Raw genomic sequence first — 57,148 nt, forward strand, 5'->3', positions numbered from 1 at the left:
AGACAGCTTGCTACAGTTTCCGGAGTATCATCAATTTAATTAAACAAGCATTAGCTTGACAAATTATAAGTGCGAGCGTAGCCATTGGCTCCATGTTCGGGGCGACCTCATTCAGGCTTTCGCTCGCGCAATGACAGTCAAAGGAAAATGAAATGCAGGATCACAAGCCGACCGCCGGTTGGGGAGACCTGTTTGCAGGTAGAAACGCCATTGTTTCGCTGACGCTTGTCGGCGGCGTGGCGCTTCATGCCATCAACGTGTTCATTGCCACAACCATTTTGCCAACGGTCGTCACCGACATTGGCGGTATGGATTACTATGCATGGAACACGGCACTGTTCGTAACTGCATCCATTCTCGGTTCGGCGCTCGTGCCGCGCCTGCTTTCGCAGGCAGGCCCGCGCAGTGCCTATCTGATTGCAGCAATTATATTCGCTGCCGGAACCCTGACTTGTGGCCTCGCTCCATCAATGCCTGTCATGCTGGCGGGACGAGCGATACAAGGCCTTGGCGGCGGTTTGATGCTCTCCCTGTCCTACTCCATGATCCGCATCGTTTTCGACGAGGCGCTGTGGCCTCGCGCCATCGGCCTCGTTTCCGGCATGTGGGGCGTGGCAACACTCGTCGGTCCTGCCGTTGGCGGCATTTTTGCCGAGCTCGGCATCTGGCGCGCAGCCTTCTGGTCACTTGCTCCGGTTATCGCCGTATTCACCATCATGGCCATGACTGTGCTGCCGCGAGAATCCGGCTCCGCCGCCAGCAATGACCGGTTGGCCTGGCCTCAGCTCATCCTTTTGACTGCAGCCGTCCTTGCCGTTTCTGCCGGAAGCATTTCATCCGAACTGGTATGGAATGCCGGTGGTGTGGTGCTTGCCATCGTCTTGCTGCTGCTTCTTGCAGCGGTGGAAATGAAGGCCAGCAGGCGGATTCTTCCGAAGGGCTCGTTCAGCATCCAGAAACTCGGGGCGCTTTATCTCACGCTTGCCTTCCTCAGCGCCTCGGTGACCAGCGCGGAAGTATTCGTACCGCTTTTCTTTCAGGTGCTGCACAGCCAGTCGCCACTCGTTGCAGGATATCTGGCTGCAATCATGGGCGGTAGCTGGACACTTGGCTCCATCGGGTCATCAGGGATTGCTGCCGGGCGTACCGACCGTGTCATTCTCGCCGCCCCCGTCATGGGCGTGGCTGGCATGGTAACGCTGGCTATTCTCATTCCGGCTGGCAGCGCAGGTCATTGGTCCGATCTGCTGCCGATCTGCATCGCGCTGGCCGTGATCGGTTTCGGCGTTGGCCTGACATGGCCGCACCTGCTGACCCGCATCTTCAAACGCGCCGACGCAGAGGACCAGAATCTGGCCACCGCTTCCGTGACCATGGTACAGCTTTTCACGACAGCGCTTGGTGCCGCGCTTGCCGGAATGGTTGCCAATATGGCCGGCCTCACCAATCCCGGCGGCTTTGCCGGCACTGCGCATGCAGCGCTTTGGCTCTTCTCCGGTTTTGCCGTTCTGTCTGCACTGGCATTCCTGTCAGCCCTTGCTCTCGTTCGTAGCGCGAGACAACCTCAGCCAGCGCAATGCTGAAAGTGTATTAAGCGGTGGGCACAATAACGTAAGCACAGCGTCGCGCGCCGGCCAGAATATGCTCGGTGCGGTCTACAGATACGTCAGGGCCAAGCACGGCCCTGAATAGCTGAAGCTCCGACCGGCAGAAGCCCTGACAGGCATCGGCGGCGGCGCAGATGGGGCAATGATTTTCAATGAGAAGCCATGAGCCATCTTCGCGCTTTTCGGCATTGGCCATGTAGCCTTCTGCGGACCGGATGTCGGCGAGTTCCTTCACCCGCTGATCGAGAGACAAGTCCTTCAAGCGTGCCTGATACTGACGGCGGGTCTCGGTCTCACGATGGGCGATCAGCGTATCCAGCGCATCGTCGCCGAGAATAGTGCGCACGGAATGCAGAAGCTGCACGGTCAGATCGGCATGCGTGTCGGGAAAACGCTTGTTTCCGGCTTCAGTCAGATCCCAGAACTGCGCCGGGCGACCGACGCCCTGCGATACTGAATGCGGCGCGACAAGACCTTCCTCGGCCAGCCGCATCAATTGCTGGCGCACCGCCTCGCCGGTGGTGCCGAGATGTTCGCCAATAGCGGCGGCTGTCTGTGCACCGCGCATCTTGAGCGCGAGCATGATCTTCTCGGCGGGAGAACGTGCTCCCAATTCGTCGGTATTTAGAAAGTCATTTCTTGACATATCGCCTATTTTCGATTTAAAGAAGCATTATCTTGTTAAATTAAGCGAACCGCTCTGAATTATCAAGATAGTTATATATCAAGGAGTCCAAAATGAGCTTCACTTTGCCACCACTTCCCTTTGCGACCAACGCCCTTGAAGGCGTCGGCATGGGCACGGAAACGCTTGAGCTGCATCATGGCAAGCACCACCAGGCCTACGTGACGGCGCTCAATGGTTTTGTTGAAAAGAATGATGCGCTCAAGGGCAAGTCGCTCGAAGAAATCGTGCTCTTCGCCAAGGACAAGGCCGATCTCGCTCCGGTGTTCAATAATGCCGGCCAGCATTGGAACCACGATCTGTTCTGGCAGAACCTGTCGGCGAACGGTGGACGCCTTCCCGGCGCGCTGGAAAAGAAGATCACGCAAGATTTCGGCGGCGTCGACCAGTTCAAGGAAGCCTTCAAGACGGCGGCTGTCGGCCAGTTCGGCTCAGGCTGGGCATGGCTGGTTCTGGCCAACGACGGCAAGCTGAAGGTCACCAAGACGCCAAATGGCTCCAATCCGCTGGCAACCGGCGAAGGCAAGGCACTATTAGGGCTTGATGTCTGGGAGCATAGCTATTATCTCGATTTCCGTAATCGTCGGCCTGACTATGTAACGAACTTCCTCGACAAGCTGGCCAACTACGAATTCGCGGAAGCCACCCTGAAGGCAGCATGACGCGCTTACATTGATCGCAATCAAAGCGTTTTGCCTGCAGAGGATGCAGAACTCCACGGAGCTGCATGACTGCGGGCAAAATGCGGCAATGACCGATAAAGAGTGACCAACCGATCCATTCCATAGGCGCCGTCCTCCCAAGCGGTGCAGGAGCAAGACAGAGACAGTTCCGAAAATGAGCAGCAACTTCAATCAGGAAACCGTCACCGACATCCATCACTGGACCGACACGCTGTTTTCCTTCCGTACGACGCGCGACCCTGGTTTTCGCTTCCAGAGCGGCCAGTTCATCATGATGGGCCTGGAAGTGAACGGTAAGCCGCTCACGCGTGCCTATTCGATTGCCTCGAGCCTTTACGAGGATGGTCTGGAATTCTTCTCGATCAAGGTGCCGAACGGTCCGCTGACCTCAAAGCTCCAGCATTTGAAAGTTGGCGACCAGATCATCCTGTCCAAGAAGCCGGTCGGCACGCTGCTCTACGACAATCTGAAGCCCGGCAAGAATCTGTGGTTGCTTTCTACCGGCACCGGTCTCGCGCCATTCCTGTCGATCATCCGCGATCTGGAAGCCTATGAACGTTTCGAGAAAATCATTCTCGTTCATGGCGTGCGCCAGGTTGCAGAACTTGCCTATACGGATTTCATCTCCACCGAACTGCCACAAGATGAGTTCCTTGGCGAGATGGCCAAGAACCAGCTCATCTACTATCCGACCGTCACGCGTGAGCCTTACAAAAATCGCGGTCGTCTGACCGACCTTATTCGTTCGGGGCAACTCTTTACCGATGTCGGTCTGCCGGAGTTCAACCACGACGACGACCGCATGATGCTCTGCGGCAGCCCTGAAATGCTGGCCGAAACAAAGCAGATTCTGGAAGAGCGTGGCTTTAAGGAAGGCAGTCAAAGCGAAGCCGGACATTACGTCATCGAGAAGGCTTTCGTGGAGAAATAAGCCCGACCAAAGACGCTGGAAAACCCGTAAAGGGAGGCATCTAGCCTCCCTTTTTCTTTAAGCGTATTGCTAAGTCCGCACCGCCTGCAGGAAAAACGCTTTCACGCCCGCAACCATTTCGGCTCGGTCCATCATATCAGGATTTGAGATAATCTCATCGACTGCACCGTGGAGCGCATTGAACAGCAGCACCGCAGTCAAACGCGTATTGGCGATTTTCCATGCGCCTGCGGCATTACCATCGGTCAACAGTGCATCGAGCCGGACGATCGCCGGATTTTCCTGCTTCATGCGGCGCATAGGCGGATGGAAATCGTGAAACACCATATCGTGAAGTTTGTAATTGTCGAGATAACCGGCAATGCCCGTCTCGGCCCATACCGCCAGCTTTCTCTGCCAGTCCTTTGCCGGAAGTAGATCGAGTTCATGCTCCAATCGTTCACAGAACCCGTCGATAAAGCGCTCCCGCAAGCCAAGCAGGATATCGTCCTTGCTGCGAAAATGCAGATAGAACGTACCTTTGGCGACATCCGCCAGACGGACAATTTCATCCACGCTTGTCGCCGCGAAACCCCTTTCCAGAAAGAGGGCTTCGGCTGCAGCCATCAGTTCGTCGCGACGTATTTCCGCTGGTTTAGTGCGGGACTTGGGCTTGATGACAGTAGACGGCAAATCAATCTCCGAAACTTCAGGACGCTGCCAATTTATCCCGGATGGCCGCTCTGTCAAAATCAAGCTGATTTGGTCGAATGACCCGATCCTCCAGCCAATGCAGCGCCGCATCGACATTCGAGAATGTGCCCGCCGGAACGCGAAACAGCTTTTCGGCATCCATGCGGCTTGCCTGTTCATATACCGATTCCGGCACGATGTTCACCATGCCCAGCACCTGTTCGCGAATGCGCTGCGCATTTTGCTGGAACCATTGCTTCACTTCACGCGCCGAACCTTCTGGATGCGTCAGGGCATCCTCATCCAGAAAACGGCGGATGGCAATGAAAGGCTTTCCCACATCAAGCCACCGGTTCCAGACATCAAAGAATTCACGCGTTTCTTCCATGGTCGATACGCCCTTCGACAAGGTGACGACGTAAGGCCAGTTTTCCTTATGGTGAAGCATCACGCTTCCCTCCTGCTCGATATCTATCAAACTCGCTGCTGCGATGTTTTGAGCCGTGACGGCAATCCGGCAACCGGCACGCACACAAGCAAGCCGCTGAATCACCGCACGACTCATGACTGACTATCAGTCAGTCAATTTGTGACACAAAAATATGAATAATTCAATCATGTTTTTTGTGCGAAATCCTCGCAACAATTTGGAGAAAATCGTTGCCTCAAATGCGTAAGCCCAGCACCGCAAGGTAGACTGGGCTTGATAGCAAAACGCATTTGGAATTTGGTGGTGCGGGAGAGACTGGCTTCCACGCTGCTCAAGGCATAGAGCCTCAGTTATTCAGTTCATAGTCAAGCCCGATATCGAGGTTCGGCGCACTATGCGTGGTCCAGCCGACTGAAATCAGATCGACGCCGCTGGCAGCAACAGCCGCCACCGTTTCCGGTGTGATGCCGCCTGAAGCCTCGGAAATGGCGCGCCCGTCGATCACCGATACCGCCTCTCGCAATTGCGCAGGCGACATATTGTCGAGCAGCACCGCATCCACGCCCGCCGCCATGGCTTCATCGAGCTGCTGCACCGTATCGACTTCAACCTCGATCTTGACCATATGACCGGCACCGGCCTTGGCGCGTTCGATGGCCTCGCGCACGCCGCCTGCAACTGCGATGTGGTTGTCCTTGATCAGCACCGCATCATAGAGCGCAAAACGGTGGTTCATGCCACCGCCTGCCCTGACCGCATATTTCTGCAAGGCACGCAGCCCCGGCGTCGTCTTACGCGTACAGACGATAGAAGCCTTTGTGCCCGCAACTGCCTTCACCAGACTGGCCGTCGCTGTTGCAATACCGGACAGGTGACCGAGAAAATTGAGCGCCGTCCGCTCCCCCGCCAGGATCGAGCGGGATGAGCCGGAAACGCGGGCGACATCGGCTCCCTTTGCAAGAGACTGGCCGTCCCGTGCCAGACGTTCGAATCTGACATCCGGATCGACCAGACGAAACGCCATTTCGGCCACATCCAGCCCGGCGATGACACCCGGCTGACGCAAGCTGAACAGCATGGCCGAGTGGTGATCCTCCGGCACCACGGCATTGCTGGTAATATCGCCAGCAAGCCCCAGATCTTCAAGAAGTGCGGCGCGCACCAGCGGTTCGACGACAAGCGGAGACAAGCGCGGCAGGTTCATCATGCAGTCCTTGGAATTCGTTGAAGTAAGCGTTCGGGGGCGGCAATGTCGCGAGCAAGCGCGAATGCCGTCTCGAACGTGTGGAAGCGGCGCGTGGCCTCCGCATATTTCTGCGGGTGGTCGATACGGGCATGGCTGCCGCGCGACTCGCGCCGTTCAAATGCCGCAACCGCAGCGACCAGTGCCACGGCTGCGGCATCGTCGGTCTCCGCGAGGGGGAGAAGGGTGGTGATTGCAGAGCGCAAACCTTCTTCATCACGCAGCAGGCCAAGGTGGCTGGAAACGATGCGCCGCACCGGTTCGGGATCGGCACTCTGTGGCAGGCTGACCGGCACGGGGTGCCGCACGGTAACAGCCGCTTCACCGCAAAGGGTGCGTGCGGCGCGCAGGCCCATGGCGGCGGCTTCAAGCAGCGAGTTGCTGGCAAGCCGGTTAGCACCGTGCAGGCCGGTGCAGGCCGCTTCGCCCACGGCCCAGAGACCCGGCAGACTGCTGCGCCCGTCGGCGTCGGTCCTGATCCCTCCCATATGGTAATGCGTGGCCGGTCTAACCGGGATCAGATCGCTGGACGGATCGATGCCATGCTGTTTACAAAGCGCATCGATACCGGGAAACCGGGCTGCAAAACGCGCACCCAGAGCCGTGCGTGCATCGAGATAGACCTTGCGCCCTTGCGCGATCTCGCTGCCGATGGCGCGCGCCACCACATCACGGGGCGCAAGCTCGCGGCCCGGAATATCCGCCATGAAGCGCTCGCCGCGATCATTGACGAGGTTGGCGCCCTCCCCGCGCACCGCCTCGCTGATCAGCGGCAGACGCGGCGCCGAGACGCCAAGCGCCGTCGGATGGAATTGCACGAACTCCATATCGGCAAGCACAGCGCCTGCGCGGCCCGCCAGAGCGGCACCTTGGCCGAGATTGCCGAGCGGCGTGGTTGTTGCGTTATAAAGTCCGCCGATCCCGCCCGTCGCCAGAACCGCGGCGGTTGCTGTAACCGGGCCGACATTTTCAAGACAAGCACCGACGACACGGCCATCCTGCCGGACGAGCCGAAGGACGCGGGTGTTTTCCATGACGGTGATCGAAGGCGTCGCCAGAACTTTCGCGGCCAATACGCGCATGATGCCCGCCCCCGTCGCATCTCCATCCACATGCACAATGCGATGGCGGCTATGGGCGGCTTCCAGACCGAGTGAAAACGAACCGTCCGCCTTGCGGTCGAAGTGCACGCCATGAGCCTCAAGCGCGGCGATGACTTCCGCTCCCGCTGCAACGATTTCAGCGGCTACAGCCGCGTCGCACAGCCCATCACCTGCCGCAATCGTATCGGCCAGATGCAGCGCCGTGCTGTCATCCGCCCCGATGCTTGCGGCAATGCCGCCTTGCGCCAGCATGCTGGAACCGGACAGGCCGAGGCTTCCCGCAGTCACCAGCAAAACCGGCTGCGGAGAGAGCGTTAGCGCCGTCATCAAACCGGCAAGGCCGCTGCCGATGACGAGCACGGGGGCCGTATTCATTTTGTTTTGCCGCATGTCGTTATCGCAAAACCGGTTCCCACTTTTGCGCGACATGCTCATACCGCCAGCATCCGCTCGACAGCGCGCCTAGCAGGCTCCATCAGCGCGGCATCGACGGTCACTTCATGACGATTGTTTTCCAGCGCATCGCGAATATTGGCGAGCGTGATCCGCTTCATATGCGGGCAAAGATTACAGGGCCGAATGAACTCGACATCCGGGTGATCGACGGCAACATTGTCGCTCATCGAGCATTCGGTCAAAAGCACCACGCGCCGCGGCTTCTTCTCGCCGACATAGTCCGACATGACTGCCGTGGAACCGGCAAAATCGGCGACCGCCACCACTTCCGGCGGGCATTCGGGATGGGCCAGAACCACAACGCCGGGGTGGCTTTCGCGCAATTCGCGGATATCGTCGGGGGTGAACCGCTCATGCACCTCGCAATGGCCATGCCAGGCGAGAATTTCGACATCGGTTTCACGCGCCACATTCTGTGCCAGAAACTCGTCGGGAATCATCAGCACGCGCGGCACGCCGAGCGATTCCACTACCTTTTTGGCGTTGCCGGAGGTGCAGCAAATATCGGATGCCGCCTTCACGGCAGCCGATGTATTGACATAGGTGATGATCGGCACGCCGGGATGCGCTTCGCGCAACAGCGCCACATCTTCCGGCGTAATGCTGTCGGCCAGCGAACAGCCCGCTGCCATATCGGGGATCAGCACCGTCTTGCCTGGATTGAGCAGTTTGGCCGTTTCGGCCATAAAATGCACGCCAGCCAGCACGATCACATCGGCATCGACTTCCGCAGCCTTGCGCGCCAGCGCCAGACTGTCGCCGACAATATCGGCCACGCAATGGAAGATTTCCGGCGTCTGGTAATTATGCGCAAGGATGACGGCATTGCGCTTTTTCTTCAGCTCGAGAATGGCCGCGACATCGTCTTCGAAGCCCAGCCACTCCGCCTTGGGCAGCACCTTCGCCACGCGGTCATAGAGTTGCGAAACGGAAACATGATCGTTCATGGGTGATCTCCCGAGCACATCCATTTATACTCAATATGAGCATTTCATGTTTGCGAAGTTATACTCGATTCGAGTATATTGTCAATCGCGGGAGATTGGCAGCTTGGCTCCGGCCAGATGGCGCTCGGAAAGGGCGCGTTCCTCGACAATGGAGTAGCGGAAACGAAACAGTTTCGCCGGGCGTCCGCCGGTTTCGCTGTCGCTTTCGCCGGTTTCCTCGACGAGATCCTGCTGCTCGATCAGGCGGCGGAAATTCTGCTTGTGCAGGCGCAGACCCGCCAGCGCTTCGACCGTGCGCTGCAATTGCAGAAGCGTAAAACTGTCCGGCATCAATTCGAACACTACCGGGCGGTATTTGATCTTGGCGCGCAGCCGCGCAATTGCCGTGGCAAGGATGCGGCGATGATCGGCAAACATGGAACGGCCGTTCTCGTCTTCCTTCATCCCGGCTTCCGCCACCAAACCGGCTTCGAACAGCAGCTCATAGCGTTGCAGCACGAGGTCTTCGTTCCAGCGTCCGCCCCACTCTCCATTGTCAAAACCGAAAGTGAAGGCAATGCGCCGCATGCGCTGCGCGGTCAGTTCCAGCGTTTCAGCCCGATAGGCCCAGACAAGGAGCGCATTGTTGAGATGCTCCATGATGGCCGGTTCGCCCTGACGGTGATCTTCCCACGGCAGATAATCATACCAGCCGCGCCAGCCTGCCTGCCCCGCCGCCGCATCGCTTTCGCGCACAAGGCCGAGATAGCTGATCGAGATGATGCGTTCGCCCTGTGCGTGGCGGTCACGGTCGGCAAAGGTATAGAGCTGCTCCAGATAACCGACCGGATGTGCGGTTTCCGACTGCACCCAGGCGCGCAGACCCGATTGCAACGAACGGTGCTCGCTTTCGAACGGGCCGGATGGAAGAGCCTGTCCCTGCCGCACGGTCATGACGCGCGGCTGTTCGCTGGTCACGGCGGCCAGCACGGCAATCAGTTCGGTATGGGCAATATCGTCGGTCACGGCAACTCCGGAAAACACTTCCGACATTGAACGCGATTGACGAATAAATACAAGGCGCTACCGCCATACGGCACAGCTTTTGCTACTCAAGCTTTCGGTTTCGCGCCGAAAACATGCTCCGGCCCCGGAAATGTGCGCGCCCGCACCTCTTCGGCATAGGCTTTCGCCGCATCAGACACCTGCGGCGCCAGTTGCGCAAAGCGCTTCACGAAGCGCGGCGTGAAATCCTGAAACAGTCCCAGCATGTCATCTGAAACCAGTATCTGTCCGTCGCAGGCTGCAGACGCGCCGATGCCGACGGTCGGGATGGTGAGCGATGCGGTGATCTCACGCGCCAGCGGCTCGACTGTGCCTTCAATCACCAGCGCAAACACACCGGCATCGGCAATAGCCTGCGCATCGCGACGAATACGGTCGGCCTCATCGTCACCGCGCCCGAGCGAGCGGAAGCCGCCAACCGTGTTGACCTGTTGCGGCATCAGGCCGACATGACCGAACACCGGAATGCCGCGCCGGACAAGAAAATCGACCGTTTCGGCCATTTCCTCGCCGCCTTCAAGTTTCACACCGTCGCAGCCGGTTTCCTGCATAACGCGGGCTGCATTGCGAAAAGCCTGCTCCTTCGATTCCTGGTAGGAGCCGAACGGCATATCGACGATGACACAGGCCGTCTCGGCCCCGCGCATCACCGCCTGCCCGTGCGCGATCATCATGTCGAGCGTTACGGCAAGGGTGGAATCCATGCCGTAAAGCACCATGCCGAGCGAGTCCCCCACCAGCAGCAGGTCGCAATGCGGATCGAGCAGCCGCGCAATCGGTGTCGTATAAGCGGTCAGGCTGACGATGGGGCGTTCACCCTTCAGGGCCGAAATGGCCTTGGGCGTCAGTCGCTTCTGTTTGACGGGTGCGCTCATCTCAGGCCGCCCGTTCCTGCGCGACATGCGCAATGACGCGATTATCCAGAAGCCGCGTCGTGCCAAGCCGCACGAACAGCGCAATCAGCACTGGCCGCCCCTGCACCGCCGTCAGGCGCTCCAGCGTTTCGGGGTCACGCAGCGCCACAACTTCCGGCGTCGCCAGCGGTTCTGTGGCGATATAGGCGCGAATTGCCGCTTCCAGCGCATCGGGATCATCTATACCGGCGCGATAAAGCCGCTCGGCCTCGTCGAGCGCCTTCGGCACGATGATGGCGGCGGCGCGCTGTTCCGGCGACAGATAGACATTGCGGGACGAACAGGCGAGCCCGTCATCCTCCCGCACCGTCTCCACACCGACCACACGCACCGGAATAGCCATATCCTCCACCATGCGGCGGATGATGACGAGCTGCTGAAAATCCTTTTCGCCGAAATAGGCTGCGTCCGCGCCGACGATGTTGAAGAGCTTGCTGACCACTGTTGCGACACCAGCAAAGTGGCCGGGGCGCGCCTCGCCTTCCATCTGGTTGCCGAGGGTTGGCACATCCACCACGGTCTGCATCGGGCGCGGATACATGGCGCTGACGGCAGGCGCGAAGAGGTAATCGACATTTGCCCCGCGCAGCAGAGCCGCATCGCGCTCCAGATCGCGCGGATATTTGTCGAGATCTTCATTCGCGCCGAATTGCAGCGGATTGACAAAAATCGACACGACGGTCACGTCGTTGTCGGCGCACGACCGATGAACAAGCTCCAGATGGCCTTTGTGAAGATAGCCCATGGTCGGCACGAAGCCGACCCGCTTGCCCGCGCGACGCGCAGGCGCCAGAGCCTGACGCAATTCCTCAATGGTGCGGATGATCTGCATGAGGTCCTCCTCGCGGCCCGAATTTGTTGGCCGCGAGTCCTACAGCGTCAGCTCAAATATGACAACTCCTAGCGCTTACTGGGTCGGGATCGTCACCGCACCAACCGTATTGCCGACAGCGCGACCGAAGCGATCGATCTGCTCGTCATAGGTTTTGCGTGTGTTTGGATCGAACACGGCAATCGGCGCCGTCACGACCAGTGACGCAGCAGTACCGACACCCTGTGCAGTCCCCATGGCGACTGCACCCAGACGATCTCCAAGACCGACTTGCGAATCCGTGATCGTCTGACCAGCAACGAGACGCTGACCGATGAGCTGCACGACCTCCGGACTGGAGGCGAATTTACCATGGTTGAGCCTATCGCCCGACTTAAGCTTGGTGAGATCGATGACGGTAATGCCTGCTTTTTCAAGCTCGGAGCGATACGGCTCGATTGACGGATCAATCTGGCCGAGACGGTCGATATTGCCGGAAATGCGTCGTGACAAGGCGAGTGCCTTGTCGTCCCGGGATGTAAAGAGGGTGAAACGCGGATGCGGCTTGCCCATGGCAAGAAACTGTTTCGAGAACACGTCGACGTCGAGATCGGGCGAAGCCAGAATGACATCTGTAATCTTGGTATTCACGCGACCGTCGCGGATCGCCATCTGACGCAGGGCCTCCACCGTTAGCCAGCTACCCATCGAGTGCGCCATGACGGTAATGTCCTTGACCTCCGGCTCGCGAGCAATGGCGCGCAGAATCTGCTCCAGCGCATCACGGGAATAATTCGTGCTTTCCTTGTCGTAATTGTAGTCGAACACGCTGGCGCGCGACGGCCAGGTGAAGATCACCGGCGCAACATCGGCCCCGGAATCGTGCACGATCTGGGCAAAGCGATAGACGGAATCCTCGAATGTATTGTTGAAACCGTGCACGAACACCATCACGCGGCGGCTCTTGGTGAGATGCGGACGGACCCAGCCTGCCATCTCCACATCGGTCTTGACCGGTGTCACGCTGACGGTCGTGAAATCCTTCTGCGGATTGGGCGGGAGCTTCTTCGGCCACTGCACTTCACCCGCCTTGCGGTTCTTTTCCGGCGGAATGGACACGACGATCTCGTTGAGCGACACAAGCTTGTCGCGTTCGCCGGAGAAAAGTATGCCAGGATTATCGGACGGGCGGCGCGTGGTCGCAACGACAAGATTTACCTTCGTCGTGCCGGGGGAAACAGCATCACCGACAGGGATAAGCACGCCTTCAGGCCGACTGGCGCAACCGACAAGCAGAGACAAAAGCACAAGCAATGCAGGGGCAGTCCGAGAAAAAACGCGCCGCAAAACCAAACTCCCCTCAAAGCTACGCCAACAGGTCTCTTACACCCGAATTTTGAGGGTTAATATATTCTTTACATGAAACGTTCTGCCAAGCCCCAATTATCCACCATTGTCGGAACGCAACGCGATTGCGGCTTATGGGTTACACACTGTTCAACAGGTGATACTTTCCTCACGATCAGCCCAGACCGATATATCCGCCAACAGCAACTCCGTTTCTGAAGGAGGCACAATATGGCTTTGGAACTGACAGGGCTGCACCATCTGACAGCCATTACGGCCGACGCGCCCGGCAACCGGCGCTTCTACACCGACACGCTCGGGCTCCGGCTCGTCAAAAAGACGGTCAATCAGGACGACACCAGCGCCTATCATCTGTTCTACGCAGACGGGTTGGCATCGCCCGGCACGGACATCACCTTTTTCGACTGGCCTGTGCAACGTGAGCAGCGCGGCACCAACAGCGTCGCCCGCACTGGTTTGCGTGTCAACGGTGTCGAAGGTCTCGAGTGGTGGCGAAAGCACCTGAACGATAAAGGCGTCCAGACAGGCGATATTTTCGAAGTTGCCGGGCGGGCCGTTCTCGACTTCGAGGACCCCGAAGGGCAGCGCCTGCGCCTGACCGATGACGGCGGAGCGGGTGAAGCCCATAGTTGGGACCGGAGTCCGGTCCCAACGGAAAGACAGATCAGGGGCCTTGGACCGATCACGCTCAGTGTTCCCGAACTGGCGCCGACCCAGATCATTCTGGAAAAGGTCATGAATATGCGTCAAACCGGCGATTACGTCTCGCCCGATGGCGAAGGCCATGTCCATGTCTTCTCCATGGGTCCGGGCGGTGCTGCAGCCGAACTGCATGTCGCCGTGCAGCCGAACTTGCCTACTGCATGGCAGGGTGCGGGAGCGGTGCACCACGTCGCATTCCGCACGCCGGATCAGGAAAGCATGCAGGAATGGGTCGACCGCCTGCGGTCCGTCCGCATGCCGTCAAGCGGCGAAGTCGAACGCTACTATTTCCGCTCGCTCTATTTCCGCGAGCCGAACGGTATCCTGTTCGAGATCGCTACCGATGGGCCGGGCTTTGCAGTCGATGAACCTCTCGAAAGCCTTGGTGAAAGCCTATCGCTTCCACCTTTCCTCGAGGGAAAACGTGAAGCCATCGAGCAAAACCTGAAACCGCTTGATTAATACAATAAGGGCTGCGGAGAATTCCGCAGCCCTTATCATTCATAGCTTATCCCGAAGCCAGTCGCTGGCGATGCGGATATCTTCGTCGATGAGCGCATGCCCGGCTTCAACCGTGCAGATCGTGAGAGTGGCCCCATCTTCTCTCAGGACTTTTTCCAGCGTTCCATTCGAATCCCCAAAAGGATCGGAAGTGCCGTTCATCAGGAGCACTGAAGCATCCGACAAATCTGCACCGTCGGGCTGTTCTTTCAGAACCTCCTGACCGCGCAGAAGCACTGCCATGCGAACCACATGCGGATGCAAACGCATGAAGGCCGCCAGCAGATTTGCACCGTTGGAGTTCCCGATAAAAGCCGTCCGCTTCAAATCGATACCATAAGCGGCGGTGGCACCTTCCACAAAAGCCTCGAATGCCTGTGCTTCAAAACGGATATCGGCCTGATCGAACTTTTTCAGGTCGAAGCGGCGAAACCAGCGCTGGATGCCCTCTTCCGTACTGCGTCCACGTACGCCCAGAAGTGTCGCGCGCGGCGCGGCCTTACGGGCGAAAGGCATCAGGTCGTTTTCATTCCCGCCGGTACCATGCAGAAGCACCAGCGTACTGCCATCCGGCTCTTCCGGCTGGTGTATCCGGTGAACAAAAGGCAGATCGCGATAGATGATGCGCTCCTCGCCCGGCAAAGCGAATTGCGGCATCCGTGCCCGGATAGCATCCGCCTTTTCTTCATTGCCCGGCGGTACGAACAAGGACCGGCCCAGTTTTTCAACCGGCTCGTCTATTGTGAAGCCCGGTGCATCGGTTGCAAATTCGAACAGTGTTCCGCCCGGCTCGCGAACATAGAGCGACGTGAAATATTTACGGTCGTGCACATTGACGGCGCTGGAGTTGAGCTTCGAAAGCTCCTTCTCCGCCGTTTCCACTTCGCCGGTATCGGCGGCACGGAAAGCGACATGGTCGGCAATGCCGGTACCGGGAATACCTGGCCAGAAGCCGCTCGCATCGCGAACGTCGATGACATCGCCGGAATCCGACAGAAGACGGTCTATCGTGCCTTCTTTCGCCGAAAATTTGAAACCGAAATAGCGTTCAATGAAACCTGCGGTCTGTTCTGGAGCTTCAGATAGAATGGTCGCGGCCCGTAAACGCCTGACGGCGAAAACTGCGGGAATGCCTTCGCTTTCCCACGCATCGTTGGCGGCTAGATCGCAGCCGACCAGTTTGACGATCACACCGTCTGGATCGCGCAGGCGCAATACAGGTTCGCCGAACTCCTGAACCGGCCCTTCGGATGGCACATGGTAACGCAAGGCGCGTTCGAGCCAGAAACCGATGGCGGTGCGATCAATGGCAAGTGCAATTTCACTGACTTGGCCATGGCCGACACGCCCCTTGGCACCATCTTCCCACACCAGAAAGGTGATCAGTGATCCAGGTGTGCCCGAACGGTCGCCATAGAACAGATGTAGCTGTTCAGCATCTTCGAAGCCACCCGTTTGCTTGACGAGGCGCAGCCCCAGAAAGCCGGCATAAAAGTCGACGTTCGCCTGCACTTTTCGGGTGATAAGGGTGATGTGGTGGATGCCGCTTGTCATAGGCACTTTCTCCCCGATTCATAAGTTAAACTCAGAGATAGAGCAGATGACACGGGTTGCCTATGGGGCTGCGCGGTTACGCATTGTCAACGCAGGGAAACGAGATCGAAACAGGATAAAGGGGAGTAGAAAAAGAAAAAGGCCGCGCGGGAGGAGGATGCGCGGCCTGATCTTGAATACGGCTTGGGAGGAGGAGTGCCGTATTCGTTATCGAGTTCTGGGAGGAGGAGTGAACTCGATGAACAAATGTTTACCCGGCGACTCCTTCTGCAGCAACGGCCATTAATGCATATCAGTTATGCAAAGACGTTGACGCTCAAGAAAAAGGCAAGATAGCCAACACAGAAAACGCCCGGAAACCGGACGCTTTTAATGGGAGGATCGTTTGTAAAATCAATTCTTTACAAAAGGTGGGCAATCAACGGTGCGGCAAGCACATTCACCAGACCGACAAGCACCATGACCAATCCGGCAATCGAACCTTCCTCACTGCCGATCTGGTGAGCCTTGGCCACGCCTGCACCATGCGCACCCATGCCAAAAAGGGCTCCGCGTGCCAAAGCCGAGCGGATCGGCAACCAGTTGAGCATCACTTCACCGAGGGCCGCCCCGAATACGCCGGTCAACACCACAAAGATTGCAGTGAGATCGGGAGTACCACCAATATCGCCCGAGACGGTCATCGCAAACGGCGTGCTCATTGAGCGGGGCATCAGGCTAAGGCTGATTGCTTCATTAAGACCCAGCAGATGCGCCAGACCCCATGCCGAAGCCATGGCAGACGAACTTCCGACGACCACACCCGCCAGCAACACCGGCCAGTAGCGGCGGATCGTTGCGCGCTGCTGGTAAATCGGGATCGCAAAAGCAACCGTAGCAGGCCCAAGCAGTGCGACCAGCCAATGGGTGGCGCTGAAATAGCCGCGATAGTTTTGGTTGAGCCCGATGACCAGCGCCATCAGCAACAATGGCGTAACGGCGAGCGGCGTCAGCCACCACATGGGAAAGCGGCGGTAGACGCGCTTGGCGGCAAGATAAAGCAGGATCGTTGCGGCAGACCAGAAAAGTGTCGCTACAAGCGGGTTACTTAGCGACATAACGCAAACTCCAGCGGTAGCAAAGATCAACCGTCAATGCAGTGACACTCATGACCGTCAACGTACCCAGCAAAATCACAGCCATAATTTTCAGGCCAAGCAGCCCGATCAGCTCCTGATGTTCGAGAACTGCAAGGACCGCAGGAACGAAGAAAAGCAGCATCTCTGCCAAAAACCATTCTGCGCCACGCTTCATGCTGAACAGACTGATACGGCCGCTCAAAAGCAAGGCCAGCACCAGCGCCATGCCGACAATGCCGCCTGGAAGTGGCAAGCCGACCAGTCGGACGAAAAGCTCACCCGCCAACCAGAAGCCAACCAGCGTCGCGATCTGCATCAGACGGCTGTGATGCAGTGCGTAACGAAACCGGATCAAAAGGCTGTGGGCGTTCATGTGCTTTTCCAATGGGGACTTATGCATTTTCATCGGTGAATATAGGCCCTTGGGCACTATTCTAGAAATGAATTGATTTCATTGCAGCTATTCCGTAATAGAATGGCTCATGAACTTGCGCAGCTTCCAGGCCTTTGTCGAAGTGGTGCGGCAAGGCGGGTTCTCCGCCGCCGCGAAAACCATCAACGCGACCCAGTCGACCGTCAGCAAGGCCGTCAGGCAGCTTGAAGACGAACTGGGGCTGGTTTTGCTGGATCGCGAAATCTCGCCCTCCCGCCTCACCACAGCCGGTGAGATTGTCTTTCGTCGCGCGGTTGCCATGCTGGCGGAAAAGGACGACATGCTGGGCGAGTTGGGCGAATTGCGCGGTCTCAAGCGCGGCCTCCTGAAACTCGGCCTGCCCCCCATCGGGTCCAGCGTGCTTTTCGCCCCCGTCTTCGCGGCATACACCAAGCTTTATCCCGATATCGACATTCAACTGGTTGAGCACGGCAGCAGAAGGCTGGAGGAACTGCTGCTTGCCGGAGATGTAGAACTCGCGGCTTCGCTTCTGCCCGTCGAAGACAGCTTCGAATGCCAGGACGTGCGATGCGAACCGGTTGTGGCACTGCTTCCGACAAACCACGCGCCTGCGCATGGCGACGGCGTTTCGCTGCAGGATATTGCCAGCTTGCCGTTCATCCTTTTCGAGAGCGGCTTTGCCCTCAATCATATCGTCCTTGATGCATGTCGTTCGCATGGGTTCTCTCCAAACGTTGCGGTCCGCTCAAGTCAGATCGACTTCATCGTTGAACTTGTAGCGGCAGGCATGGGTATCGGCTTCCTGCCGAGAATGATCGCGGAACAGCGGCATCACCCAGGCGTGTGCATCCACAGGATCAAAGGCGCCGATGTGAACTGGCATTTGGCGCTGATCTGGCGAAAAGGCGCATTCCTGTCTCACGCCGCTCGTGCCTGGCTCGAGCTGAGTAAAGCCGGGACCGGCACCGCATCGTCTTGAAACGTCCGCCCCGTCGCCTATCTCAAATAGATATACCGACTGAATTAAGTGCCCTTGGCACCTCTTCAGCCATAAGCCCGTGAGTAGAACATTGCTCTACCCACCCGTTTCAAAGCGCATGACGCCTGAAACCCCGACGGATTTCTGCTCTGCGCTTCATCAGAAGGAGGCTATGATGGAAGGTCAGGTTATATTCTATAAGGATGACAGGATCCTCTACCGGCACCATATCGACGTGCAGGAAGACGATTTTTCAAAGGGCGTAAATGATGCGCTCATTGCCTTTCAGCGCAATTATGCAGGCTTCGACCTCGCAGGCGACGATATTCACATCCGCTTCAAGAAGCCGGGTGACGCATAGGCATTAGAGGGTCTGGCGGATCGAAGCAGGGCCGGTTCCCGAAACGAGGAAACGGCCCTTACCTGCTGGTTCAAGCAAAAGCCGCTTCGCGTGCGACACGATGAATATCGGCGCGCGAAAGTCCGAGATCATAAAGTTCGCGGTCAGTACAACCACTCAGTTCACGAATATTTTCGCGATACTGCATCCAGCGGTGGAAATGGGTACGAAGATTCATGGCGGTATCCCCTTTTTTATCTTCCTCCCAATGAAGAGCTTCCGCCTTTCTCCGTCTTTTGAGAAGTGCGTATCCTGCATAGCTGCCGTGAGGGTTGCGAAATCCTAGCATTTTTCCCGGATTTCCAGTCTCCCCCCAACAGAACAACCTCCCGCTATTGTAATCATTCTGTAATTCTAATTTAGATATACCTACTATGTCGAAACTGGCACCGATTCATTCTCATCAGAGTTGGAGTGCATGAAGAAGACATTGATCATCGTCGGTAACGCGCCTTTGCCGCGCGATCTTTCCGCCGAAGTGGATGCGGCGGATTTCGTTGTCCGCTTCAATGAACCCAAGCAATCCATCGGCATGAGCGGCACCCGGACGGATCTTTTGATGCTGGCAACCTCCAGCAAGCCGATGCAGCGGCGACTACGCGATCCAGGCTTCGTGCAGACACCGACTTTCAAGGCAGCGAAGGAAGTGATGCTCGCTTATCATCCGAGCATCATCCGCGAGTATCATCCGGGTCCGAATTTCCTCTCTCGTCTCAAGGGACGGCGCGGCGACTGGACAATGCAAACCATCGAAGTTGTCGGCTCTGCCGGCAAGGAAATCCGGATAATGCCGCCCCAATTCTATCTGGCCGGATGCAAAGAGCTGGGTGTAACCGATGAGAATATAAGCAAAGCCTTTCCAAGCACCGGCTTTTTTGGCATCTGGTACATGCTCGGAAAATGTCCGGAGGAAAGCTGGGACGTGCAAATCTGCGGCTTTACCTGGGAAGGCTGGAAACGCCACACCTGGGGAGACGAACGCAGTTGGGTTGAACAGAAAGTCCAATCCGGACGTATCAGCCTTATCCAGTAATCCGGCGCCATCACTATGTTTCCGGCAGAAAACGTGGGGACGATCACGACACAATCTCTTAGAGGAGCTTATGAATGAGTGAACCGTTACGCATTTTCATCGGATGGGATTCTCGCGAGCCCATCGCATATGAAGTCGCCAAAGCATCCGCATTGAAGCATTCCTCTATCCCGCTTGAGATCGTGCCGATCAAATTGCAGGACCTTGTCGATCAAGGGGCCTACACACGGGAAGTCGATCCACTGGCATCGACGGAATTTACCTATTCGCGGTTTTTCACGCCATGGCTCGCGGGCTACAAAGGGTGGGCACTTTTCTGCGATTGCGACTTTCTTTTCCTTGGCGATATTGCTGGCCTCCAATCTTATAATGATCCTTCGAAGGCCGTTTATTGCGTTCAGCACGACTATCAACCCAAGGACAGCGTGAAGATGGATGGCAAGGTGCAGACCAGCTATCCGCGCAAGAACTGGTCTTCCTGCATGTTGTTCAACTGCGAGCACCCCTCGACGCGCAAGCTGACGCCGGAGCTGATCAATCGCGAAACCGGCGCGTATCTGCACCGCATGCAGTGGGCTGCCGATGATGAAATCGGCGCATTACCGACGGATTATAACTGGCTGGAAGGTTGGAACGAGAAGCCGAAAACCGGGCTGCCGAAAGTCGTGCACTATACGCGTGGCGGGCCATGGTTCAAGGATTGGCAGAATGTCGACTACGCCGATTTGTGGCGGGCAGAAGCCGATAGCGTCGAGCCGGGCTGGAAGCCGGTCTGATCTGCAAAATACCTTGAGCTTTTTGTGCGCTGCAAGGTAGATAAGGACCATGAACGAAACGCGTCCTGAAATCATCCCTAATGGCGGCCCGCAGAGGGCCGTCAAGGCTTTCATCATTCATCTGGAGCGCGCCACCGACCGGCAGCCGCAAGTTGAAGAGCTCATTCGAAAGCTGCCTGTAGAAACCGATGTGGTCAAAGCCGTCGATGGGCGCACACTCGATGCGCAAACGATCAGCCGCGTTTATCGGCGATCAGCGCACAAGCCCCGCTATCCATTTCAACTCAGCACGAACGAAATCGCCTGTTTTCTTTCGCACCGGAAGGCCTGGCAGGCAATTGTCGATCAGGGGCTGGATGCGGGTCTCGTATTGGAAGATGATGTTGAACTGACGTCGGAATTTGCACCAGCTTATTCTGCGGCTTGCCAGGTTCTTCAGCCCGATAGTTTCATCCGCTTTCCCTTTCGTGCGCGGGAAAGCGGGCGCGTTGTGCTGAACACCGAAACGTTGCGGATCATTGAGCCGGTACCGGTTGGTCTTGGCATGGTTGCACAGCTTGTCGGGCGCGAGGCCGCGCAGCGATTGCTGTCAGCAACACAGGTCTTCGATCGGCCGGTCGACACCACAGCGCAGATGAACTGGATCACCGGGCTAAAACCGCTGTCTGTCCTTCCCGGCGGAGTGCGGGAAATTTCGGTGCGGCTCGGTGGCAGCACAATCCAGAAATCGCGCTCCTTACCGGACAAGCTGAAGCGTGAAATCTTGCGCCCGCTTTACCGCTGGAAGATAAAATCGCGCTCGCGCGCTGCTGTTTGAGGTTTCCCGTGCCAGTTCCGATCCTTCTTTATCACCAGATTGATGTGCCGCCGACGCATCGCGCGCCCTATCGCAGCATGACCGTGCATCCGGATCGTTTTCGCCAGCAAATGGCCTGGCTGAATCGGCTGGGCTATCGTGGCTTATCGTTAAAGGACGCAATCCCTTACATTTATGGTGGGAAGCAAGGCAAAGTCGCCGTCATCACTTTTGACGACGGTTTCGAAAATGTTTTCCGTAACGCCTTGCCCGTGCTGCAGGAATTTGGGTTCACCGCCACGAATTATTTCGTCGCCAACCAGATCGGCGGTTTCAATCTCTGGGATCAGAAGATCGGCGTTGCACGCGCCAACTGCATGGGCGTAGCCGAATTGCGCGAATGGGCAGATCTTGGTCATGAAGTCGGCTCCCATACGCTCGACCATATCTTCCTGCCGGAAGCGAACGAGCAGGAAGCCATATCGCAAATCCAGCAATCACGCATAAAAATCGAAGACCTGCTCGGCAGCGAAGTCACATCTTTCGCCTATCCCTACGGTGGAGAAAACGCAGCCACGCGCAAGATCGTCGAAGCCGCGGGCTATAAAAACGCCACAACCACAGAAAAACGCCGCGCGCGATCAACTGACGATCCATTCGGCATTCCGCGCCTTACGATCAGGCGCAATGACATCTTATTGCAGTTTCTGCGGAAGACATTTACGCGCTAAGTCGTCTCTTCGGCTTGGTACCATGCTCAATTTCGCGCATATCGGCCATGAAGCCGCGCTCCACAAGGCAGGCTGGTCCCGTATATTGAACCGAACCTTCATAGACGAGTGAGAGATCGTCGGAAAAACGCTCATTCTCGACGATTGCGCGGTAGTGCTCAGCACCACCCGCATGGCTTTTTTCCGATGCAATGCGCTTGAACTCGCCGACTGAAAGTGACGAGAAGCGATAATGGAGAAGAGCTCCTGTTGCCGGAAGAAAATTCCGGAAACATGGTCCCGGTCCGTGAATGCTGCCCCGGCGATAGTCCGTCTTCTTGTCGACCCACATTAGCGGGAATTTAGAAAGCCGCATACTGCGCCCGAACAAGCGTAAACGCGGCCCGCCGCGCACTGCCACCCCAAACTTCTCAGGCTTCGCTGTATAACCGTCACCGTCGAAATGTGAGGAAACTTCGAACGGATACTTCGCCCCGTCATCGACAAAGACACCGTCACGCAACAATCCACCGGGATACATGTCGATCATCGGTGCCAGGCAGCGACGAATTCCATTCTGCTCCAGTTCGCTGATAAATGAGCGGATATTCCGTTGTTCCATTCTCGGAAAGACGAAGAACTCATCGGCATCGACGGACAGATACCAGCGCTGTCGTCCGTAGAGATTAAACAGGGCATCGCGCCAGACACGCCCGCGATCAGCTTGTGCGTAACGTATGTTCGAACAGAACAAGTCCACATCAGGCGCACTGGACAAAATTTCGGTCGTGCCGTCGTCCGATCGGTCATCGACAACGATGAAACGCGTAACACCCATCTCGCGATAATAGCGCAGGAAGGACCTCATATAGGGCACCGCATTGCGGACAACGCAGACAAGCGGAAGATCGTCCGGTCGTAAAGGCTCGAAGCTCCCAGACGCGGCAATAAGATTTGCCTTGTTTTTGTAGTTCGGAACCGAAAGCTGCACATGCCGCCATCGCAAACGCAAATGGCGCATCGGTGACGCGTGCCAATACGGTACCCAGTCCCCCGTCGTCGAGGCCGGATAGTTCATCGCCGTCTGCGTTGGTTTCATACAGGTGCCGAGCTTTTGTGAATATTAGTATTAGCTGATGTTTGATTGCTCATCATTCAAGCAACTCTGCGTCGAAGCCGATCACTCTGCGCGATATTCCGTCATGGTTCGTGATGGAAATTGCTCGCCACTATTTTTGGTGTCGAGCCTATTTGCTTGATTTTAATCAATGCTGCTTCACGCAAACGTGGCAAATTGCCCACGAATGCGCCATGGACGACAAGTGCCAAAAGCGCTAGTTAGGGCACAGACTAAGGAGCGCATTATGGACTATCGCCGTTTTTTCGAAGAAGCGATCGACCAGTTGCACGCCGAGAAGCGTTACCGCGTTTTTGCAGATCTTGAACGCATTGTTGGACGCTTCCCCCGAGCTATCTGGCGCAACAATGGCACTGCCCGCGAAATCACCGTCTGGTGTTCCAACGATTATCTTGGCATGGGACACCACGCCGACGTGATCAAGGCTATGTGCGATACCGCTGGCAACGCGGGCTCAGGTTCCGGTGGGACGCGCAATATTTCCGGCAATAACCATCCGCTGGTCGAACTGGAAAACGAACTTGCTGATTTGCACGGCAAGGAAGCCGGTCTCGTTTTCACATCTGGCTTTGTTTCCAATGAAGCTTCGATTTCAACGATTGCCCGGCTGCTGCCGAACTGTCTCATCCTTTCCGACGAACTGAACCATGCTTCGATGATCGAAGGCGTGCGTCGTTCGGGTGCGGAGAAGAAGATTTTCCGTCACAATGATGTCGAGCATCTGGAGCAGCTTCTGAAAGCAGCCGGTCCGACGCGCGCAAAACTGATCGTGTTCGAATCCGTTTACTCGATGGATGGCGACATAGCGCCAATCGAGAAAATCGCCGACCTGGCCGACAAATATAATGCCATGACCTATATCGACGAAGTTCACGCCGTTGGCATGTACGGCGCGCGTGGCGGCGGCATTACCGAACGTGACGGCCTTGCGCACCGCATTGATGTTATCGAGGGCACGCTTGCCAAGGCCTTTGGCGCGCTCGGCGGTTATATCACCGGCTCACGTGCAATTGTTGATGCCGTGCGGTCTTATGCTCCGGGTTTCATCTTCACCACCTCCCTGCCTCCGGCAGTCGCCGCATCCGCAACGGCCGCCATCCGGCACCTGAAGACCTCGCAGGTGGAACGCGACGGCCAGCAGCGTCAGGCCCAGCGCGCCAAGGACGTACTTTCCGCTGCAGGGTTTCCTGTTATGTCGTCGGAAACGCATATCGTGCCGATTCTGGTAGGCGATCCTGAGCTGTGCAAGAAAGCCAGCGATCGCCTGCTGGAAGTGCATGGTATCTATATCCAGCCGATCAATTACCCGACCGTCCCACGCGGAACCGAAAGGCTGCGCATCACACCGTCGCCTTTGCATGACGACACCTTGATCGACGGTCTCAAGGAGGCTTTGCTGGAAGTGTGGAATGCACTTGGCATTCCTTATGCTGAGCCCACTGTTTCACAGCCAGCCAGTTCCGAACGAATCATTCCGCTGATGGTCTCCAAAGCGGGTGGCTGATAGGCTGAACACTCAAATAAAAAGGCCGGTTCAACCGGCCTTTTTTTGTCAGAGCTTTTCGATCCAGCGCACAAGTCGCCTTGCAGCTTCATCCACCTGTTCCGGGTCCCGGCAGAAACAAAGACGGAAGAAACCTTCGCCGCCGAAGCCAAACGCGCTGCCAGGTGCCAGGCCGACATTGGCATTGTCCACCATATCGATGGCTGCCTTGACGGAATCCTCAACACCATCCACGCCGAAGAAAAGATAAAATGCGCCCTGTGGGGGTGTCAGGCGAACTTTACCTGTCGACAATAGCGCGGCACACAGGCGATCCCGCGTGGACCGCGCCCGCTCGACCTGCATCGAAATGAAGGCATCCCCCTCATCCAGCGCCGCCACAGCACCACGCTGCATGAATTGGGCAACGCCTGAATTCGAATATTGGATCAGGTTTTCAATAACCGGCCCCAATGACGGGTGCACTGTCATCCAGCCAACACGCCAGCCTGTCATCGCCCAGTTCTTGGAGAACGAATTGACGAAGATGATGCGATCATCGGGCTCCATAATATCCATGAAGGATGGAGCACGACCGCCACCATAATAGAAGTGGGTATAAATCTCGTCGGCGATGATCCAGAGACCATGCTTGCGCGCAAGATCGAGAATGAATTGCAATGTCTCACGATCCGCCGTCCAGCCGGTCGGATTGGATGGCGTATTGATGAAGAGCGCTTTTGTGCGCGGGGTGATGGCGGCTGCGATTTTCTCCAGATCGAGCATCCAGCCATTGGCACCGAATTCCAGCTCGACCGGAACCGGTACAGCCCCCGCGAGACCAGCCGCGCCAACAAAATTGGGCCAGGCCGGGGAAAGATAAATCGCTTCTTCACCCGTGCCAACGGTTGCTGTCAGCGCCATTTCGATGGCGTGCATACCAGAACCGGTGACATAGAAATTCTCCGGTTTCAGAGACAGCGGAAAATGGCGGGCATGATAACGCGCGAGTGCTTCCCGCAGCTCGGGAATGCCAGCTTGCCAGGTATAGAAGGTCTCTCCGTCAGAGATACCTTTTTGAGCAGCAGCGCGAATGAAGTCCGGCGTCGATAGATCGCCTTCCCCCACCCAGAGCGGAATTAGCCCTTCGCGTCCGCGCCCGTGATTGGCGACTGCCACAATACCGCTTTCCGGCGAAAGGGCAGCTTCCCGACGAAGATTGGCGATGAGCGTCATGATTTCCCCGCGTTGAATTTCGATTTTGATTTTGTGCTTATCAAGGGCCGTCAGCGAAATCACGCGGCTTTTTGTGATGGTCAGATCAACCGCATTTATGGATCCAAAGAAAACGGAGCCACAAGGGCTCCGCTTTCATTCACTGGTCCCGGATCGGTCAGGCTTTCTGCTTTGCCAGAAGATCGCGGATTTCGGTCAGCAGAACTTCTTCGCGCGGGGCTTCCGGTTCCGGCTTTGCTTCTTCCTTCTTCTTCATACGGTTCATCGCTTTCACCACCAGGAACAATACCCATGCGATGATCAGGAAGTTGATGAGAAGCGTAATGAAATTGCCATAAGCAATGGTCGCACCGGCATCGCGGGCAGCCGCCAGCGTGGCTCTGGGTTCGCCTGCAAGCTGTATGAACATGTTCGAAAAATCGATACCACCAGTGATCAGACCGATGATCGGCATGATGATATCATTGACGATGGAGTTGACGAGGCCGCCGAACGCCCCGCCGATGATGACACCGATGGCCAGATCGACCATATTGCCCTTCAGGGCGAATTCCTTGAATTCCTTTAGCATTAACTTGTCTCCCTCACGAACGCAGACCGCTGGGGCCGTCCTGCTGCGGTGGCGTTCGCCGAATCAACCTGGGCACCAGATAAACTGGCGATGGATGGCAAAGCCGTTTTTCAACAACGGAACCGAAACGCGCTCTGCCATTTCAAACGCAGTCCTGAAAAGCGATGTGCACTTTTCAGGATCACACTCCTAGTTTGTAGGCGAAAATTACCAAAGAAAAGATGAAGCGGCGAAAACGCACTGTTTTTCATCGACAGAGCATCTCCTGTTCAGCTTGAATCACTGGAGATACTCTATCAGTTTATTTCAACGCGCATCTTGTCCAAAAACCGCTTCGCACTTTTTGGGATGCGCTTTAATCTTGCGCGAACCCGCCGAAAGTGCTTGCGTCAAATCATAGTCGAGGAGTGAGGGAACAAGCTGGCTATGCAGGGCTGGGGTATTATTGGCGCCGCCTTTTTGTATCTGCTGCTACTCTTTGCGGTAGCCAGTATCGGCGACCGGCGCACCTCGCGCTGGAACAGTGCTCCACGCCCTTATATCTACGCGCTCAGCCTGGCTGTTTACTGCACGTCCTGGACGTTCTTCGGCTCGGTCGGCCTGTCGGCTCAGCGCGGCCTCGAATTCCTCGGGATCTATATCGGCCCCATTCTCGTCTTTACGCTCGGCAACCGGTTGCTGCGGCATATCGTGCGGCTGGCGAAATCCGAACACATCACGTCAATTGCCGACTTCCTCGCAGCCCGTTACGGCAAAAGCTTTGGCGTAGCATCTCTCGCGACCTGCATCGCAGCCGTCGGCTCAATCCCCTATATCGCTCTTCAGCTCAAGGCCGTTTCCGGCAGTGTCGGGCTCGTCATGGAGCATTATGGATCGGCAGTCGATCCGTCAGTGTTCATATTCGGCGATATTTCGCTGCCCGTTGCCGCTGTGCTCGCTGTCTTTGCAATCCTCTTCGGTACCCGCCATACCGACGCCACGGAGCACCAGAACGGCCTCATCCTGGCTGTGGCTCTGGAATCCGTCATCAAGCTTTGCGCCTTCCTGACCGTTGGCTTTGCCTGCACCTTCTTCCTGTTTGGCGCTCCGTCGCAGCTCATTAATCAGATATCCCAATCGCCGGAGGCGCTGGAGGCATTCCACTACCAGACATCCATCGGCACCTGGATCGTGCAAAGCGCGCTCAGTGCTGCGGCCATCATCATGCTGCCGAGACAGTTCCATGTGACAGTGGTGGAAAGTCGGAGCGAAAAGGAACTGCGCACCGCCTCCTGGCTGTTTCCGCTTTATCTGGTGCTCATCAATATCTTCGTGTTTCCCATTGCACTGATCGGCGTGATGACGCTCGGAAGCAATGTCAGCGGAGATTTGTACGTTCTGGCTCTGCCGCTCGCGGCGGGTGCCCACTGGCTCGCGCTCGTGGCTTTTCTTGGCGGATTGTCGGCAGCAACGGCGATGGTCATTGTCGCCTGTGTTGCGCTTTCAATCATGATCTCCAACCATCTCGTGCTGCCGCTTTTTATCCGACGACTGGCAAAGCAACAGGCCGCAGAACAGCGTGACCTCACCAAGGTTATTTTGAACACACGCCGCCTCACCATTATCGGTATCCTGGCATTCGCATTCGCCTATTATCGCTTTACCTCCAATAACATCCATCTGGCTTCGATCGGCTTCGTTTCCTTTGCAGCGATCGCGCAATTCGTGCCCGCCTTCATCGGTGGGCTGTTCTGGCGCAATGCGAATGGGCGCGGTGCCATGTTGGGACTATCAGCCGGATTTCTTGTCTGGGCCTACACTTTGTTGCTGCCAACCATGGCGCCGGAAAATGCCGCCATTCTGCGCGATGGCTTTCTTGGTTTTACGGCCCTGCGCCCCGAGGCGCTTTTCGGAACCAACGCTCTCCCCTTGACCAACGGTGTGATGTGGAGCCTTGCCGCCAATACGCTCTTCTACATTCTTGGTTCCCTTTCGCGCGCCTCGACCCCGCTTGAACGCATTCAGGCAAGCATCTTCCTGCCGCGTTATTTTATCGGCACGCCAACACTCAAGCGCTTCCGCACAACTGTCACTGTCGCCGAACTGAAAGCCACCATGGCGCGCTATCTTGGCGCTGAACGCGTCGAACGCGCCTTTCTTCGGTTTGAAGGAAGAGAACAGCGGCGTCTTGATCCAGGTATGACCGTCGACACACCACTGATCCGCCATGCGGAGCAGCTTCTTGGCACAGCCGTCGGCTCCGCATCGGCACGCCTTGTCCTGTCACTGCTGTTGCAGAAGGGGGACGCGTCCGGGCGTGACGCGCGACAACTCCTTGACGATGCTTCGACCGCATTGCAGCAGAACCGCGATCTGCTGCAGACCGCTCTCGATCAGATGGAACAAGGCATCACCGTGCTCGACAAGGATCTGAGGTTGACGTGCTGGAACCGGCAGTTCCGCAAGCTTTTCGATCTTCCCGATGAAGTGATGCAGGTCGGGATACCCGTTTCCGAAATTGTGGAGCAGCTACACCGTCGGGGCGACATATCGTTCAACGCTCAAAACGGTGTGATCCGCTCGCTTGCGGCTGCGCGCCAGCCGTGGCGCATCAACATGAAATCGACCGGCAAGGTGCTGGAAATTCAATCCAACCCCATGCCGGACGGTGGCATTGTCGCGACATATACCGATATTACGGCAGCAGTTGAAGCCGATGTCACACGCCAGAGGGCAGCAGAGATGCTGGAGCAGCGCGTGGCCGATCGCACCGCAGAACTGACCCGCGTCAACCAGCAGCTTGCCAAGGCTCAGACCGCAGCGGAAGAAGCCAATCAAGGGAAAACGCGCTTTCTGGCAGCAGCAGGCCATGACATCCTGCAACCGCTCAATGCAGCAAGATTGTACAGTACCGCGCTTGCCGAAAAACTTGGACGCTCCGAAACCAGTGAGTTCGCACGCAACATCGATTCCTCGCTGGAAGCGGTGGAAGCCATTCTGGGTATGGTGCTGGATATTTCCCGTCTGGACACTGGATCTCTTAAACCGGACCTGTCGGTATTTCGTCTCGACAAGCTTATGAGTCAGATCGCAACCGACTTTTCTCCTCTCGCAGCCACCAAGGGGCTGAAGTTGCGTGTTGTGCCATCAAGTATCGTCGTCAGAACTGACCGCAACATGCTGCGGCGCCTGATCCAGAACCTTGTTTCCAATTCGATCAAGTATAGCCGGAGGGGCGGCATTTTGCTGGGTGTCCGGCGTCGAGGAGCCTTTGTAGAATTGCAGGTGCTTGATACCGGCATCGGCATTCCTTCACAGAAACTGAAACTTGTCTTCCGGGAGTTCACACGACTGGATGAGGGAATGCGGGAAGCGGAAGGCCTGGGGCTTGGCCTTTCCATCGTCGACCGTATCGCAAGGCTTCTGTCGCTGCCGTTGTCGCTTTCGTCGACGCCAGACAAGGGAACCATGTTCACCCTGCGCATTCCCATCTCACAGGAAAAAGTAGCCACCGATGAAGTGAAGAGCCGCCGCGGCCTGCAACGAACACTGGAGCTGACCGGTCTCAATGTTTTGTGTATCGATAACGACGCTAGTATTCTGTCGGGAATGGAAACACTGCTTCGCGGCTGGGGTTGCCGGGTCACGACGCTAAGTAGCGGAACGGCATTGAAGAACTATTGTGTCGATCACTCAGCCCCTCCTGATGTAATCGTCGCAGATTATCATCTTCTGCACGAAAACGGTCTGGATATGATCGGCTTTGCACGCGAGACGTTTCAGGTGGAGATACCGGCCATCCTGCTGACGGCCGATCGTTCAAAGGAAGTCCGCCAGCGGGCTGAAGATGAGAATGTGACGGTTTTACACAAGCCGCTTCGGCCCGCTGCACTGCGTTCCCTGCTGTCGCATTTTTATCATGCGAGGCAGGACAATTCGTCAGCGCAGAATGCTGCTCAGTAACCGCGCAGCATTCAATCCGCGTTCAGAGCGTCATTGCCAATGCGTGACAGCAGAATGACCGCCTGGGTACGACTGTCAACGCCAAGTTTCTGCAGCACTGCCGAAACATGCGCCTTGACCGTAGCTTCCGATACACCAAGCTCATAGGCAATCTGCTTGTTCAGCAAACCTTCTGCCAGCATGGTTAATACGCGCGTCTGTTGGGGGGTCAATGTGCGCAGCCGCGCAATGAGCACTTCGATTTCAGGGTCGTGCGGATGATCCAGTTCAATATCGTCTGGCATCCAGATATCACCTGCCAAAACGGTGCGCACGGCCTCGCCAATGGTTTCCATGCTGGCGGATTTGGAGATAAAGCCGGAAGCGCCGAGTTCCACTGCATGGCGGATGGTTGCTGCATCGTCTGTTGCTGAGACGATAATGACCGGAAGCGCTGGTTGCAAGGCTTTCAACGTCACCAAGCCGGAAAGACCCGTTCCGCCCGGCATCGTCAAATCCAACAACAGAAGATCAATATCCTCTCGCTCGCCGACCAGTTTCTTGACGGCGTCAAAATCGCCGACTTCGATGATTTCCACACTCTGTGACTGCCCCGAAAGGACCTGCCTGAGTGCTCCCCGGAAAAGCGGGTGATCGTCAGCGATGATGAAGTGCATGAGCCTCGCGCGCCATTGTTTCAGGTCTCCTCCCTCGCGGTGCTGACTAATCAGCCAACCATTCCGTTTTATGCCGTTTTTTGGCGTGGGCAACCATAATTCACGTTGCTAACCTCTTTTCACATTGGTCATTGCCGCCATCTGGCCGCATTCTATGTTAGGCTGAGCATTGAAAATAACATAAGAACGGCCCGACCAGCCAAATGGAAGGGAACCAAAAAGGCATTTCATGACGCGCAATACGCTTTACCCAGAGATCCAACCGTTCAAGGAAGAGATGCTTCAGGTTTCTCCGCTGCATCGAATCCACGTTGAGCAGTGCGGCAATCCGGACGGCAGGCCGGTCATCATGATCCATGGCGGCCCCGGCGGCGGCATTACGCCAACGATGCGCCGCCTGCACGACCCTGAACGCTACCGCATCATCCTGTTCGATCAGCGCGGCTGCGGTCGTTCCACGCCACATGCGGAACTGCGTGAAAATACGACCTGGGATCTTGTGGCTGATATGGAGCATATTCGCGCGCATCTCGGGATCGAGAAGTGGCAGGTTTTCGGCGGCTCCTGGGGTTCGACGCTTGGCCTTGCCTATGCGCAATCCCATCCCGATCGTGTGGCAGAGCTTGTTCTGCGCGGCATTTTCATGGTCCGCCGTTTCGAAGTTGACTGGATGTATTCCAACGGCGCGAGCATTCTATTTCCGGACCACTTTGAGGCTTATCAGGAGCATATACCGGAAGCAGAACGCGGCGATATGATTGCTGCTTATTACAAGCGTCTGACCGATCGCAACCCACAGGTCCAGCTTGAAGCAGCGCGGCGCTGGGCACGTTGGGAAGGCTCGGTCATTTCGCTTCTGCCGGACCCGGATCGTGTCGACGCCTTTGGCGAGGACCAATATGCCATCGCGTTTGCACGTATCGAATGCCACTATTTCCAGAACCGCGGCTTCCTCGATTCCGATGACCAGCTTTTGCGTAACGTCGACCGGATCCGACATATTCCCGGCGTGATCATCCATGGCCGCTATGATGTCTGCACACCGTTTATCAATGCCTGGCAGTTGAAGAAGATGTGGCCGGAAGCTGACCTCAAGATCATCGAGGATGCGGGGCACGCCGTCACGGAGCCCGGCATTACCCATGAATTGATCGAAGCGACAAAGCGTTTCGCCCAATAGAGCGAAAAGCACTCACATTCGTTCGCGCTTGCGCTCTATCTGTTTGTTTTTACGCATTATCCTACGCAAAACCGCTTCGCACTTTTGCTGGAAATGCTCTAATCAAAAGGCGCCGCATGGCGCCTTTTTCTTATCATCAGGTTCGCCCGCCCGGTGTTGCTCCACTGCTCGGGCTTTCCGGCTCGCTATCGAAGCTTTTCGCTATATCCATGAAGCGACGCATGAAGCGCTCCATATAACTCATGGATTGCTCGAACTCCTGCTCGGTCGGAAGGCCCGAAGCGGCACTTCCGCCTTTCCCCTCAAGAGCCGAAACCTTATCTTCAAGCTTTTCTACACGATCCTGCAGATCGGCAATGTCGTTCTCATAAGCCTCGCGATCCTCTGTCGCCATCTTGCAGACGAGCTGTTCCTGCTGCTCCGTGCAGGTCGAGATTGCCCCGGTTTTGGTGTCCAGACGAACATAACCGGTTTCCGTGCCTTCCAGCCGAAAACGTCCATTTTCCTGCTCAAGCGCATTGGCCGGAACGAGTGCCGAACCGAGAAGAGCAACAGCAGCCAGATTACGAACCATCAGTGTCTTTCTGTTCAACATAATGCAATTCCCTTCAGCTTCTCTTTGAGATGTCCCCATCATATGGGACGTTTACGACGAAAATCGAACATACGGGACTTTGATTTCCGAAGAATTTCGGTCTAGAGAGCAGCCATGACCAATGAGATCATCTATAAGATCGCTCCGCGCGACCTTTGGGCACAAGCAGAACAGGCTGGTAGTTTTACCGGGGCTCCGGTTGATATTGCCGATGGCTATATCCATTTCTCCACTGCAACACAGGTACGGGAAACGGTAGCCAAGCATTTTGCGTGCCAGCGCAATCTGCTTCTGATCAGTGTGAATGCTTCCGCGCTTGGCGCAGCATTGAAGTTTGAAGTTTCACGTGGCGGAGCCCTCTTTCCTCATCTTTATGGCGAGCTGCCGCTTGCCGCGGTCTTGAAGGTTGAAATCTTGCCACTGGGCGACGATGGTCTTCACATTTTTCCGGAGCTGGAAGATTAATGAGTGGGCTTTTTGAAACTCTCGGGCGACGCGCCCTCTTTGCCTTCGACGCGGAACAGGCACATGGCCTTTCCATCGCTGGCCTGAAGACAGGACTTGTGACCTGCGGTGCGCCGAACGATCCGGCTCTTTCCGTCAAGGTTGCGGGCCTGCAGTTTCCAAATCCGCTGGGCATGGCGGCCGGTTATGACAAGAATGCCGAAGTGCCAGACGCTCTGTTGAAACTTGGTTTCGGCTTCACTGAAATCGGTACCATCACACCGCGCCCGCAAAGCGGCAATCCACGCCCGCGCATTTTCCGCCTCGTGGATGATAAAGCGGTTATCAATCGTCTCGGCTTCAACAATGAAGGCCATGATGCGGCGTTTAAACGCCTGTCACAACGTGCAGGCAAGAGCGGCATCGTGGGCGTCAATATCGGAGCCAACAAGGATGCGGAAGACCGCATTGCCGACTATGTTGCCGGCATTCGCCGCTTCTATCAGCTAGCACGCTATTTCACGGTCAATATTTCTTCGCCCAACACACCGGGTTTACGCAATCTTCAGGCTCGCGATAGCCTTCGGGAGCTGTTGAGCCGTGTACTTGATGCCCGCAACGAAGAAGGCAAAATGTGCACCTTGAAGCGTCCCGTTTTCCTCAAGATCGCACCCGATCTGGCCGACGAAGAACTGGACGACATCGCTGCCGAGGCAACTGAACAGAAGCTGGACGGCATTATCGTATCCAATACGACGCTTTCACGTACCGGATTGAAAAGCACGGTCAATCGCGATGAAACGGGTGGCCTTTCCGGCGCACCACTTTTCGACCGCTCCACCATCGTTCTTGCCCGGATGCGCGAACGCGTCGGTCCTGACATGCCGCTGATCGGCGTCGGCGGCGTGGATAGCGCTGAAACAGCGCTGACAAAGATCAAGGCAGGCGCCGATCTCGTCCAGCTTTATACAGGTCTGATCTATCGCGGACCGAACCTGCCTGCTGAAATTGTGCGCGGCCTGTCGGCTGCTGCAAAACGCGAGGGCGTTGCCAATATTGCCGCATTGCGCGACCGGGACGCCAAGGAATGGGCCAGGCGCGAACTACCCGCGTAATCAAGTGACGAATTCTGTACGATAACGTCGCGGCAGGATCGCCAGAAGCGTGACGCCACGAATAGATAGAAATAGGTTGAGAGCCAGCCAAAGCCCGTGATTGCCCATCACGGGCTTTGCTGCATAAAGAACAACCATAAAGAATGCGAGCGACAGGAACATCATGTTGCGCATGTCGCGCGACCATGTAGCGCCGATGTAAACGCCGTCCATATGGAAGGCCAGCAATCCCGTAATCCCTGTCAGCGCCGCCCAGGGCAGATATTTCAGGGCTTCGGCATGAACATCTTCCGCCTTGGACAGCAGGCCGATGATCGCATCGCCAAAAACCAGCAGGAAAAAAGCAATGACGCTCGCCATGACCAGGCCCCAGACGAAAGTAAGCTTGGCGCCCCGCACAAACGCTGGACTGTAACGCGCTCCGATCGACCGCCCGACAATTTGCTCGGCAGCCGCTGCCATCCCGTCCAGAAAGAAACCGGCAACGAGGAAAAAGTTCATCAGCACCGCATTGGCCGCAAGGGTGACCGGACCGAGGTCAGACCCTGCCCGTGTAAAGAACGCAAAAGCTGTAAGCAGCAGGAATGAACGGATCATGATGTCGCGATTGACGGCGAACATACGCAGAATACCTTGTTTCTGAACGATCCGCGCCCAGTTCGGGCGCAGCGATGCATCCTTACGGAAATGCCGAAGTACGATGAACATGCCGACAAGAGCAGCAACGGTTTCGCCGGTCACCGTTGCCCAGGCAACACCGGTAACACCCCAGCCCAGCTCGAGCCCGAGGATGATGCAGAGCACGATATTGATACCATTGAGCAGCACCTGAAGACCAAGGCCGACCAGGCCCTGCCCACGCCCAAGAACCAATCCCAGTATCGAATAATTGATGAGCGCGACCGGTGCCGACAACATGCGGATCGACACATATGTCGCCATGGCTTCCTGTGTGGCGGACGTGGGATGCATGAAGGTGGATGAGACGGCCACGATGATCGGCAGACACAGGATCATCAGGCTACCGGCCACAACCGCTATGATGATTGCTCGCCAGAAGATTGCCTGTTCTTCCACAGCATCTTCCGCACCCACAGCCTGCGCAACAAGTCCGGTCGTGCCGGAGCGAAGGAAATTGAATAACGACAGCAGGAAATCAAAAACAAGCGCTCCGATCGCCAGACCGCCGATCAGCTCGGCCTGCCCCATCTGACCGACAACGCCCATATCGACGAGCCCGAGAAGTGGCGTCGTGACTGCGGCAAGTGTCATGGGAATGGCGATAAGCATCACCATCCGATGCGTTACGTCGAACGGCCTTGTTACGCCACCAGCACGTTGCAGCGACTGATCCATTAATGCTTGTCCCGAATATTCACCCACTCCGATCAGGATGATCTACTCTGGAATCAATCAAAACTACAGAAAATTCGGCCACCGGATTGTCGCAGTTCCTGACAGCGAACTGTCAGGAGAAACGAAGCAGTTACAATCCGAGCATCATAGCCCAGTACATATAGGTGGGTTTGCTTTCGGGCGTGGCCCAGGCAAGACCATAATGCTCGAAAGTCGGATCGAGCATGTTCTTGCGATGGCCTGCCGATTTCATCCACGCGTCGAAGACAGCCTGTGTATCACGCTGTCCCGATGCCACGTTTTCTGCTGCGGGTCCGCGGATACCCGCTTGACGCAGTCGCGCGACAAAACCATTACCCCAACCGACACTGTGACCGATCTTTCCATAACTCGCCATACGCCGGGCCTGATAAAGCGCAGCCTGCTCCAGCTTGGAATCCGTCGCCATCAATGGCAATCCGTTTGCCTTGCGAATAGCGTTGAAAATCGGGGTGGGATCGTTATCTCCAGCAGCCAATGCTCTGTTCAAAGGCATCGCCGAGACCGCCAACGCTCCTCCGGCAATGACCAGAAAGCCCCGCCGGGTCAGTGTTAATCCTTGTTCTTGCTGCATTGCCTGCCTGAGCTATCCAATTACCGAACCAAGAGCATTTCCAGCAAAAGTGTGAAACGGTTTTGCGTAGGACAATGCGATGAAACAAACTGTTAGAGCGGTTCCGACGATTCTGTTAAAAATAGGAACCGCTCGAGTTCATTTCCGGTAGCTGAGGATACGGAGCAAAATAAAGGCAGGAATAACGACCGCAGCGCCAAGGATGAAATAATCGACAAAGCCTGCAATTGCCGAAAAGCCCATATTCCAAAGGCGCAGGAAGAAATCGCGGATGCCATAGAAAATGTCATAGGGCGTCCAGTGAAACGCGCTCATAACCACGCCGACGACCAGCGAAATCAGCACTAGCTTGATCAGGATACGAGCGGGCGTATCGCCAAGAAAACGGTTTACACCATCCGACATGCAAATCTCCTGTGTGTCTGTATGCCAAGACGTTGCGATGCTAACGCATCACGCCTCGAAAAAGTTCAATCATCACCCGGGCTTAACCAAAACCCTCGGGCTTTGGTATTATTTGCCAGAGCGACAGATACATCGCGCAAGAAATAGGCTGTCCGTGCAGCCTTCGCAAGTTCTGTGCTTGCCTATCGCTGTTTGCGGTAATCGCGCGGTGCCTTCTGTTTTTGTCGTGTGAATGAGCGGTTCATGCTCCGCGTATCGGTGAAGCCGCTTGCAACAGCCACTTCCAGCAGCGACAGGCCTGTTTCAGACAAAAGTTCCTTGGCCTTTTTGACCCGAAGCTCCTCGCGAACCTCGAATGCCGTTCGTTCGAGGGCGAGCCTGAAACCACGCTCCATCTGACGAACGGAAATTCCCAGCCGACGCGCGACATCGATCATCGGTACAGGGTCTTCCAGCGTTTCTTCGAAAATACGGATTGCCTTGCGGATCATCGGCGAGCGCACGCCGTTGAAGCTCAGGGCGGGCTGCTCGGAACGCACAAGCTCATAGGGAATCATAAGAATGGATGCGCTCTTGCGCGCCAGTTCCTCGGAAATCTCGTTCTGTATGATGGAAAGCGCCAGCGATGCCGTACCTAACCCGCCCGCACAGGTGAAATGCCTTCCGCTACGATGAAACAGGCTGGTCGTATCGGCACTATAACCGTCAAAAAGCTCCAGGAAGTCGTCGCGATGGAACCAGCTCACACAGCAATTGCGATCCGGGAGAAGATTGGCTTCCGCCAGCAGAAAGGCAGCCGTGCAAAGGCCAACCACGGTCTTCCCGCGTCGATCGGCGCGCTTGATAAGATCGACCAATGCCTGTTGTCGTGGCCGATATTGCGCGAGCAATCCACCCACAACTGCGACGTAATCACAATCGTCGAGTTCGCCAATAGGAGCGGTTGGCTCGATCACCATACCGGAACTGGACGTGACAGGATCTCCTGAGAGCGTGCAGATTTTCCACGCGCAGCGTATCTGACGGCTCTTGTCGCGATCATCCGCAGCAAGGCGAAAAGGATCGAGGAAAAGGCTCAGTGCACTCAGCGTAAAGCCCGGCAGCGCAACAATACCGACCGATAGCCTGCGTTGCGGGACATCCGTTGCCGCTTGCAGCTTCTTGACCTGATCCCGTTCAATTCCATTGGTCACTTAGGTCGCTCTCCTCCGCCCTAAACTATATCTGCTTGGAGGAGGCTGATATAGTCAACGAAAATGCTTGGAAAGCTTCAACTGCTGCGCCTGATAGTTGGAGCCCAGATCGACGCCGTAAAGCGCCGAAGGGCGATGCATCATGTGCTCGTAAATGAGGCGCCCAACGATCTGTCCATGCTCGAGTATGAACGGAACTTCGTGGCTGCGGACTTCCAGAACTGCGCGACTGCCGGTTCCACCTGCAGCGCTATGTCCAAAGCCCGGATCGAAGAAGCCTGCGTAGTGAACCCGGAACTCGCCAACCAGTGGATCGAACGGCGTCATTTCAGCCGCGTAAAGCGGCGGAACATGTACGGCCTCACGTGACACGAGGATATAAAATTCATCCGGATCGAGCACGAGTTCACGCGCTCCCCGGTCATAGATCGGTTCCCAGAAATCAAGAATGTCGTGCGCGGCACGCTTGTCCACATCGACCACGGCCGTATGGTGCTTGCCACGGTAACCGATCAGCCTGTCAGGACCGCCCGAAAGATCAACCGAAAGGGCGATGCCGCCACCGGAGATATTCGGCATCTCGGCCGCAACCAGCGTTTCGGTATTATGCAGTGCAGCGAGTTCGGCTTCATCAAGCTGGGCGCGCCCCTTGCGGAAGCGTATCTGCGACAGGCGCGAACCCGTACGCACGACGATCGGGAATGTGCGCGGGCTGACTTCCAGATAAAGCGGGCCATTATATCCGGCAGGCACCTTGTCGAATTCCTGCGCCCCGTCCGCAATGACGCGGGTGAAGATATCCAGACGGCCCGTTGAACTTTTCGGATTTGCGGAGGCAGAAAGGTCGGGCGAAAGGGCCAGACTTTCGAGGAGCGGAACAATATAAACGCAGCCCGTTTCCAGAACTGCACCGGCGCTCAGGTCGATCTCGTGCAGCTTCAGGCGTTCCAGCTTATCGAGCACCGGCGTGCCCGGCCCCGGCATGAAGGAGGCGCGAACACGATAAGCTTTTGCACCAAGCCTCAGATCGAGGCTTGCAGGCTGTATCTGATCGGGATCAAGGGGGCGTGTAGACGCCAGCAAACCGCTTTCAAACAGCGCGGAAATATCCGCATCCGCCAGAATTCCAGCATCTTTCTGCATCATCAACCCGACACTCCGTAGCCCAGAGCGCCGTGCGTCCATTTGGATGCACAAAGGTCGCTCTAACTTTTTGAATCTACGCATCGTGCTTTCCAAAAATCGGTTCCGATTTTTGGAAAGCACGATGCTGCAGCATTGCTTGACAAAGACCATTGACCGGTCGCAGCGTCAATGCCAACCCTTGGAGCAGCTTGAAACCGGGTTTTCCGCAGGAATCCGAGCATTGTCGAGACGCACGGGATGTACTTTTCCCGAAATGAGACGGTTTCGGCATTGACGGCTCTACTCAACAGGCATAATGGAAAAGTGTTCCGTGGTGATTTGGCCGGCCGGCTTGCAGCCACGTTAAAGAATTCGCTAAAAAAGGCCGCGGTTCGTTACCGGCCTTTTGCGTTTTCGCAAGGCCGGTTTTTTATTGGCCGCCGAGGCTCGACTATCCTGCCCCGGCCGACCAGCTTTCGACAGGTTGGAAAAATGACGACTGAGAATACCCGCAAATTTCGCCCTGCAACCGAACTTGTGCATGCCGGATCGCTGCGTTCCGGATTTGCCGAAATGTCGGAAGCGATGTTTCTGACGCAGGGCTTCCTTTATCCCAATGCCGAAGCCGCCGAAGCGCGTTTCAAGGGTGAGGATCCGGGTTTCATCTATTCGCGCTACGCCAACCCGACCACGGATATGTTCGAAAAGCGCATGTGCGCGCTGGAAGGCGCTGAAGAAGCCCGCGCCACCGCATCCGGCATGGCGGCGGTCGCAGCCGCCATCCTGTGTCAGGTGCAGGCGGGCGATCACGTGATTTCCGCCCGCGCTGTCTTCGGTTCCTGTCGCTACATCGTCGAGACGATCTTGCCGAAATATGGCGTTGAGATTTCGATCATCGACGGCTCCGCTGTTGAAAACTGGAAAGCGGCTGTTCGCCCGAACACCAAGGTCATGTTCCTTGAAAGCCCATCCAATCCGACGCTCGAAATCATCGACATTGCTGCCGTTGCACAGGTTGCCGATGAAGCGGGCGCCAAGCTGATCGTCGACAATGTTTTCGCCACACCGCTTTTCCAGAAGCCTCTGGAGCTGGGTGCACATATCGTCGTTTATTCTGCAACCAAACATATCGATGGTCAGGGACGCTGCCTTGGAGGCGTCGTCCTTTCTGATCGTGAGTGGATTGAAAACACCCTGCAGGATTACTTCCGTCATACAGGTCCTGGCCTCAGCCCGTTCAATGCGTGGATCATGCTGAAGGGCCTTGAAACGCTGTCCGTACGCGTACGCCAGCAAACGCTGTCCGCAACTGCGGTTGCCGACTTCCTCGCTGGCAAGCCGGGCGTGAAGCGCGTGATCTACCCGGGACGGGCAGATCATCCGCAAGCCGACGTTATCGCCAAGCAGATGACGGGCGGTTCGACACTCATTGCGCTGGAACTGGAAGGTGGTAAGGAGGCTGCATTCAAGTTCCAGAACGCTTTGCAGGTTTTCAGCATCTCCAACAATCTGGGTGACGCAAAAAGCCTTATTACTCACCCGGCAACCACAACGCACAAGAACCTTAGCGACGAGGCGAAAGCTGAACTCGGTATTTCGGACGGTCTGCTGCGAATCTCGCTCGGCCTTGAAGATACCGACGATCTCGTGGAAGACGTCGAAGCAGCCTTGAAGGTCGCTCGCTAAAATCTCGCTTCTCGATATTGTGGCTTTTAGGCTGCAAACCAAGGTTCAAACGATGCAATTGCCGGAACATTCCGGCAATTGCCGCATATTAACCGACCCGAATCGTTGACCTCTCCCGCAACTTTAGCGATAGGTGGGGTGAATAACGGCGTCCATGAACAGAACCGACGAACCGTTGAGTAAAAAAGCATCTTTGCGATCCGGCTTCGCCAGATTGCAGGTGCCAAGGCCGATGCGAATGTAGGGCGGGTGTGCATGTACAGAGCGGTAACGCGGGGGATCGAAGTTTCGGTCGAACCTTTCTATCTGGAAGACCAGTCCGAACCCGACGAAAACCGTTATGTCTGGGGCTATCGCATAACCATTGCCAACAATTCCGCAGAAACCGTGCAGTTGCGTTCGCGTTACTGGCAGATTACCGATGCGAATGGGTATGTCGAGGAAGTGCGCGGACCAGGCGTGGTTGGCGAACAGCCAACCCTTGAACCAGGCGATTCATTTCAGTATTCATCCGGCTGCCCACTGACGACCACTTCTGGCGTTATGGTGGGGTGCTATCAGATGCAGGGGAACGGCGGCAGCTTGTTCGATGTCGATATCCCCGCCTTCTCGCTTGATATGCCAGACCTGCGACGTACATTGAATTGAGAATTTCGTCCCTTTGCTCTCTAACGGAGAGCAAAGGGAGCGGGACATTTTGTCGTGTCCTATCCATTGGCATTTTTGCGCGCCGCCGCTCCCGCACGTGGAAGCGCATTGGACCTTCATCAGGCCACGCAAACCGGTGCCCGATGAATAGATGCAATCAAACGCGTTCGATTAGGAAGTACGTGGTTGGTCCTGGCGGGTTTGGCAAAACGGAAGCATTATTCCATAACTCAACGTTGAGCCCATCCGTTCCGTCTCCCATAACAACCGGAGGCTGGACCACGCCATCCAGCCCGACCGGCGAAATACGCCAAGGGGCGTTGATCGGTAGTTTGAACCAGACGTATCCAACCTTGATCCGCACTGGCAGTGAACCAAAGCTGCTGACAGTCTTCTCTTCACTATCGCTAAAGACCATGTCGGTATTACGTGCGTCGGTGGTAAAGATCAGCAATAGCTTACTACTATCCGCTACCGTCTGGCCATCGAGCGAAGAAATCGCCAGCAAGCCAGCACCGGAAGCCGAACCGACCCAAAGCTGTCCGAGTTGTACTGGCTGTGCAAGCTGGGAGAATGCAAGTGCTTCCGTATGCTGCGTGACAACCCGCATCTGTTTCGCCACGATATTAAGCCTAATCTCTTCGGTATCGCTGACGTAAATGCCTGCCCCCGCATCACTTGGATTTGCGTCCGCCAGAACATCGTTGTTACGCAGGAACGTGATAGCGTCCGCGCGAGTGCTCATCTGGCGAGGCGAATTGACCGACACAGCACCTGGCACAAGAGCGGCATCGCCTTGCGCGAGACTCGACATCAGCGACATGATCGTCACCGCATCCGGTTCCTGCATGTCCAGCCCGACCAGATTTCCGACATCCTGTATCTGCGCCACCACCTGATGGAACGCCTTCGCAACATCTTCACGCCGGAACAACAGTGCCGACAAGGTTTCGCCAGCACGGGCAACGGGATCGAGCGCATTTCTATAGGGACGGATATACTGTTCGTTAAAATCGTTGCCGCCGTAACCAAGGACAAGCGCTCCGTTGCTGTGGCGGCACAGGATATCCCAATCCTGCAAAGCGGCGTAAGCCGGCATTGCGAGTCCGGCCTCGTAGCGATGCTTGTTCCAGAAAACGTGATCGTACTCTGTCACTACGAATGGCTTTCCCGCCAGACGTGTGGCAGCCGCATTCCGGACATAAGCCACTGCCCCTTCAAACGAACTGGTCTGGAAGATCGGACCTGTCATATTGTCGTTTGGATCATGATAGGTATTCATCGCCGTAGCCTGTTGATTGCGGCGCGTAAGAATGGTTTGGATACCATACCCGTTGTTATATGGTGCGATGATACCGTTAAAGCCCATCGCATGAATGCATTCGCTCATTTTCTTTGCCGTCTCGGTTTCAACCGAGATGCAAAAGCGTGCAAAATCACGCAGCCGTCTGGATGCGGCGTAGCGGTTGGCAGGTAGTATGACAGTGGCGTTTTCAATCTGCTCGCTCGCCAACAACTCGCCACCCCAGGCAACCTGCAAGGCCGCTGTGGTAACATACTGCTCCTTCAGCCAGGCATTGAATGGTCGTTTCAGTTCCGTCAGCGCTTGCAGGTCGCCGTTGGCGTAAACCCACGAGTTGAATACCAGCCCATTTTCGTTAAACGGGATAACAACCGCCATTGCCGGGTCTTCGAAAGGCACAAGCCCGGTGTAAGGATTAACTGTACCGAATATATCGACTTGAAAGCGCAGCCAGTGGCCGAAGGCCGCATTTTCAACATGCGTCTTCAACTTCAGCCTGCCTTCCGTTCCCCAGCGGTCCGTTACGCCGCCCAACGCACCGCCATTGGATGTAAGGCCATCTACGATCCAGTAGATGCCGTTCTGCTTCAAAGCGGACATATAGTAGCGGAATCGATCAAGAATATCCTGCCGGTATGCGAAATCCTGAAGCTGTCCCTCCATCAAGGCAATGTCGAGAAAATGAAACCGAACACAGTTATATCCATGGCGGCACAACTGGACCGCCATTTTATCCGCTGTCGCGTTGTCGGGAATATTGCTGATGGCACCGCAGAGCAGCCGATAAGAAACTGACGGATTGCTCTGCAATGCGATGTGACCATCCTGATTAACGATGAGCCGCCGCTCTTCGGTAATCGCCGGATTCAATAGGAACGTTGAGAAATCGAGAGGGCTACCGGCCTCAATCTCGAGATTCCGCTGGGTAACTGGTAACCAAATATCAGGCATATCGTATCTCCACAATTAACCAGTGAAGATTAACCGCCTGTCTTTTCGTGGGGATAAATTCCTAATATAAAAACTTACTTGCCCATTAGTTACCGAATTCGGCCGGATCAAACTCGTAGCGTTTCGAGCAGAATTCACAGGTCACGGAAATTTTGCCGTTGTCCGCGCTTTCCGCAATTTCCTCGGCTGTAAAGCCTGACAAAACACCGGAAATTTTTTCCCGTGAGCACGAGCACTCGTCCAGTACGGGCACAGACTCGAACACACGCACGCCACGTTCATGGAACAGGCGATAAAGCAGCCGCTCAGAGCCGACTTGCGGGTCTGTCAGTTCCGAACTTTCAATCGTCCCGACAAGCGAGCGAGCTTCATCCCACGCGTCGTCTTCCGGATGGTAGGCGACTTCGGCTTCATCCTCATCTCCTCCCGGCAGATCAGGAATGCGAGCGCGCAGTTCCGATTCCGGCAGGAATTGAATGATCAATCCACCGGCTCGCCACTGTTCGACAGGTTTTCCGTCCACGCCACGCTCGACAAGTTTGGCGACACTCAGCTTCAGGTCGGTCGGAATCTGTTCCGACTGACGGAAATAGGTCGTGGCGATTTCTTCCAATGTCGAACCGTCCAGTGCAACGATACCTTGATAGCGCTGGGTATAAGTGCCCTGATCCACAGTGAAGGCGAGCGTACCGCGTCCGAGCAACTCCTCGGGCTTCGTCTTGCCGGCCGCAATCGCATCCTTCAAGCGCTCCTCATCGAAACGTGCATAGGCACGCACCGAACGCGGGGTGCGGAAATCAACCACCAGCATGTCGACCGGACCGTCGGATTGCGTCTGGAAGATGAACTTGCCTTCGAATTTAAGCGAAGTGCCGAGCAGCACGGTTAATACAGTTGCTTCCGCCAGCAGGCGGGCAACTTCTTCCGGATAATTGTGGCGTTTCAGAATGCCGTCGATGCTCGTGCCAAGCTGAACCGCGCGACCACGTACGTCGAGTCCTTCCACCTGAAAGGGCACAACGGCGTCATCGCCTGCGAAGTCGAAATCGCCCAGGTTGACCTGAATGTTCTCGACTTCGGTATGCTCGTTGCTGGTCTTATCAGCCAAATTATGCTCCTTGCAGGCACCAGGCCAGAATGGCTTTCTGGGCGTGGAGCCTGTTTTCCGCTTCATCGAATACGACCGATTGCGGTCCATCGATCACTTCGTCCGTCACTTCCTCGCCGCGATGGGCAGGCAGGCAGTGCATGAAAAGCGCCTTCGGATCAGCTTTCGCCATCAGTCGCGCATTGACCTGATAGGGCATGAAAACGTTGTGGCCACGAGCATGATCTTCCTGCCCCATCGAAACCCACGTATCGGTCACGATGCAATCCGCACCGTTTGCCGCCTTTTCCGGATCGATGGTGGACATGATGCTCGCGCCGTTCGCTTTCGCCCAATCGACATATTGCGACTTGGGTTCACTGCCTTCCGGCGTTGCGATATTGACGTTGAAATCAAAACGCGCCGCAGCTTCGACCAATGAGTGGAGGACATTGTTGCCATCCCCCATCCACGCAAAGGTCTTGCCTTTGATCGGGCCGCGATGTTCCTCATATGTAAGAACGTCAGCCATGATTTGACAAGGGTGCGTATCATCCGTCAGTGCATTAATGACAGGCACGGTCGCATATTCGGCAAGTTCCAGCATGCGCTCATGCGACGTGGTGCGTATCATGATCGCATCGACATAGCGCGACAGGACCTTCGCCGTGTCCGCAATGGTTTCGCTGCGCCCGAGCTGCATTTCCGAACCCGTCAGCATGATAGTCTCACCGCCGAGCTGGCGCATACCGACATCGAACGACACGCGCGTACGCGTGGAAGGCTTTTCGAAGATCATCGCAAGCACCTTGCCTGCGAAGGGGCTTTCTATGTCTCCCGCCTTGAGGCGCGCTTTGCGAGCCTTGGCGTCTTCCATGATTGCGCGAAGCTCCGACGCCGGAACAGCGGAGAGGTCGATAAAGTGTTTGATCCCGTTATCGTTAGCCATGATATCACGCCGTCTTGCTAATCGGATTTGCAGTTGCGAGCCGTTCGACCGCTGTTTCGATGCGCTTCAGCGCTTCGCGTGCTTCTTCCGGTGTCGTCACCAGCGGCGGAAGCAAGCGAACGACATTGTCACCCGCGCCAACGCTCAAGAAGTGCTCATCGCGAAGGGCCTGAATGAGGCTGGTGTTCGGTACCACGCATTTGATGCCGATAAGCAGACCACGACCACGGATTTCGGAAACGATGTTCGGATAGCGATCGATGATAGAGGCAAGCCCCTGTTTCATGACCAGAGCGGTTGACTGAACATTTTCGAGGAACCCATCGGCCAAAACAACATCAAGCACCGCATTGCCGACAGCCATGGCCAGCGGATTGCCGCCATAGGTCGTGCCGTGAACGCCCGCGGTCATGCCCTTGGCTGCTTCAGCGGTTGCGAGGCAGGCACCCATCGGGAAACCGCCGCCTATACCTTTGGCGACAGCCATGATGTCCGGTCGAATGCCGGCCCATTCGTGGGCAAACAGCTTGCCGGTGCGGCCAACCCCGGTCTGCACTTCGTCTAGGATCAACAGAAGGCCCTTATCGTCGCAAATCTGACGCAGCATACGCATGAATTCTTCAGGGAAACCACGCAGACCGCCTTCGCCCTGCACGGGTTCGAGCAGGATCGCCGCGGTTTCATCGGTAATAGCGGCGCGCAACGCCGCTTCATCACCGAATGGAACCTGATCGAAACCATCGACCTTCGGGCCAAAGCCTTCGAGATACTTGGCCTGACCGCCAGCAGCAATCGTGGCCAGCGTGCGGCCATGGAAAGCGCCTTCAAAGGTCACAATACGAAAACGTTCCGGGTGACCGCTCACATATTGATAACGGCGCGCGGTCTTGATTGCACATTCGAGAGCTTCGGCTCCGGAATTGGTGAAGAAGACCTTGTCGGCGAAGGTGTTTTCGACAAGGCGCTGCCCAAGTTTTTCCTGCGCTGGAATTTCGTAGACATTCGACAGATGCCACAGCTTTTCTGCCTGGGTTTTCAGCGCTTCCACCAGATGCGGATGCGAATGACCAAGCGAGTTCACAGCGATACCGGCGGCAAAATCGAGATAACGTTCGCCGCCTTCGGTAATAAGCCAGATGCCCTCACCTCGCTCGAAGCGCAGAGCCGCACGATTATAGGTGTCGTAAAGCGGTTGCACGGTCGTAGCGTCGGTCATAACGTCAGGCCTCCAAAGCCCTTTTTGCAGCCTGCCCGATCGAACCGGCAAAGCTGTGTTTCCCATATTCAGTCCTCGGGCGCCCGAACAGGCTCTCACCTTTCGAAAGTCGCCCAATATTCCATCCCTAGCTGCCGCTATATAATATTGAGACATATGAGGAATGGACCAGATAGCTTCACGCTCCTCGCCTGAGCCTCTGGCAGAAATAAAAAACCGCCCCCAGGGCGGCATATTTATCTCGCGCGTATATTGGCGTTCATGGAAAAAATGTCAATCAAAGCAAGTAAGGTTTGGCGGCCATCTTTCAGCATGAGTTGATGCATTTTCGCAACCTCGCATCATTCTCCGACCAGAGATGACTTTACGTGGACATCGACACTATATAGATAGAAGCCTTTCCTCGGTTGAGATCGCCAGACGGCTTGTCCGCTCCGCGAGCTTGCATTGCTCCATCCTGAAACAGTCCGGGTTTTCAGTTCGGGGTATTTGTGTGCAAAATTTCGGCGCGGGATCAAAGAAAAACCGTCTTTGGCACCCAAGTTGGGGAAAACCATAAAAATGGAATCTGCCTGACAAGGCTATCCCTTGTCATGGAGTCGTTGAATACTGTAGTTTCTTTTTAAAGATCAAAGCTACATTTCGTGCGGCAGACCTAGTCACCCGGATAGATATGGTGTTTACGCTTGGAGCAATCCGAGAGCACTGGCGGATTCCGGATAACGAAATTGATTGGAGCCCAGGGCGATGAACTGGACAGACGAACGCGTCGAACTACTGAAGAAACTGTGGAGCGAAGGCTTGAGCGCAAGCCAGATCGCAGCGCAGCTTGGCGGCGTGAGCCGTAATGCAGTGATCGGCAAAGTGCACCGTTTGAAGCTTTCGGGCCGTGGCAAAACCACGACCGCTGCTCCTCGCAGCAAGAAAGTCAACACGGTTGCCGCAGCGCCGCGTCCTGCAGCACAACATTCAACCGGTGTGCATACGACGACAATGCGCACAGCTACAGTTACCAAGACGGTTGGCGCCACCGCGCTTCAAGTGGATTACGCCGTAGACGTTGTTGCGGAAACTGTGGTCAAGCCTGCCTCCGATGTGGTGGTGCCGATTTCGCGCCGTCTCTCGCTGCTGCAGTTGAGCGAACGCACCTGCAAATGGCCGATCGGCGACCCACTGAATGAAGACTTTCATTTCTGCGGTCATGAATCCGGTGAATCGAGCCCTTATTGCAGCTATCATTCGCGTATGGCCTTCCAGCCGACCGGAGAGCGCCGCCGGGCTCGTTAAAGCAAGTACGAGATTTGAGATATCTGGCCCCGGAGCGAGAGCTTTCGGGGCCATTGTTTTTGATAGACCAAATTTCTATTTTAGAATGGATGTATAGACTTCCAGCGTGCGATCAGCGATGCCGTTCCAACTGTAATCCCGCGCAATCCAGTCGATCATTGCTTGCGATTGCTCACCGGTCAGGGGCTTATCGATCTTCTGCCGTAACGCATTCTTCAACGCATCGACATTGCCGAGAGGAAAATAACTGTCCTCTGGAAGCCCTACTTCGACATTGGCAGTAATATCGCTCGCAAGCACGTTCAAGCCATATCCCATTGCCTCGAGGAGCGCGATTGGCATGCCCTCATGGCTGGACGGCAGAACGAACAATGTCGCCTGGCTGAACAAGGCTGACAGTTCCCCTCCCTGAAGCGCACCCGTCAGCACGACACCTGGCACAGTCTCGGCTTTTGCGCGAACGGCTCCGGCATATTCAGCCGTATATTCCGCCGAACCAATCAGAGCCAGTTTCAGAGAAGGATCGGATAGTTTTGCGAAGGCTTCGATGAGATCGAGCTGACGTTTTTCTGGAACGATACGGGCCACCAGAGCAATGTAGCGGCCTGAGTTCAAACCGTACTTTTCCAGCCATACCTTGTCCCCGCAGGCAGGACGGAGCGTAACACCATTCGGGATGAAAGTGATCGGTACGTTGTAATGCTGTTGCATGGTTTGTGCGATGTCGTTGGACACGGCGATACGCGCATTGGCAAAACGCATACCGCACCATTCGCCAAGCTTCAGCATCGTGCGTGCAAGCCGCCCCCACTTCTGACGATTATAGTCAAAACCGTGATGCGTCACGACCGTGCGCAACCCCAGCAATCGTGCCAATGGAACAGCCAAAGCCGGGCCGATTGCATGAATGTGCACAACATCCGGACGTTTGAAGCCCGCCCGCAACACGCCCAGCACCGTGTGAACAATCGCTTCGAATTTCATGGAGGTCGGTGCCCAGATCGGCGTCACCTGTACGCCCTCCCATACATAAGGTTGCTTCTTTTCCAGATAAGGACGGCGCCCAATGACTTCGACATCCCAGCCCTTCGTCACAAAGAGCCGCGCAAGCTCCTCGACGTGTTTTTCCACTCCACCTTGAACATTCGGAATACCGCGCAAGCCCAGCATCAGGACGCGAGGCCGTTTGTCTTCTCGGACCATCAAAGCGCCCCCAACTCGGCATAAAGCTCCAGGGTCCGGTTTCTATACGCCTGCGGCGAGAATTCGCTGCCGGCCCAGACCCGGCCCACATTTCCCATCTTGCGTCGTGCCTGCGGTGTTAATTCCGCAAAATTAGCAAGAACACGGGCGAGATCGTTGAGGTTACCGGTACGCGAGACCATCCCGGTCTCGCCTTCGATAATCATTTCAGGAATTCCGCCGATGTCGGCACCAATCACCGGCACCCCAAGAGCATAGGCTTCCAGAATGCTGATCGGGGCATTCTCATACCACTCGGACGGCAAAACGAGCGCTTTCGCTTCTCCGATGAGACGATGCAGGCGTTCTCCCGAGACATAGCCAGCGAAAGTGACATCGCCACCCGTCTCAGTCGCAAGCGCCTTCAATGACTGTTCTTCAGGCCCGGTGCCCGCAATGACGAGTTTCTGGCCGGCACTGGCCGCGGCGCGAATGAGAGTACCGATCCCCTTTTCAGGCGCCAGCCTTCCGACATAGGCGAAATAATCGCCCTCATCCGCATAGGGCTTCAGACCGTCCGTATGGGCGAAATTGGGGATGTAGACCAACTTTTCCTGTGGCCAGCCCCATTCAGCGAGTTTGGCAATATAGAACCGGCTGGGCACGACAATCCGGTCAAGCGTATTGCGGTAAAGGCCGAGCATGCGATGGATCGCTGTTTCAACAAAAACCAGCCCGCTCAAGGTTGTGGAATCTTTTATGCATTTATGAAACGCCACATTATAGATGCGCCCGCCCTTGCAGCGTTCGCAGATCTGGTTGTGTGACAGCATCTTATAGGCCGGGCAGGCCAGCTTCAGGTCATGCGCCGTCATAACCGTCGGCACACCCGCTTCCTTCAGAACCGGGAAAATCGACGGCGACAAATGGTGATAGATATTGTGCGCATGTGCGACATTCGGATGAAAGTGCTCGATCAACGCTCTGATCCGGCTGCGCGCTTCCCATGAATAGATGATCTTGCCTGCCTGCACGACTTTGTTAAGCGGGCTGCTTTCCCGGCCATACTCGATTTCTGAAACGAAATAGGAAGACCAGTCGGACGCAAAATTGTCTGGATGCTGCATGGCAAAAGGGGCCGTTTGCCAGCCGATTTCGGAAAACAGTTTGATATGGTCGAGAAAAACAGTTTCGGCGCCACCGCGCCGATAAAAGTAATTGTTGATCGCCAGCAGGCGATGTTCCTTGTCATTTACATGCGTCAAGCAGCACCTCGTTGTGCGCCAAGGCGCGCCAAGGCCTCGCGAACAGAAAGAACAGTCGCTCCGCTTCTCATCGCATGAGATACGAGGCGTTCAAATGTTTCAGGTTTGCACCCGAATTCGGTTGGCTTATCGCTGACATCGTGCGTGTAGAAGACGAGCCAGCCGGGATTGGCATCCAGATCGTCGATCCAACGGGTCTGGCGGATGGCCTCATCATCAGGCTGTCTAATTTCGACTGCCTGCACAAAGGCCAGATCGATCATGCCACGATTGATCCGGTTACCACCGCCACGACATGTTGCGAAACGATCGGCAAAAAGCCGACGCGACATGACGGACGAGGCGCAATAGGGATATGCAAAGCTGCGCGGTTCGGCACGATCAGGCTCGAACGCATCGAGATAGGCTGTGTTGCGATCAAGATCGGAAGCTATTTCCCGTGCTCCGGCGTAGGGGACTTTGAGATGGTTATATGTATGACAGCCCAATTCATGTCCACGCTCGACTAGCTTGCGACATCCTTCCTGCGTGATCAGGTTCCGTTTGGTCTCTTTTGTGCCGACCAGATTTCCTGCAATATAAAAAGTGCCGTGAACCCCATGCTTGTCAAGAATAGCGGCCCCGGCGCTCTCCGCCGTATCGGGCACGTCGTCGAACGTAAAAGTGATGATCCGCTCATTTTTCGGCAGGCAGAATGGACGCAATGGAAACCGACGACTGATACTGTCGTTCAGCCGAATGGCATACCATTCCAAGCGACTGCGCACCCGCTCGAGACTATCCATTTCCATCATTGCCCCAGCTCCCCCAAAAGCCGTTTCAGACGAGCCTCGCCTTTGCCTGCAAGCGCAATCCGAAGACAGCAACCATAATACAGAACCACAATGCCCCACCGTTCTGAAAGAACGTACTCTCCATACAAGACATATATAATCCGTAAAGCCAAAGGCGAATATAAAGGAGCGTTAATATAGGGTCGTTATCTGTGCTTTCCGCTTCCTTAATGTATCGCAGCGGCAAGACCATTATCCAGATAAGTGTCAGAATTAAACCAACAACACCGGCATTGATCATCATATCCAGAAAAGAATTATGCGCATTGAAGGCTGCAACAGCCCAACTGGCACCGCCCCCGCCAGCATAGACCATTTCAGGGGTTTTCCAGAACGAGTCCAGACCATAACCAAATATCGGTTTGGCCGAGATAGCAGAGAATGCGAGTTTCCAGATATCGGATCGATTTGTAAAGCTGGCATCAACGCCCAGGCTTTGAACAAGCTCGCGCAAGGGATCGAAGACCGCCGCACCGACGGCAACAACGTTGAAGGCAACAATCCCGCCGATCGAAATGAAAACCCGCGTCCATTTCATCCTCACAAAGACCAGCGACATCAGGACGATGAAGGGCAACATGGCCGTCGACGTCTTGCCGCCCGTATGCAGAACGAAAAACACGCAAAGGGCGACGATAAGCAGACCGGTTTTGGGTAACCCGGCTTTCCAGATATAAAGTCCGAAAAAGCTCATGAGCACCAGTGATGCAGCGGCGGCATTTTTGTGCGGATAGTGGCCGCGCCACGAGCCAGCCAGCATGGGTTCGATGACTTCGGTCGCCTGATGAATCGCACGTTGCGGCATGAAGATTATGCCAAAATAGGCAAATGCCAGCGTTATCAATGAACCAATTGCCAACAACCGTGCCATCTGGCGTTCAGATTGTGGCAATATGAGAAAAATGCTCGCATTCAAAGCGGTCAGGATAGACAAGACGACTTTCTTGCTGGCAATCATGGGATGAGCGGACAGCAAGGCGGTCACGAAGAGCCAAAAGAAAATCAGACCAATCAAAAGGCGCGGTTGCATGATGGCGTTGCGCATGGAACTGCTTAGTGCACAAACCAGAAAGCTGCCCGTAAGGAACAAGGTGACCAACTGGTTCAACGAACTGGATGCTGCGGCTGTAGCCGTCACACCGGTGACAGTGCCCAGATCCGGATAGGGGCTCGTGCCTATCCAGACAAACAAGAACATGCAGAGAAAGAGTGCTGCCCCGATAGCCGACGAGACTCGCGGCTGCGTCTCCGCACGGTAATGTACCGATAACTCAGCCAAGTCAGACCAGATCCTCTCGGTTTCGACGCCACGCACCAAGATAGCCCAAACCGAGTGCGAGAACCACGCCGAGCCCCATCCCGGCAATGCCACCCCCAGCACCGAGCACCATGGTCTTGGGCGGCCAGCTACGACTGATGGGAGGAATGGCGGTTGAAATGATCCGAATGTTGGTCGCATCAAGTTGCTGGCGCTGGTTCGTCTCCGTCGACCGGGTCAGGAATGTATTATAGATCGATACTTTAGCGGCCATGTCACGCTCGAGGTCCGAAAGCTGGACTTGCGCATCATTGTCGAGTGCGACGGCCGAGCGTGCGGAAGCTGCCTGCGCGTTGAGAGCTGCGACGACGGCATTTGCCTGATCAAGGTCAACTTTGGCAGATTGCAAGATACGTGCCCGCTCCTGCGTCATCTGCTGTTCCAGACCGGCAAGCTGACGTTCCGTGTTTATCAGCTCTGGATAACGTGGCCCGTAAGTCATGGCGAGAGCATCGTAACGCTGTTTCAGCGATGCATATTGTCCACGCAAGTTTGTCATTGTGGGCGACTGCAACGTACTTGCCGGACTAACCGCACTGCCCGTATCTTTTGTCAGTTCCTCATAGCGCGTGCTTGCATCAGCGACGCGCGCTTTGGCATCGACAAGCTTGGAGTTGATCTGCGTCATCGACTGGGTACTGACGAGTTCTCCACCCGATGTTTGCAGACCGTGCGCCCTGCGGAACGCCGCAACTTTCTCTTCCGCCTCAGTTGCTGCTTTCTGCAGCGAGGACAGCCGTTCGGACAAGGCGGCCGCCGCGCGCCCTGCCCCATCAGCATCCGCTTGCGCAACTTCTTCCTGAAAAGCATTCGCCAGAGAATCCGCGACCCGCACGGATTTCTCCGGATTTTCAGTCCAGACCGCAATCGTAACCAGATAGGACCGTTCAGGCCGCGTAACGTTGATCCGTTGCGAAAGGGCGCGAACCGCAGTCAGCGTATCATCTTTTGGACCCGCCGGTTTGCTGAGGCCCAGCATAGCCCGTAGATCGAACGTCGGCGGTGGAGGAACAAACTCCTCATCTTCGTTCAGTTTCAAGTCCGTCACGACCCGCCGGAGTACATTGCCGGAAGTCAGGATGCGCATCTTGCTTTCGATGTCGAGAATCTGGCTATCGGCTTGCAGGCTCTGAGCATAGACATCGTTGGGCAGCAACTGGAGCCCAGACGGCGGAACCAGCAAATCCGTATAGGCTGTGTATCTCGGCTTTGCCGTCATCCCGTAAGCGAGGCCCGCCAGGCCACCTAATATTGCCAGTGCCGCAATCAAAATCCACCGGGCACGCATCCAGGCAAGCGCCTCGAACAGGTCGAGTTCAGGCAGCATCAATCCGTTGTTTGCAGGAGTGATTGTCTCAGTGAGCTTTTCTTCTTCTCGGACGATATGCGTCTCGCGCCTGACTGCGCGCAACCGGCCATCGACAGAGGCCAGATTTTCACTGCCGGTCTCCGTTACCTGTGCTTTCGAAGCGAGGTCGCGCAAGGTGTACATTAGTCGCCCCTAAAGTTCACTCAATAGCGCAAACATGGCGCTACTGTTTTCATTAGACTTAAAGATTAAAAAATTCGGTTAATGAAAGGCAATCCCATGCAAGAGTGTCACTAAAATGCAAATGGTGATCATTTAGTCCTATAGATCCTCATAAAATTCGGCCGACATGCTTGGCACCTCATGTTTTTCGGGATTAAGAGAAAATGGAGCATATGTCTCACAACCAAAAACTTTACGGAAAATAATCCAGTTCGCTGCCATAACCTTTTCTTGAAATTCGAGCGCGTCTTTATTCTCCCAGAAGCACGCTGGGCCAGAGCGGCCTGAACATTTGGTATGAAAACTTGAAACGCCATTGGTCGACATTACTGTCCTACGCAGCTTCTAGCGGCAGCCTTTTCGCGGCAAATATCGCGCAACTTTTTACATTTGCTATTCTGGCGCGATATCTCGGCTCCCACGAATTCGGCTTGTTCGTGACAGTGATGGCGGTGACCAGCATCGCCACTTTCATTTGTGGCCTTGGCGGAGCGGAATGCCTTGTACGCCGTGTAGCGCAGAACCGGGCGATCTATCCGGCCATGCTCGGTCACAATCTCATTCTTATCGGAATAACCGGCATAGTCCTGGTCGCCGCCGGGATGCTGATTTTGCCGTTCTGGCTGAGCAGCTCTCCCGAATTTTCGGGGAATCTGGTTGGGCTTTTCCTGCTGCTTGTCACCAATATTGTGCTGGTTCGTCTTATCCTGCTGGTCGAGCAGATCTATATCGCGCACACCGACTTCATATCGGCCAATCTCTCCGTTGTTGGATTTGCCGTAGCCCGCACGATTGCCGCCGCAATCGCCTGCCTTGTATTCGGCGTCTCCACCGTTGTCGGGTGGGCCTATTGGCAGTTTGGGGTTCATGTGCTGGTCGCCGTGATCTATACCTTGTTTTTGCGCAGGCTGGGTCGACCGCAATACACAATCGTGCGCGACGAACTGCGGCTCGGTGTGATGTTTGCATCGCAGTTCATCTTCAAGGCAGTCCGCCAGAATGCCGACCTCCTGCTTCTCGGCACATTGGTGCCACCAAGCATAGTCGGCAGTTATGGTGTCACCCGCCGCATCATCGACAGCAGCACCTTGACTGTCGAGGCGATGAACCGTCTTGTCTATCCTCATCTGGCGCGCGCCAGCGCTAATGGCATCCATCATGCCCTGCCGATTACAATGCGCTTGCTCGGTGCTGCATTTGCGATCGGCATATTCACCTCGCTGGCTGTCTTTATTATTGCGCCTTACCTGCCATATCTGTTCGGGAGCGAGTACGACACGCTGGTTTCCTTCTGCCGCACGCTTTGCTGGATCACGGTGTTTGTTGCCTTGTGGTCGATAGCGGTCGATCTCCTGGGGGCAGCGAGCCAGCATAGCTATCGCACTGCGGTCCTGAATACAGGCAATATCCTCGGCGCGCCACTTTTGGCACTGGCCACCTGGTATGCGCCGATCACAGGAACTTTCGCGGCTATTTACGTAATTGAAATCAGTATTGTGTTGGCATCCTGGGGATGCGTTATCTACCTCGTTCGCCGGAGTCGTGACGCAGAAGAGAAAAAGGGCGGTTTCAAACAAGCGGGGGCTTAGATGGTGCATATCTCGACACCAGCAAATGGCAGCAAATCACGGCGTGTTCGCGCGATGGACACCGATGATATTCCAGCCGTCCGCACCCTGTTTCAGCGCGTTTTCCGCCCACAATCGAAGTCGTGTAACGAAAATTTCGATCAATACTTTCGGAACTTCTTTTTTGAGAACCCCTATTACGACCCCGCGATCGGCAGCGTCGTGCACGAGGACGACCATGGCGAAATCGATAGCGCCCTCTCGGTCCTCCCGATCCCCTACAAGGTCAATGGTCAAACGGTCATGGGGCGACTGTTATGCGCTTTCATGATGAAACCCGAGATGTCACCCCGCGGCGCTGCCGAACTGACCCTCACTTTGCGCCCAAGTGACAAGATACTCAACTTCAGCGACAGCGCGGCGCCCGTGAGCCTCAGACATTTCGAAGCGATCGGAGGGGTAACGCTCAGCACGCACGGACTTGGATGGACGCGCGTGTTCCAGGCTGCAAGCTATGTGGCCAGTTACCTTGCCGAACGGCGTCCGATCCTTGACGGGTGGGCGACAAGTTCGGTTGGCAAGATGCTTAACCCGCTCTTCCCGATCCCCCGAATCAAGAAAGCCGCCAAGTCCCGAGCGAGTGTGAAGGAAATAGCGCAGGACGAAGCAATCTCGCTCGTTCCCGGCTTGATCGAAAGCTATTCAGCCCATCCGGCCTGGACCGAAAGCGACATCAACTGGTTGTTTCAGATGGCATTCGACAATCAGGCTGCTGGCACCTTGCACCTCTGTGCAATCAACGACCAAACCGGTAGTCCGAGCGGCTTTTTCTGTTACTACAGTCGCTCCAATGGCATGGCTGAAGTTCTGAACGTCATCGCAAAAGCCGGGACGGAAAAACATGCCGTCGATGCGATGCTGCTCTACCTGCAGGAAGAGGGGCATATTGCTGCGCAAGGCCGGGTTGACCCGCGTTATCTCAATGCGCTCTCGCAGCACTCGATCATGTTCTTCCGCCTGAAAGCCAATGTCTGTGTGGTCACGGCAAGCACGGATATGCTGAACGCGGTACAGCGCAATGACATCTTTATTGGCGGATTGGCCGGCGAAAGCTGGAGCAGGCTTTCGACGGACTTTTATTGAACTTCAAGCTTTCGCTCTAGAAGGAAGAAAGTCGTCGGCCCCTCCTTGCCCGCTCCGTTGTCCAGCCGGAAAGCAGCGGAGCCTGATCCTGACGCTATTTTTTCATGAACCTCGCCATCAAGACCAACCGGCGAGAGCGTCCACGAAACCGTATTTCCTACCAGTCTCACATCCACCCGATTGCGCAGCAACGTGACTGGCAGTTGTCCCCAATCCTCTATGATTTTCTCCGCCTTGTCGCGGAAACGCATATCGGTATTACGAGCATCGCT

The 57,148-nt window shown here is 55.9% G+C and carries 54 protein-coding genes and 1 riboswitch (1 of these 55 cut by a window edge); of the genes, 20 read left to right on the plus strand and 34 right to left on the minus strand.

Features of this window, described 5'->3' with window-relative positions:
* The first annotated feature begins 152 nt into the window (after positions 1-152).
* Entirely contained in the window at positions 153-1,583 is a 1,431-nt protein-coding gene (locus ACYSN1_RS05070; RefSeq protein ID WP_461724664.1) for an MFS transporter, read from the plus strand.
* Between the two features lie 7 nt (positions 1,584-1,590).
* Here the strand turns inward: ACYSN1_RS05070 and ACYSN1_RS05075 are convergent, their stop codons facing one another.
* Complete coding sequence (locus ACYSN1_RS05075; protein ID WP_461725282.1) at positions 1,591-2,190, minus strand: helix-turn-helix transcriptional regulator; 600 nt, start codon at positions 2,188-2,190, stop codon at positions 1,591-1,593.
* A gap of 155 nt (positions 2,191-2,345) precedes the next feature.
* Between ACYSN1_RS05075 and ACYSN1_RS05080 the strand changes: the two genes are divergently transcribed.
* Positions 2,346-2,954, plus strand: a complete 609-nt coding sequence (locus tag ACYSN1_RS05080; RefSeq protein WP_461724665.1) for a superoxide dismutase — start codon at positions 2,346-2,348, stop codon at positions 2,952-2,954.
* 175 nt (positions 2,955-3,129) lie between these two features.
* Positions 3,130-3,906, plus strand: a complete 777-nt coding sequence (locus ACYSN1_RS05085; protein ID WP_140020140.1) for a ferredoxin--NADP reductase — start codon at positions 3,130-3,132, stop codon at positions 3,904-3,906.
* 69 nt (positions 3,907-3,975) lie between these two features.
* On the opposite strand, the gene ACYSN1_RS05090 is transcribed toward ACYSN1_RS05085, so the two are convergent.
* From ACYSN1_RS05090 to ACYSN1_RS05130, 9 genes are all read right to left on the minus strand, one after another.
* Entirely contained in the window at positions 3,976-4,578 is a 603-nt protein-coding gene (locus ACYSN1_RS05090; protein WP_461724666.1) for a TetR/AcrR family transcriptional regulator, read from the minus strand.
* A gap of 16 nt (positions 4,579-4,594) precedes the next feature.
* Positions 4,595-5,026, minus strand: coding sequence for a hypothetical protein (locus ACYSN1_RS05095; RefSeq protein ID WP_461725283.1), 432 nt, complete (start codon positions 5,024-5,026; stop codon positions 4,595-4,597).
* Positions 5,027-5,354: 328 nt separating this feature from the next.
* Positions 5,355-6,212, minus strand: coding sequence for a carboxylating nicotinate-nucleotide diphosphorylase (gene nadC, locus ACYSN1_RS05100; protein WP_461724667.1), 858 nt, complete (start codon positions 6,210-6,212; stop codon positions 5,355-5,357).
* Entirely contained in the window at positions 6,212-7,729 is a 1,518-nt protein-coding gene (locus tag ACYSN1_RS05105) for an L-aspartate oxidase (protein ID WP_461724668.1), read from the minus strand. The genes nadC and ACYSN1_RS05105 overlap by 1 nt, the downstream gene beginning before the upstream one ends.
* Before the next feature lie 56 nt (positions 7,730-7,785).
* The gene (gene nadA / locus ACYSN1_RS05110; protein ID WP_461724669.1) at positions 7,786-8,757 is read right to left on the minus strand and encodes a quinolinate synthase NadA; all 972 of its coding nucleotides are present in this window, start codon (positions 8,755-8,757) and stop codon (positions 7,786-7,788) included.
* 81 nt (positions 8,758-8,838) lie between these two features.
* A complete protein-coding gene (locus tag ACYSN1_RS05115) occupies positions 8,839-9,789 on the minus strand; it encodes an NUDIX hydrolase (RefSeq protein ID WP_461724670.1) in 951 nt (316 codons plus the stop codon).
* Between the two features lie 59 nt (positions 9,790-9,848).
* Positions 9,849-10,676 carry a 3-methyl-2-oxobutanoate hydroxymethyltransferase gene (panB, locus tag ACYSN1_RS05120; RefSeq protein ID WP_461724671.1) on the minus strand — a complete coding sequence of 276 codons (828 nt, stop codon included), beginning with the start codon at positions 10,674-10,676 and terminating at the stop codon, positions 9,849-9,851.
* 1 nt (position 10,677) lies between these two features.
* Positions 10,678-11,547: a pantoate--beta-alanine ligase gene (gene panC / locus ACYSN1_RS05125; protein WP_461724672.1), complete on the minus strand. Its 870-nt coding sequence runs from the start codon at positions 11,545-11,547 to the stop codon at positions 10,678-10,680.
* Between the two features lie 75 nt (positions 11,548-11,622).
* Positions 11,623-12,879, minus strand: a complete 1,257-nt coding sequence (locus ACYSN1_RS05130; RefSeq protein WP_461724673.1) for an alpha/beta hydrolase — start codon at positions 12,877-12,879, stop codon at positions 11,623-11,625.
* 225 nt (positions 12,880-13,104) lie between these two features.
* On the opposite strand from ACYSN1_RS05130, the gene ACYSN1_RS05135 reads away from it, so the two are divergent.
* Entirely contained in the window at positions 13,105-14,058 is a 954-nt protein-coding gene (locus tag ACYSN1_RS05135) for a ring-cleaving dioxygenase (RefSeq protein WP_461724674.1), read from the plus strand.
* Positions 14,059-14,097: 39 nt separating this feature from the next.
* Here ACYSN1_RS05135 and ACYSN1_RS05140 read toward each other — a convergent pair whose 3' ends face one another.
* The 3 genes from ACYSN1_RS05140 to ACYSN1_RS05150 form a co-directional block, all read right to left on the minus strand.
* Positions 14,098-15,651, minus strand: a complete 1,554-nt coding sequence (locus tag ACYSN1_RS05140) for a VOC family protein (RefSeq protein WP_461724675.1) — start codon at positions 15,649-15,651, stop codon at positions 14,098-14,100.
* A 401-nt stretch (positions 15,652-16,052) separates the two neighbouring features.
* Complete coding sequence (locus ACYSN1_RS05145; RefSeq protein WP_105541068.1) at positions 16,053-16,748, minus strand: LrgB family protein; 696 nt, start codon at positions 16,746-16,748, stop codon at positions 16,053-16,055.
* On the minus strand, positions 16,735-17,142 hold the full coding sequence (locus ACYSN1_RS05150) for a CidA/LrgA family protein (protein ID WP_104756123.1): 408 nt from the start codon (positions 17,140-17,142) through the stop codon (positions 16,735-16,737). The genes ACYSN1_RS05145 and ACYSN1_RS05150 overlap by 14 nt, the downstream gene beginning before the upstream one ends.
* A 109-nt stretch (positions 17,143-17,251) precedes the next feature.
* On the opposite strand from ACYSN1_RS05150, the gene ACYSN1_RS05155 reads away from it, so the two are divergent.
* Complete coding sequence (locus ACYSN1_RS05155; RefSeq protein WP_461724676.1) at positions 17,252-18,142, plus strand: LysR family transcriptional regulator; 891 nt, start codon at positions 17,252-17,254, stop codon at positions 18,140-18,142.
* A gap of 175 nt (positions 18,143-18,317) precedes the next feature.
* A complete protein-coding gene (locus ACYSN1_RS05160) occupies positions 18,318-18,503 on the plus strand; it encodes a hypothetical protein (RefSeq protein WP_140020154.1) in 186 nt (61 codons plus the stop codon).
* Positions 18,504-18,573: 70 nt separating this feature from the next.
* Here the strand turns inward: ACYSN1_RS05160 and ACYSN1_RS05165 are convergent, their stop codons facing one another.
* Positions 18,574-18,720 (minus strand): DUF1127 domain-containing protein, encoded by a 147-nt coding sequence (locus ACYSN1_RS05165; RefSeq protein WP_140020365.1) that lies wholly within the window; start codon positions 18,718-18,720, stop codon positions 18,574-18,576.
* Between the two features lie 240 nt (positions 18,721-18,960).
* Between ACYSN1_RS05165 and ACYSN1_RS05170 the strand changes: the two genes are divergently transcribed.
* From ACYSN1_RS05170 to ACYSN1_RS05185, 4 genes are all read left to right on the plus strand, one after another.
* Complete coding sequence (locus tag ACYSN1_RS05170; RefSeq protein ID WP_461724677.1) at positions 18,961-19,575, plus strand: glycosyltransferase family 29 protein; 615 nt, start codon at positions 18,961-18,963, stop codon at positions 19,573-19,575.
* Positions 19,576-19,649: 74 nt separating this feature from the next.
* Positions 19,650-20,351 carry a glycosyltransferase gene (locus ACYSN1_RS05175; RefSeq protein WP_461724678.1) on the plus strand — a complete coding sequence of 234 codons (702 nt, stop codon included), beginning with the start codon at positions 19,650-19,652 and terminating at the stop codon, positions 20,349-20,351.
* Positions 20,352-20,400: 49 nt separating this feature from the next.
* Positions 20,401-21,168, plus strand: coding sequence for a glycosyltransferase family 25 protein (locus ACYSN1_RS05180; RefSeq protein WP_461724679.1), 768 nt, complete (start codon positions 20,401-20,403; stop codon positions 21,166-21,168).
* An 8-nt stretch (positions 21,169-21,176) separates the two neighbouring features.
* Positions 21,177-21,878, plus strand: coding sequence for a polysaccharide deacetylase family protein (locus tag ACYSN1_RS05185; RefSeq protein ID WP_461724680.1), 702 nt, complete (start codon positions 21,177-21,179; stop codon positions 21,876-21,878).
* Here ACYSN1_RS05185 and ACYSN1_RS05190 read toward each other — a convergent pair.
* Positions 21,868-22,956: a glycosyltransferase family 2 protein gene (locus ACYSN1_RS05190; RefSeq protein WP_461724681.1), complete on the minus strand. Its 1,089-nt coding sequence runs from the start codon at positions 22,954-22,956 to the stop codon at positions 21,868-21,870. The two genes, ACYSN1_RS05185 and ACYSN1_RS05190, sit on opposite strands and share 11 nt — an antisense overlap.
* 265 nt (positions 22,957-23,221) lie before the next feature.
* Here ACYSN1_RS05190 and hemA point away from each other — a divergent pair, with 265 nt between their 5' ends.
* Positions 23,222-24,499: a 5-aminolevulinate synthase gene (gene hemA, locus ACYSN1_RS05195; protein WP_461724682.1), complete on the plus strand. Its 1,278-nt coding sequence runs from the start codon at positions 23,222-23,224 to the stop codon at positions 24,497-24,499.
* Positions 24,500-24,547: 48 nt separating this feature from the next.
* On the opposite strand, the gene ACYSN1_RS05200 is transcribed toward hemA, so the two are convergent.
* Together ACYSN1_RS05200 and mscL are read right to left on the minus strand one after the other, a co-directional pair.
* A complete protein-coding gene (locus tag ACYSN1_RS05200; RefSeq protein ID WP_461724683.1) occupies positions 24,548-25,714 on the minus strand; it encodes a pyridoxal phosphate-dependent aminotransferase in 1,167 nt (388 codons plus the stop codon).
* Between the two features lie 157 nt (positions 25,715-25,871).
* On the minus strand, positions 25,872-26,285 hold the full coding sequence (gene mscL, locus ACYSN1_RS05205; RefSeq protein ID WP_140020161.1) for a large conductance mechanosensitive channel protein MscL: 414 nt from the start codon (positions 26,283-26,285) through the stop codon (positions 25,872-25,874).
* A 426-nt stretch (positions 26,286-26,711) separates the two neighbouring features.
* Here mscL and ACYSN1_RS05210 point away from each other — a divergent pair, with 426 nt between their 5' ends.
* On the plus strand, positions 26,712-30,227 hold the full coding sequence (locus tag ACYSN1_RS05210) for a PAS domain-containing hybrid sensor histidine kinase/response regulator (RefSeq protein ID WP_461724684.1): 3,516 nt from the start codon (positions 26,712-26,714) through the stop codon (positions 30,225-30,227).
* Positions 30,228-30,238: 11 nt separating this feature from the next.
* Here the strand turns inward: ACYSN1_RS05210 and ACYSN1_RS05215 are convergent, their stop codons facing one another.
* On the minus strand, positions 30,239-30,883 hold the full coding sequence (locus tag ACYSN1_RS05215) for a response regulator (RefSeq protein ID WP_461724685.1): 645 nt from the start codon (positions 30,881-30,883) through the stop codon (positions 30,239-30,241).
* 229 nt (positions 30,884-31,112) lie between these two features.
* Between ACYSN1_RS05215 and pip the strand changes: the two genes are divergently transcribed.
* Positions 31,113-32,063 carry a prolyl aminopeptidase gene (gene pip, locus ACYSN1_RS05220; RefSeq protein ID WP_461724686.1) on the plus strand — a complete coding sequence of 317 codons (951 nt, stop codon included), beginning with the start codon at positions 31,113-31,115 and terminating at the stop codon, positions 32,061-32,063.
* A 136-nt stretch (positions 32,064-32,199) separates the two neighbouring features.
* Here the strand turns inward: pip and ACYSN1_RS05225 are convergent, their stop codons facing one another.
* Complete coding sequence (locus ACYSN1_RS05225; RefSeq protein WP_461724687.1) at positions 32,200-32,658, minus strand: hypothetical protein; 459 nt, start codon at positions 32,656-32,658, stop codon at positions 32,200-32,202.
* A 114-nt stretch (positions 32,659-32,772) separates the two neighbouring features.
* On the opposite strand from ACYSN1_RS05225, the gene ACYSN1_RS05230 reads away from it, so the two are divergent.
* Together ACYSN1_RS05230 and ACYSN1_RS05235 are read left to right on the plus strand one after the other, a co-directional pair.
* Positions 32,773-33,123 carry a DUF952 domain-containing protein gene (locus ACYSN1_RS05230; protein WP_461724688.1) on the plus strand — a complete coding sequence of 117 codons (351 nt, stop codon included), beginning with the start codon at positions 32,773-32,775 and terminating at the stop codon, positions 33,121-33,123.
* Positions 33,123-34,217, plus strand: coding sequence for a quinone-dependent dihydroorotate dehydrogenase (locus ACYSN1_RS05235; protein WP_461724689.1), 1,095 nt, complete (start codon positions 33,123-33,125; stop codon positions 34,215-34,217). Before ACYSN1_RS05230 ends, ACYSN1_RS05235 begins: the two co-directional genes overlap by 1 nt.
* On the opposite strand, the gene ACYSN1_RS05240 is transcribed toward ACYSN1_RS05235, so the two are convergent.
* From ACYSN1_RS05240 to ACYSN1_RS05260, 5 genes are all read right to left on the minus strand, one after another.
* Positions 34,218-35,573, minus strand: coding sequence for an MATE family efflux transporter (locus ACYSN1_RS05240; RefSeq protein ID WP_461724690.1), 1,356 nt, complete (start codon positions 35,571-35,573; stop codon positions 34,218-34,220).
* Positions 35,574-35,703: 130 nt separating this feature from the next.
* Positions 35,704-36,186, minus strand: a complete 483-nt coding sequence (locus ACYSN1_RS05245; protein WP_461724691.1) for a CAP domain-containing protein — start codon at positions 36,184-36,186, stop codon at positions 35,704-35,706.
* 138 nt (positions 36,187-36,324) lie between these two features.
* Positions 36,325-36,591 carry a DUF6460 domain-containing protein gene (locus tag ACYSN1_RS05250; RefSeq protein ID WP_105543134.1) on the minus strand — a complete coding sequence of 89 codons (267 nt, stop codon included), beginning with the start codon at positions 36,589-36,591 and terminating at the stop codon, positions 36,325-36,327.
* Positions 36,592-36,773: 182 nt separating this feature from the next.
* The gene (locus ACYSN1_RS05255; protein WP_461724692.1) at positions 36,774-37,784 is read right to left on the minus strand and encodes a GlxA family transcriptional regulator; all 1,011 of its coding nucleotides are present in this window, start codon (positions 37,782-37,784) and stop codon (positions 36,774-36,776) included.
* 54 nt (positions 37,785-37,838) lie between these two features.
* Positions 37,839-38,930, minus strand: coding sequence for a 2'-deoxycytidine 5'-triphosphate deaminase (locus ACYSN1_RS05260; protein WP_461724693.1), 1,092 nt, complete (start codon positions 38,928-38,930; stop codon positions 37,839-37,841).
* A 300-nt stretch (positions 38,931-39,230) separates the two neighbouring features.
* Positions 39,231-39,310, plus strand: a riboswitch (SAM riboswitch).
* Between the two features lie 91 nt (positions 39,311-39,401).
* Between ACYSN1_RS05260 and ACYSN1_RS05265 the strand changes: the two genes are divergently transcribed.
* Both ACYSN1_RS05265 and apaG read left to right on the plus strand, forming a co-directional pair.
* Positions 39,402-40,595, plus strand: coding sequence for an O-succinylhomoserine sulfhydrylase (locus ACYSN1_RS05265; protein WP_461724694.1), 1,194 nt, complete (start codon positions 39,402-39,404; stop codon positions 40,593-40,595).
* A 255-nt stretch (positions 40,596-40,850) separates the two neighbouring features.
* Positions 40,851-41,243, plus strand: a complete 393-nt coding sequence (apaG, locus tag ACYSN1_RS05270) for a Co2+/Mg2+ efflux protein ApaG (RefSeq protein WP_461724695.1) — start codon at positions 40,851-40,853, stop codon at positions 41,241-41,243.
* A 157-nt stretch (positions 41,244-41,400) separates the two neighbouring features.
* On the opposite strand, the gene ACYSN1_RS05275 is transcribed toward apaG, so the two are convergent.
* The 4 genes from ACYSN1_RS05275 to ACYSN1_RS05290 form a co-directional block, all read right to left on the minus strand.
* Positions 41,401-43,497: a glycoside hydrolase gene (locus ACYSN1_RS05275; RefSeq protein ID WP_461724696.1), complete on the minus strand. Its 2,097-nt coding sequence runs from the start codon at positions 43,495-43,497 to the stop codon at positions 41,401-41,403.
* 85 nt (positions 43,498-43,582) lie between these two features.
* Positions 43,583-44,605 carry an Hsp33 family molecular chaperone gene (locus ACYSN1_RS05280; RefSeq protein WP_461724697.1) on the minus strand — a complete coding sequence of 341 codons (1,023 nt, stop codon included), beginning with the start codon at positions 44,603-44,605 and terminating at the stop codon, positions 43,583-43,585.
* Between the two features lies 1 nt (position 44,606).
* On the minus strand, positions 44,607-45,533 hold the full coding sequence (gene argF / locus ACYSN1_RS05285) for an ornithine carbamoyltransferase (protein WP_461724698.1): 927 nt from the start codon (positions 45,531-45,533) through the stop codon (positions 44,607-44,609).
* Between the two features lie 4 nt (positions 45,534-45,537).
* Positions 45,538-46,749 (minus strand): acetylornithine transaminase, encoded by a 1,212-nt coding sequence (locus ACYSN1_RS05290; protein WP_461724699.1) that lies wholly within the window; start codon positions 46,747-46,749, stop codon positions 45,538-45,540.
* 747 nt (positions 46,750-47,496) lie between these two features.
* Here ACYSN1_RS05290 and ACYSN1_RS05295 point away from each other — a divergent pair.
* Complete coding sequence (locus ACYSN1_RS05295; protein ID WP_140020176.1) at positions 47,497-48,036, plus strand: GcrA family cell cycle regulator; 540 nt, start codon at positions 47,497-47,499, stop codon at positions 48,034-48,036.
* 75 nt (positions 48,037-48,111) lie between these two features.
* Here the strand turns inward: ACYSN1_RS05295 and ACYSN1_RS05300 are convergent, their stop codons facing one another.
* Genes ACYSN1_RS05300 through ACYSN1_RS05320 form a run of 5 tightly spaced genes read right to left on the minus strand, consistent with a single transcriptional unit; the run spans position 48,112 to position 54,126 of the window.
* A complete protein-coding gene (locus tag ACYSN1_RS05300; RefSeq protein ID WP_461724700.1) occupies positions 48,112-49,239 on the minus strand; it encodes a glycosyltransferase family 4 protein in 1,128 nt (375 codons plus the stop codon).
* Positions 49,239-50,483: a glycosyltransferase family 4 protein gene (locus ACYSN1_RS05305; RefSeq protein ID WP_461724701.1), complete on the minus strand. Its 1,245-nt coding sequence runs from the start codon at positions 50,481-50,483 to the stop codon at positions 49,239-49,241. Before ACYSN1_RS05305 ends, ACYSN1_RS05300 begins: the two co-directional genes overlap by 1 nt.
* On the minus strand, positions 50,480-51,277 hold the full coding sequence (locus tag ACYSN1_RS05310) for a polysaccharide deacetylase family protein (RefSeq protein ID WP_461724702.1): 798 nt from the start codon (positions 51,275-51,277) through the stop codon (positions 50,480-50,482). Before ACYSN1_RS05310 ends, ACYSN1_RS05305 begins: the two co-directional genes overlap by 4 nt.
* A gap of 25 nt (positions 51,278-51,302) precedes the next feature.
* Positions 51,303-52,688 (minus strand): O-antigen ligase family protein, encoded by a 1,386-nt coding sequence (locus tag ACYSN1_RS05315; protein WP_461724703.1) that lies wholly within the window; start codon positions 52,686-52,688, stop codon positions 51,303-51,305.
* Positions 52,597-54,126, minus strand: a complete 1,530-nt coding sequence (locus ACYSN1_RS05320; RefSeq protein WP_461724704.1) for a GumC family protein — start codon at positions 54,124-54,126, stop codon at positions 52,597-52,599. Before ACYSN1_RS05320 ends, ACYSN1_RS05315 begins: the two co-directional genes overlap by 92 nt.
* Positions 54,127-54,470: 344 nt before the next feature.
* Between ACYSN1_RS05320 and ACYSN1_RS05325 the strand changes: the two genes are divergently transcribed.
* On the plus strand, positions 54,471-55,754 hold the full coding sequence (locus ACYSN1_RS05325; protein ID WP_140020181.1) for a lipopolysaccharide biosynthesis protein: 1,284 nt from the start codon (positions 54,471-54,473) through the stop codon (positions 55,752-55,754).
* Complete coding sequence (locus tag ACYSN1_RS05330; protein WP_461724705.1) at positions 55,755-56,876, plus strand: hypothetical protein; 1,122 nt, start codon at positions 55,755-55,757, stop codon at positions 56,874-56,876.
* On the opposite strand, the gene ACYSN1_RS05335 is transcribed toward ACYSN1_RS05330, so the two are convergent.
* On the minus strand, positions 56,870-57,148 hold the final stretch of the coding sequence (locus ACYSN1_RS05335) for a glycoside hydrolase (protein ID WP_461724706.1). Its footprint extends 1,914 nt past the window's final position; only the last 279 of its 2,193 coding nucleotides appear in the window; its start codon lies beyond the right edge, outside the window; its stop codon occupies positions 56,870-56,872. The genes ACYSN1_RS05330 and ACYSN1_RS05335 overlap by 7 nt on opposite strands.

This window comes from Brucella sp. LJL56 (genome assembly GCF_054871705.1).

Bases quoted from the DNA above. Each gene is read 5' to 3' on its own strand.
- ACYSN1_RS05070 (WP_461724664.1), top strand. From the start codon at position 153: ATGCAGGATCACAAGCCGACCGCCGGTTGGGGAGACCTGTTTGCAGGT.
- ACYSN1_RS05075 (WP_461725282.1), bottom strand. From the start codon at position 2,190: ATGCTCGCGCTCAAGATGCGCGGTGCACAGACAGCCGCCGCTATTGGC.
- ACYSN1_RS05080 (WP_461724665.1), top strand. From the start codon at position 2,346: ATGAGCTTCACTTTGCCACCACTTCCCTTTGCGACCAACGCCCTTGAA.
- ACYSN1_RS05085 (WP_140020140.1), top strand. From the start codon at position 3,130: ATGAGCAGCAACTTCAATCAGGAAACCGTCACCGACATCCATCACTGG.
- ACYSN1_RS05095 (WP_461725283.1), bottom strand. From the start codon at position 5,026: ATGCTTCACCATAAGGAAAACTGGCCTTACGTCGTCACCTTGTCGAAG.
- nadC (WP_461724667.1), bottom strand. From the start codon at position 6,212: ATGAACCTGCCGCGCTTGTCTCCGCTTGTCGTCGAACCGCTGGTGCGC.
- ACYSN1_RS05105 (WP_461724668.1), bottom strand. From the start codon at position 7,729: ATGAATACGGCCCCCGTGCTCGTCATCGGCAGCGGCCTTGCCGGTTTG.
- nadA (WP_461724669.1), bottom strand. From the start codon at position 8,757: ATGAACGATCATGTTTCCGTTTCGCAACTCTATGACCGCGTGGCGAAG.
- ACYSN1_RS05115 (WP_461724670.1), bottom strand. From the start codon at position 9,789: ATGTCGGAAGTGTTTTCCGGAGTTGCCGTGACCGACGATATTGCCCAT.
- panB (WP_461724671.1), bottom strand. From the start codon at position 10,676: ATGAGCGCACCCGTCAAACAGAAGCGACTGACGCCCAAGGCCATTTCG.
- panC (WP_461724672.1), bottom strand. From the start codon at position 11,547: ATGCAGATCATCCGCACCATTGAGGAATTGCGTCAGGCTCTGGCGCCT.
- ACYSN1_RS05135 (WP_461724674.1), top strand. From the start codon at position 13,105: ATGGCTTTGGAACTGACAGGGCTGCACCATCTGACAGCCATTACGGCC.
- ACYSN1_RS05140 (WP_461724675.1), bottom strand. From the start codon at position 15,651: ATGACAAGCGGCATCCACCACATCACCCTTATCACCCGAAAAGTGCAG.
- ACYSN1_RS05145 (WP_105541068.1), bottom strand. From the start codon at position 16,748: ATGTCGCTAAGTAACCCGCTTGTAGCGACACTTTTCTGGTCTGCCGCA.
- ACYSN1_RS05150 (WP_104756123.1), bottom strand. From the start codon at position 17,142: ATGAACGCCCACAGCCTTTTGATCCGGTTTCGTTACGCACTGCATCAC.
- ACYSN1_RS05155 (WP_461724676.1), top strand. From the start codon at position 17,252: ATGAACTTGCGCAGCTTCCAGGCCTTTGTCGAAGTGGTGCGGCAAGGC.
- ACYSN1_RS05160 (WP_140020154.1), top strand. From the start codon at position 18,318: ATGGAAGGTCAGGTTATATTCTATAAGGATGACAGGATCCTCTACCGG.
- ACYSN1_RS05165 (WP_140020365.1), bottom strand. From the start codon at position 18,720: ATGAATCTTCGTACCCATTTCCACCGCTGGATGCAGTATCGCGAAAAT.
- ACYSN1_RS05170 (WP_461724677.1), top strand. From the start codon at position 18,961: ATGAAGAAGACATTGATCATCGTCGGTAACGCGCCTTTGCCGCGCGAT.
- ACYSN1_RS05175 (WP_461724678.1), top strand. From the start codon at position 19,650: ATGAGTGAACCGTTACGCATTTTCATCGGATGGGATTCTCGCGAGCCC.
- ACYSN1_RS05180 (WP_461724679.1), top strand. From the start codon at position 20,401: ATGAACGAAACGCGTCCTGAAATCATCCCTAATGGCGGCCCGCAGAGG.
- ACYSN1_RS05190 (WP_461724681.1), bottom strand. From the start codon at position 22,956: ATGAAACCAACGCAGACGGCGATGAACTATCCGGCCTCGACGACGGGG.
- hemA (WP_461724682.1), top strand. From the start codon at position 23,222: ATGGACTATCGCCGTTTTTTCGAAGAAGCGATCGACCAGTTGCACGCC.
- ACYSN1_RS05200 (WP_461724683.1), bottom strand. From the start codon at position 25,714: ATGACGCTCATCGCCAATCTTCGTCGGGAAGCTGCCCTTTCGCCGGAA.
- mscL (WP_140020161.1), bottom strand. From the start codon at position 26,285: ATGCTAAAGGAATTCAAGGAATTCGCCCTGAAGGGCAATATGGTCGAT.
- ACYSN1_RS05210 (WP_461724684.1), top strand. From the start codon at position 26,712: ATGCAGGGCTGGGGTATTATTGGCGCCGCCTTTTTGTATCTGCTGCTA.
- ACYSN1_RS05215 (WP_461724685.1), bottom strand. From the start codon at position 30,883: ATGCACTTCATCATCGCTGACGATCACCCGCTTTTCCGGGGAGCACTC.
- pip (WP_461724686.1), top strand. From the start codon at position 31,113: ATGACGCGCAATACGCTTTACCCAGAGATCCAACCGTTCAAGGAAGAG.
- ACYSN1_RS05225 (WP_461724687.1), bottom strand. From the start codon at position 32,658: ATGTTGAACAGAAAGACACTGATGGTTCGTAATCTGGCTGCTGTTGCT.
- ACYSN1_RS05230 (WP_461724688.1), top strand. From the start codon at position 32,773: ATGACCAATGAGATCATCTATAAGATCGCTCCGCGCGACCTTTGGGCA.
- ACYSN1_RS05235 (WP_461724689.1), top strand. From the start codon at position 33,123: ATGAGTGGGCTTTTTGAAACTCTCGGGCGACGCGCCCTCTTTGCCTTC.
- ACYSN1_RS05240 (WP_461724690.1), bottom strand. From the start codon at position 35,573: ATGGATCAGTCGCTGCAACGTGCTGGTGGCGTAACAAGGCCGTTCGAC.
- ACYSN1_RS05245 (WP_461724691.1), bottom strand. From the start codon at position 36,186: ATGCAGCAAGAACAAGGATTAACACTGACCCGGCGGGGCTTTCTGGTC.
- ACYSN1_RS05250 (WP_105543134.1), bottom strand. From the start codon at position 36,591: ATGTCGGATGGTGTAAACCGTTTTCTTGGCGATACGCCCGCTCGTATC.
- ACYSN1_RS05260 (WP_461724693.1), bottom strand. From the start codon at position 38,930: ATGATGCAGAAAGATGCTGGAATTCTGGCGGATGCGGATATTTCCGCG.
- ACYSN1_RS05265 (WP_461724694.1), top strand. From the start codon at position 39,402: ATGACGACTGAGAATACCCGCAAATTTCGCCCTGCAACCGAACTTGTG.
- apaG (WP_461724695.1), top strand. From the start codon at position 40,851: ATGTACAGAGCGGTAACGCGGGGGATCGAAGTTTCGGTCGAACCTTTC.
- ACYSN1_RS05275 (WP_461724696.1), bottom strand. From the start codon at position 43,497: ATGCCTGATATTTGGTTACCAGTTACCCAGCGGAATCTCGAGATTGAG.
- argF (WP_461724698.1), bottom strand. From the start codon at position 45,533: ATGGCTAACGATAACGGGATCAAACACTTTATCGACCTCTCCGCTGTT.
- ACYSN1_RS05290 (WP_461724699.1), bottom strand. From the start codon at position 46,749: ATGACCGACGCTACGACCGTGCAACCGCTTTACGACACCTATAATCGT.
- ACYSN1_RS05295 (WP_140020176.1), top strand. From the start codon at position 47,497: ATGAACTGGACAGACGAACGCGTCGAACTACTGAAGAAACTGTGGAGC.
- ACYSN1_RS05300 (WP_461724700.1), bottom strand. From the start codon at position 49,239: ATGGTCCGAGAAGACAAACGGCCTCGCGTCCTGATGCTGGGCTTGCGC.
- ACYSN1_RS05310 (WP_461724702.1), bottom strand. From the start codon at position 51,277: ATGATGGAAATGGATAGTCTCGAGCGGGTGCGCAGTCGCTTGGAATGG.
- ACYSN1_RS05320 (WP_461724704.1), bottom strand. From the start codon at position 54,126: ATGTACACCTTGCGCGACCTCGCTTCGAAAGCACAGGTAACGGAGACC.
- ACYSN1_RS05330 (WP_461724705.1), top strand. From the start codon at position 55,755: ATGGTGCATATCTCGACACCAGCAAATGGCAGCAAATCACGGCGTGTT.